General features: G+C 36.8%; 73 protein-coding genes (1 of these 73 running past the window's edge). 59 read left to right on the top strand and 14 right to left on the bottom strand.

Going from position 1 to position 55,897, the window contains the following annotated elements; genetic code table 11:
* Window positions 1-478 precede the first annotated feature (478 nt).
* The 3 genes from MKX39_RS21395 to MKX39_RS21385 all read right to left on the bottom strand — a co-directional run bounded on the left by MKX39_RS21395 (window position 479) and on the right by MKX39_RS21385 (window position 4,429).
* On the bottom strand, window positions 479-1,426 hold the full coding sequence (locus MKX39_RS21395) for a hypothetical protein (RefSeq protein ID WP_340771885.1): 948 nt from the start codon (window positions 1,424-1,426) through the stop codon (window positions 479-481).
* 1,325 nt (window positions 1,427-2,751) lie between these two features.
* Window positions 2,752-4,086 carry a plasmid replication protein gene (locus tag MKX39_RS21390; RefSeq protein ID WP_340765311.1) on the bottom strand — a complete coding sequence of 445 codons (1,335 nt, stop codon included), beginning with the start codon at window positions 4,084-4,086 and terminating at the stop codon, window positions 2,752-2,754.
* 13 nt (window positions 4,087-4,099) lie between these two features.
* On the bottom strand, window positions 4,100-4,429 hold the full coding sequence (locus tag MKX39_RS21385; protein ID WP_340771883.1) for a hypothetical protein: 330 nt from the start codon (window positions 4,427-4,429) through the stop codon (window positions 4,100-4,102).
* A gap of 249 nt (window positions 4,430-4,678) precedes the next feature.
* On the opposite strand from MKX39_RS21385, the gene recD2 reads away from it, so the two are divergent.
* The 8 genes from recD2 to MKX39_RS21345 all read left to right on the top strand — a co-directional run bounded on the left by recD2 (window position 4,679) and on the right by MKX39_RS21345 (window position 9,713).
* On the top strand, window positions 4,679-6,931 hold the full coding sequence (gene recD2, locus MKX39_RS21380) for an SF1B family DNA helicase RecD2 (protein WP_340771882.1): 2,253 nt from the start codon (window positions 4,679-4,681) through the stop codon (window positions 6,929-6,931).
* Between the two features lie 62 nt (window positions 6,932-6,993).
* Window positions 6,994-7,296 carry a hypothetical protein gene (locus MKX39_RS21375; RefSeq protein ID WP_340765305.1) on the top strand — a complete coding sequence of 101 codons (303 nt, stop codon included), beginning with the start codon at window positions 6,994-6,996 and terminating at the stop codon, window positions 7,294-7,296.
* Window positions 7,290-8,093, top strand: coding sequence for a hypothetical protein (locus tag MKX39_RS21370; protein WP_340765303.1), 804 nt, complete (start codon window positions 7,290-7,292; stop codon window positions 8,091-8,093). The genes MKX39_RS21375 and MKX39_RS21370 overlap by 7 nt, the downstream gene beginning before the upstream one ends.
* Window positions 8,094-8,121: 28 nt before the next feature.
* A complete protein-coding gene (locus tag MKX39_RS21365) occupies window positions 8,122-8,337 on the top strand; it encodes a hypothetical protein (RefSeq protein ID WP_340765301.1) in 216 nt (71 codons plus the stop codon).
* Between the two features lie 23 nt (window positions 8,338-8,360).
* Window positions 8,361-8,822 (top strand): hypothetical protein, encoded by a 462-nt coding sequence (locus MKX39_RS21360; protein WP_340765299.1) that lies wholly within the window; start codon window positions 8,361-8,363, stop codon window positions 8,820-8,822.
* Between the two features lie 78 nt (window positions 8,823-8,900).
* Window positions 8,901-9,242, top strand: a complete 342-nt coding sequence (locus tag MKX39_RS21355) for a hypothetical protein (protein ID WP_340771880.1) — start codon at window positions 8,901-8,903, stop codon at window positions 9,240-9,242.
* An 11-nt stretch (window positions 9,243-9,253) separates the two neighbouring features.
* The gene (locus tag MKX39_RS21350; RefSeq protein WP_340765296.1) at window positions 9,254-9,511 is read left to right on the top strand and encodes a hypothetical protein; all 258 of its coding nucleotides are present in this window, start codon (window positions 9,254-9,256) and stop codon (window positions 9,509-9,511) included.
* Window positions 9,512-9,530: 19 nt separating this feature from the next.
* The gene (locus MKX39_RS21345) at window positions 9,531-9,713 is read left to right on the top strand and encodes a hypothetical protein (RefSeq protein ID WP_340765295.1); all 183 of its coding nucleotides are present in this window, start codon (window positions 9,531-9,533) and stop codon (window positions 9,711-9,713) included.
* 249 nt (window positions 9,714-9,962) lie between these two features.
* Here MKX39_RS21345 and MKX39_RS21340 read toward each other — a convergent pair whose 3' ends face one another.
* Complete coding sequence (locus MKX39_RS21340) at window positions 9,963-10,313, bottom strand: hypothetical protein (protein WP_340765293.1); 351 nt, start codon at window positions 10,311-10,313, stop codon at window positions 9,963-9,965.
* 224 nt (window positions 10,314-10,537) lie between these two features.
* Here MKX39_RS21340 and MKX39_RS21335 point away from each other — a divergent pair, with 224 nt between their 5' ends.
* The 21 genes from MKX39_RS21335 (at window position 10,538) to MKX39_RS21235 (ending at window position 23,881) form a co-directional block, all read left to right on the top strand.
* Complete coding sequence (locus MKX39_RS21335; protein WP_340771878.1) at window positions 10,538-10,897, top strand: hypothetical protein; 360 nt, start codon at window positions 10,538-10,540, stop codon at window positions 10,895-10,897.
* Window positions 10,898-11,199: 302 nt separating this feature from the next.
* A complete protein-coding gene (locus tag MKX39_RS21330; protein WP_340771876.1) occupies window positions 11,200-11,601 on the top strand; it encodes a hypothetical protein in 402 nt (133 codons plus the stop codon).
* Window positions 11,602-11,967: 366 nt separating this feature from the next.
* Window positions 11,968-12,186: a hypothetical protein gene (locus MKX39_RS21325; protein WP_340771874.1), complete on the top strand. Its 219-nt coding sequence runs from the start codon at window positions 11,968-11,970 to the stop codon at window positions 12,184-12,186.
* Window positions 12,187-12,228: 42 nt separating this feature from the next.
* Window positions 12,229-12,432, top strand: a complete 204-nt coding sequence (locus tag MKX39_RS21320; RefSeq protein WP_340765285.1) for a hypothetical protein — start codon at window positions 12,229-12,231, stop codon at window positions 12,430-12,432.
* Between the two features lie 172 nt (window positions 12,433-12,604).
* Complete coding sequence (locus tag MKX39_RS21315; RefSeq protein ID WP_340765283.1) at window positions 12,605-12,859, top strand: hypothetical protein; 255 nt, start codon at window positions 12,605-12,607, stop codon at window positions 12,857-12,859.
* 18 nt (window positions 12,860-12,877) lie between these two features.
* Complete coding sequence (locus tag MKX39_RS21310; RefSeq protein ID WP_340771871.1) at window positions 12,878-13,129, top strand: hypothetical protein; 252 nt, start codon at window positions 12,878-12,880, stop codon at window positions 13,127-13,129.
* 245 nt (window positions 13,130-13,374) lie between these two features.
* Complete coding sequence (locus tag MKX39_RS21305) at window positions 13,375-14,307, top strand: hypothetical protein (protein ID WP_340771869.1); 933 nt, start codon at window positions 13,375-13,377, stop codon at window positions 14,305-14,307.
* A gap of 574 nt (window positions 14,308-14,881) precedes the next feature.
* A complete protein-coding gene (locus tag MKX39_RS21300) occupies window positions 14,882-15,040 on the top strand; it encodes a hypothetical protein (protein ID WP_340765277.1) in 159 nt (52 codons plus the stop codon).
* A gap of 249 nt (window positions 15,041-15,289) precedes the next feature.
* Window positions 15,290-15,496 carry a hypothetical protein gene (locus MKX39_RS21295; protein WP_340765273.1) on the top strand — a complete coding sequence of 69 codons (207 nt, stop codon included), beginning with the start codon at window positions 15,290-15,292 and terminating at the stop codon, window positions 15,494-15,496.
* Window positions 15,497-15,550: 54 nt separating this feature from the next.
* Window positions 15,551-15,682: a hypothetical protein gene (locus tag MKX39_RS21290; RefSeq protein WP_340765271.1), complete on the top strand. Its 132-nt coding sequence runs from the start codon at window positions 15,551-15,553 to the stop codon at window positions 15,680-15,682.
* Between the two features lie 278 nt (window positions 15,683-15,960).
* Window positions 15,961-16,101, top strand: a complete 141-nt coding sequence (locus MKX39_RS21285) for a hypothetical protein (RefSeq protein WP_340765267.1) — start codon at window positions 15,961-15,963, stop codon at window positions 16,099-16,101.
* 139 nt (window positions 16,102-16,240) lie between these two features.
* Entirely contained in the window at window positions 16,241-16,390 is a 150-nt protein-coding gene (locus tag MKX39_RS21280; protein WP_340771866.1) for a hypothetical protein, read from the top strand.
* 66 nt (window positions 16,391-16,456) lie between these two features.
* Complete coding sequence (locus MKX39_RS21275; RefSeq protein ID WP_340765263.1) at window positions 16,457-16,858, top strand: hypothetical protein; 402 nt, start codon at window positions 16,457-16,459, stop codon at window positions 16,856-16,858.
* 55 nt (window positions 16,859-16,913) lie between these two features.
* The gene (locus MKX39_RS21270) at window positions 16,914-17,099 is read left to right on the top strand and encodes a hypothetical protein (RefSeq protein ID WP_340765261.1); all 186 of its coding nucleotides are present in this window, start codon (window positions 16,914-16,916) and stop codon (window positions 17,097-17,099) included.
* A 73-nt stretch (window positions 17,100-17,172) separates the two neighbouring features.
* Window positions 17,173-17,415 (top strand): hypothetical protein, encoded by a 243-nt coding sequence (locus tag MKX39_RS21265; protein WP_340765259.1) that lies wholly within the window; start codon window positions 17,173-17,175, stop codon window positions 17,413-17,415.
* Between the two features lie 67 nt (window positions 17,416-17,482).
* Complete coding sequence (locus MKX39_RS21260) at window positions 17,483-17,632, top strand: hypothetical protein (protein WP_340771863.1); 150 nt, start codon at window positions 17,483-17,485, stop codon at window positions 17,630-17,632.
* A 254-nt stretch (window positions 17,633-17,886) separates the two neighbouring features.
* Window positions 17,887-19,467 carry a DNA cytosine methyltransferase gene (locus tag MKX39_RS21255; RefSeq protein ID WP_340771862.1) on the top strand — a complete coding sequence of 527 codons (1,581 nt, stop codon included), beginning with the start codon at window positions 17,887-17,889 and terminating at the stop codon, window positions 19,465-19,467.
* A gap of 181 nt (window positions 19,468-19,648) precedes the next feature.
* Window positions 19,649-20,173 carry a signal peptidase I gene (gene lepB / locus MKX39_RS21250; RefSeq protein WP_340765253.1) on the top strand — a complete coding sequence of 175 codons (525 nt, stop codon included), beginning with the start codon at window positions 19,649-19,651 and terminating at the stop codon, window positions 20,171-20,173.
* Window positions 20,174-20,279: 106 nt separating this feature from the next.
* The gene (gene topB / locus MKX39_RS21245) at window positions 20,280-22,436 is read left to right on the top strand and encodes a type IA DNA topoisomerase (RefSeq protein ID WP_340771859.1); all 2,157 of its coding nucleotides are present in this window, start codon (window positions 20,280-20,282) and stop codon (window positions 22,434-22,436) included.
* 168 nt (window positions 22,437-22,604) lie between these two features.
* Window positions 22,605-23,081, top strand: a complete 477-nt coding sequence (locus MKX39_RS21240; RefSeq protein WP_340765249.1) for a hypothetical protein — start codon at window positions 22,605-22,607, stop codon at window positions 23,079-23,081.
* Between the two features lie 35 nt (window positions 23,082-23,116).
* Window positions 23,117-23,881 (top strand): hypothetical protein, encoded by a 765-nt coding sequence (locus MKX39_RS21235; protein WP_340765248.1) that lies wholly within the window; start codon window positions 23,117-23,119, stop codon window positions 23,879-23,881.
* A 40-nt stretch (window positions 23,882-23,921) separates the two neighbouring features.
* On the opposite strand, the gene MKX39_RS21230 is transcribed toward MKX39_RS21235, so the two are convergent.
* Entirely contained in the window at window positions 23,922-24,278 is a 357-nt protein-coding gene (locus MKX39_RS21230; RefSeq protein WP_340771856.1) for a hypothetical protein, read from the bottom strand.
* Between the two features lie 268 nt (window positions 24,279-24,546).
* On the opposite strand from MKX39_RS21230, the gene MKX39_RS21225 reads away from it, so the two are divergent.
* The 5 genes from MKX39_RS21225 to MKX39_RS21205 all read left to right on the top strand — a co-directional run bounded on the left by MKX39_RS21225 (window position 24,547) and on the right by MKX39_RS21205 (window position 27,636).
* The gene (locus MKX39_RS21225; RefSeq protein WP_340765243.1) at window positions 24,547-25,140 is read left to right on the top strand and encodes a YfbR-like 5'-deoxynucleotidase; all 594 of its coding nucleotides are present in this window, start codon (window positions 24,547-24,549) and stop codon (window positions 25,138-25,140) included.
* Between the two features lie 92 nt (window positions 25,141-25,232).
* Complete coding sequence (locus tag MKX39_RS21220; protein WP_340765242.1) at window positions 25,233-25,964, top strand: hypothetical protein; 732 nt, start codon at window positions 25,233-25,235, stop codon at window positions 25,962-25,964.
* Window positions 25,964-26,500 carry a signal peptidase I gene (gene lepB, locus MKX39_RS21215; protein WP_340765240.1) on the top strand — a complete coding sequence of 179 codons (537 nt, stop codon included), beginning with the start codon at window positions 25,964-25,966 and terminating at the stop codon, window positions 26,498-26,500. Before MKX39_RS21220 ends, lepB (MKX39_RS21215) begins: the two co-directional genes overlap by 1 nt.
* 4 nt (window positions 26,501-26,504) lie before the next feature.
* The gene (locus MKX39_RS21210) at window positions 26,505-27,194 is read left to right on the top strand and encodes a hypothetical protein (protein ID WP_340771853.1); all 690 of its coding nucleotides are present in this window, start codon (window positions 26,505-26,507) and stop codon (window positions 27,192-27,194) included.
* Window positions 27,195-27,291: 97 nt separating this feature from the next.
* Window positions 27,292-27,636: a hypothetical protein gene (locus MKX39_RS21205; RefSeq protein ID WP_340771851.1), complete on the top strand. Its 345-nt coding sequence runs from the start codon at window positions 27,292-27,294 to the stop codon at window positions 27,634-27,636.
* Between the two features lie 171 nt (window positions 27,637-27,807).
* Here MKX39_RS21205 and MKX39_RS21200 read toward each other — a convergent pair whose 3' ends face one another.
* A complete protein-coding gene (locus tag MKX39_RS21200) occupies window positions 27,808-28,308 on the bottom strand; it encodes a hypothetical protein (RefSeq protein WP_340771849.1) in 501 nt (166 codons plus the stop codon).
* Between the two features lie 39 nt (window positions 28,309-28,347).
* Window positions 28,348-29,451, bottom strand: a complete 1,104-nt coding sequence (locus MKX39_RS21195) for a hypothetical protein (RefSeq protein ID WP_340765234.1) — start codon at window positions 29,449-29,451, stop codon at window positions 28,348-28,350.
* Window positions 29,452-30,088: 637 nt separating this feature from the next.
* Here MKX39_RS21195 and MKX39_RS21190 point away from each other — a divergent pair.
* The 7 genes from MKX39_RS21190 to MKX39_RS21160 all read left to right on the top strand — a co-directional run bounded on the left by MKX39_RS21190 (window position 30,089) and on the right by MKX39_RS21160 (window position 34,777).
* On the top strand, window positions 30,089-31,738 hold the full coding sequence (locus tag MKX39_RS21190) for a PcfJ domain-containing protein (protein WP_340771847.1): 1,650 nt from the start codon (window positions 30,089-30,091) through the stop codon (window positions 31,736-31,738).
* 112 nt (window positions 31,739-31,850) lie between these two features.
* The gene (locus MKX39_RS21185) at window positions 31,851-32,579 is read left to right on the top strand and encodes a hypothetical protein (RefSeq protein ID WP_340765231.1); all 729 of its coding nucleotides are present in this window, start codon (window positions 31,851-31,853) and stop codon (window positions 32,577-32,579) included.
* Between the two features lie 35 nt (window positions 32,580-32,614).
* Window positions 32,615-32,962 (top strand): DUF2493 domain-containing protein, encoded by a 348-nt coding sequence (locus tag MKX39_RS21180; protein WP_340765229.1) that lies wholly within the window; start codon window positions 32,615-32,617, stop codon window positions 32,960-32,962.
* Between the two features lie 21 nt (window positions 32,963-32,983).
* Complete coding sequence (locus MKX39_RS21175; protein WP_340765227.1) at window positions 32,984-33,181, top strand: hypothetical protein; 198 nt, start codon at window positions 32,984-32,986, stop codon at window positions 33,179-33,181.
* Window positions 33,182-33,363: 182 nt separating this feature from the next.
* Entirely contained in the window at window positions 33,364-33,645 is a 282-nt protein-coding gene (locus MKX39_RS21170) for a hypothetical protein (protein WP_340765226.1), read from the top strand.
* 249 nt (window positions 33,646-33,894) lie between these two features.
* Window positions 33,895-34,233 (top strand): hypothetical protein, encoded by a 339-nt coding sequence (locus tag MKX39_RS21165; RefSeq protein ID WP_340765219.1) that lies wholly within the window; start codon window positions 33,895-33,897, stop codon window positions 34,231-34,233.
* Between the two features lie 253 nt (window positions 34,234-34,486).
* A complete protein-coding gene (locus MKX39_RS21160; protein WP_340765218.1) occupies window positions 34,487-34,777 on the top strand; it encodes a DUF5983 family protein in 291 nt (96 codons plus the stop codon).
* A gap of 113 nt (window positions 34,778-34,890) precedes the next feature.
* On the opposite strand, the gene MKX39_RS21155 is transcribed toward MKX39_RS21160, so the two are convergent.
* A complete protein-coding gene (locus MKX39_RS21155; protein WP_340771844.1) occupies window positions 34,891-35,385 on the bottom strand; it encodes a hypothetical protein in 495 nt (164 codons plus the stop codon).
* 292 nt (window positions 35,386-35,677) lie between these two features.
* Here MKX39_RS21155 and MKX39_RS21150 point away from each other — a divergent pair, with 292 nt between their 5' ends.
* The 8 genes from MKX39_RS21150 to MKX39_RS21115 all read left to right on the top strand — a co-directional run bounded on the left by MKX39_RS21150 (window position 35,678) and on the right by MKX39_RS21115 (window position 41,088).
* Entirely contained in the window at window positions 35,678-36,280 is a 603-nt protein-coding gene (locus MKX39_RS21150) for a 5' nucleotidase, NT5C type (protein ID WP_340771842.1), read from the top strand.
* Between the two features lie 47 nt (window positions 36,281-36,327).
* Entirely contained in the window at window positions 36,328-36,750 is a 423-nt protein-coding gene (locus tag MKX39_RS21145) for a hypothetical protein (protein ID WP_340771840.1), read from the top strand.
* Window positions 36,728-36,958, top strand: coding sequence for a hypothetical protein (locus tag MKX39_RS21140; protein WP_340771837.1), 231 nt, complete (start codon window positions 36,728-36,730; stop codon window positions 36,956-36,958). The genes MKX39_RS21145 and MKX39_RS21140 overlap by 23 nt, the downstream gene beginning before the upstream one ends.
* Entirely contained in the window at window positions 36,951-37,316 is a 366-nt protein-coding gene (locus tag MKX39_RS21135) for a hypothetical protein (RefSeq protein WP_340771835.1), read from the top strand. Before MKX39_RS21140 ends, MKX39_RS21135 begins: the two co-directional genes overlap by 8 nt.
* A gap of 409 nt (window positions 37,317-37,725) precedes the next feature.
* On the top strand, window positions 37,726-38,148 hold the full coding sequence (locus MKX39_RS21130; protein ID WP_340765207.1) for a hypothetical protein: 423 nt from the start codon (window positions 37,726-37,728) through the stop codon (window positions 38,146-38,148).
* Window positions 38,149-38,307: 159 nt separating this feature from the next.
* Window positions 38,308-39,144 (top strand): hypothetical protein, encoded by an 837-nt coding sequence (locus MKX39_RS21125; protein WP_340771833.1) that lies wholly within the window; start codon window positions 38,308-38,310, stop codon window positions 39,142-39,144.
* A complete protein-coding gene (locus tag MKX39_RS21120) occupies window positions 39,141-40,421 on the top strand; it encodes an ABC transporter ATP-binding protein (protein ID WP_340771830.1) in 1,281 nt (426 codons plus the stop codon). Before MKX39_RS21125 ends, MKX39_RS21120 begins: the two co-directional genes overlap by 4 nt.
* Before the next feature lie 4 nt (window positions 40,422-40,425).
* Window positions 40,426-41,088 (top strand): ABC transporter ATP-binding protein, encoded by a 663-nt coding sequence (locus MKX39_RS21115; protein ID WP_340765202.1) that lies wholly within the window; start codon window positions 40,426-40,428, stop codon window positions 41,086-41,088.
* Window positions 41,089-41,163: 75 nt separating this feature from the next.
* On the opposite strand, the gene MKX39_RS21110 is transcribed toward MKX39_RS21115, so the two are convergent.
* From MKX39_RS21110 to MKX39_RS21100, 3 genes are all read right to left on the bottom strand, one after another.
* On the bottom strand, window positions 41,164-41,655 hold the full coding sequence (locus MKX39_RS21110) for a dihydrofolate reductase (protein ID WP_340765200.1): 492 nt from the start codon (window positions 41,653-41,655) through the stop codon (window positions 41,164-41,166).
* Window positions 41,656-41,749: 94 nt separating this feature from the next.
* Entirely contained in the window at window positions 41,750-44,179 is a 2,430-nt protein-coding gene (locus tag MKX39_RS21105) for a vitamin B12-dependent ribonucleotide reductase (RefSeq protein ID WP_340771827.1), read from the bottom strand.
* A 493-nt stretch (window positions 44,180-44,672) separates the two neighbouring features.
* Window positions 44,673-45,923 carry an MFS transporter gene (locus MKX39_RS21100; protein WP_340765197.1) on the bottom strand — a complete coding sequence of 417 codons (1,251 nt, stop codon included), beginning with the start codon at window positions 45,921-45,923 and terminating at the stop codon, window positions 44,673-44,675.
* 252 nt (window positions 45,924-46,175) lie between these two features.
* Between MKX39_RS21100 and MKX39_RS21095 the strand changes: the two genes are divergently transcribed.
* Entirely contained in the window at window positions 46,176-47,060 is an 885-nt protein-coding gene (locus MKX39_RS21095) for a 3'-5' exonuclease (protein ID WP_340771825.1), read from the top strand.
* Window positions 47,061-47,188: 128 nt separating this feature from the next.
* Window positions 47,189-48,007: a hypothetical protein gene (locus MKX39_RS21090; RefSeq protein WP_340771821.1), complete on the top strand. Its 819-nt coding sequence runs from the start codon at window positions 47,189-47,191 to the stop codon at window positions 48,005-48,007.
* Window positions 48,008-48,249: 242 nt separating this feature from the next.
* On the opposite strand, the gene MKX39_RS21085 is transcribed toward MKX39_RS21090, so the two are convergent.
* Window positions 48,250-48,435, bottom strand: a complete 186-nt coding sequence (locus MKX39_RS21085; RefSeq protein WP_340765193.1) for a hypothetical protein — start codon at window positions 48,433-48,435, stop codon at window positions 48,250-48,252.
* A gap of 173 nt (window positions 48,436-48,608) precedes the next feature.
* Window positions 48,609-49,232 (bottom strand): hypothetical protein, encoded by a 624-nt coding sequence (locus tag MKX39_RS21080; protein ID WP_340765191.1) that lies wholly within the window; start codon window positions 49,230-49,232, stop codon window positions 48,609-48,611.
* A 140-nt stretch (window positions 49,233-49,372) separates the two neighbouring features.
* Between MKX39_RS21080 and MKX39_RS21075 the strand changes: the two genes are divergently transcribed.
* Window positions 49,373-50,206, top strand: coding sequence for an endonuclease NucS domain-containing protein (locus MKX39_RS21075; RefSeq protein ID WP_340771818.1), 834 nt, complete (start codon window positions 49,373-49,375; stop codon window positions 50,204-50,206).
* A gap of 34 nt (window positions 50,207-50,240) precedes the next feature.
* Here the strand turns inward: MKX39_RS21075 and MKX39_RS21070 are convergent, their stop codons facing one another.
* Window positions 50,241-50,639, bottom strand: a complete 399-nt coding sequence (locus MKX39_RS21070; RefSeq protein WP_340765188.1) for a type II toxin-antitoxin system PemK/MazF family toxin — start codon at window positions 50,637-50,639, stop codon at window positions 50,241-50,243.
* A gap of 166 nt (window positions 50,640-50,805) precedes the next feature.
* Here MKX39_RS21070 and MKX39_RS21065 point away from each other — a divergent pair, with 166 nt between their 5' ends.
* The 7 genes from MKX39_RS21065 to MKX39_RS21035 form a co-directional block, all read left to right on the top strand.
* Window positions 50,806-51,642 (top strand): hypothetical protein, encoded by an 837-nt coding sequence (locus tag MKX39_RS21065; RefSeq protein ID WP_340765186.1) that lies wholly within the window; start codon window positions 50,806-50,808, stop codon window positions 51,640-51,642.
* Window positions 51,633-52,154, top strand: a complete 522-nt coding sequence (locus MKX39_RS21060) for a crossover junction endodeoxyribonuclease RuvC (RefSeq protein WP_340771815.1) — start codon at window positions 51,633-51,635, stop codon at window positions 52,152-52,154. The genes MKX39_RS21065 and MKX39_RS21060 overlap by 10 nt, the downstream gene beginning before the upstream one ends.
* The gene (locus MKX39_RS21055; protein WP_340765182.1) at window positions 52,147-53,580 is read left to right on the top strand and encodes a hypothetical protein; all 1,434 of its coding nucleotides are present in this window, start codon (window positions 52,147-52,149) and stop codon (window positions 53,578-53,580) included. Before MKX39_RS21060 ends, MKX39_RS21055 begins: the two co-directional genes overlap by 8 nt.
* A gap of 33 nt (window positions 53,581-53,613) precedes the next feature.
* Complete coding sequence (locus MKX39_RS21050) at window positions 53,614-54,417, top strand: hypothetical protein (protein ID WP_340771813.1); 804 nt, start codon at window positions 53,614-53,616, stop codon at window positions 54,415-54,417.
* 138 nt (window positions 54,418-54,555) lie between these two features.
* Window positions 54,556-55,053 (top strand): single-stranded DNA-binding protein, encoded by a 498-nt coding sequence (locus MKX39_RS21045; protein ID WP_340765179.1) that lies wholly within the window; start codon window positions 54,556-54,558, stop codon window positions 55,051-55,053.
* 202 nt (window positions 55,054-55,255) lie between these two features.
* Window positions 55,256-55,444, top strand: a complete 189-nt coding sequence (locus MKX39_RS21040; RefSeq protein ID WP_340771810.1) for a hypothetical protein — start codon at window positions 55,256-55,258, stop codon at window positions 55,442-55,444.
* A protein-coding gene (locus tag MKX39_RS21035) for a prohibitin family protein (protein ID WP_340765176.1) crosses the window boundary here: on the top strand, window positions 55,441-55,897 show its 5' portion. It continues 428 nt past the right edge of the window; 457 of the gene's 885 nt are visible here — the first part of the coding sequence; the start codon lies at window positions 55,441-55,443; its stop codon lies off the right edge, out of view. Before MKX39_RS21040 ends, MKX39_RS21035 begins: the two co-directional genes overlap by 4 nt.

Below are 55,897 nucleotides of genomic sequence, written 5' to 3'. Positions count from 1 at the left end.
AATTACTGTAATTCAATATAATTCCTTCCTCAAATACCGACAGACCATGTCGCACCATGCCACTAGTTGACTGGTTGTGACAGATGCCAACGAAAATAGACCGGAATCTATTAAGATGCCGGTCGGGTTATACAATATTTCCCAAATACTCGGAAAGGATATGGTTGATTGTGCAGAATGATTAGGGATACTCTCTATCAGACACTTCTATATTTATTTTGAGATGCTGAGATATTATCTAGTATCCCCTGCTTGGTGACTGAAAAATCCGCTTTGCTCGTATCTATGAGCGGCCCGATTAAGTATATGTTCTATATATAATCTTAAAAGATGTTATTAGGCATCACTGGATGATTATTCCATACTCGGAGATCATTCTAATCTAGACTCGAAAGTATAGAGATATAGGTGCGTATGGCATCTCCTATAGAAATTCTAAGGTTAAACAATATTTACTAAATGGTATTTCAAAATACGATTAGATTTCTGCAGGAGACTGTTCTATACTCTTTAGTCGTTCACTTCTGAACTTAAGGATATAGTTAGAACGCTTCACAGCATCTTCTACGCGTTTCCCGAATAATCCGACCTTGGTTGTTTTCTCTGACTCATCTAGTGCATTCCATGACTCAATTGCTTCTATCTCAATTTCATGAATACGGCTCATTGCTTCGTTGACGGCATTTTCTTTTATTTGGAGTTCTTGTTCTTTTTTTGCCTTTTCATCCTCAACAGAGGTGTCTGGTTTTTTGTTTTCTAGAAGGAGCTGTTCTGCTGTTTCCAATTTCTCTTTGTAGGCATCTTCAATAACACCGACATGATTTCGAATCTGTTCCTCAATATATTCAGGCTTTACTTCGGGATAATAGTAACCAGCCTCTTCATCAAGGACCATATTTATTGAATCACTATTAAAGAATCCCTTTAAGATTTTATCGAATATTTCATTTTGATTATTGGTTTGTAAGCCAGATTTACTTGATGAACCTTGTTCATCCTTGACTGGAATAGCTTCTAGGCCAAGTTGTCTTTTTAGGCCTCGTACACCGTATTTATCTTTCAATAAGAGAATCATCCACAATTTAAAAACAGCAAGTAAATCAAAACGATAAGCAACTGCAGAGGCAACATCATTGTCTTTAAATATGTAATCTTGTAAAGGTTTCACATAATATCGTAAAGAGCTTTCATTCTTGTCAAATACTTTACAAACTTGCGATGTAGTATAAAAGATCTTGTCTTCAATAGTGGCAAAACCATCTTCTATGAGTGTTGAACCAAATAGATCATCTTCTAAGCTAGTATTTTTTATAATGTGGTATAACGGATCAGCAGCCAGTAGTTCTTTTATTTCTTCTACGCTAACCTTTAACTTAATATCTTGGTCTGCTCCATGTAAATTTTCGAATGAATAGTTATTGCTCATTTATAGTCCTCCTGTCCTTCTGAATATTGATTCCTTGTTGTTTACAAGGTTCAACAACCATCGACTCTATTCTTAATTATCTCCTATTATACTTGAGAATTCATCATGTTTCAATCTAATCATACTTCATGTTGTATTCTGCTCAGTCCTATTCTGTCGTGCTTTTGACAGTAATTGCTTTAGTTTTGTTTCAATCCTATCCAATTAAGGGGTGAACTATAACATCTCTAAATTCCAATAAGAAAAATACACTAGTATTGACAAGGAACGACCGTCTTAATGTTAATTTAGATTCATAATAACTTCTATGCCGTTCTGTTATGAACCAAACAGAAGTATAAACAAATCAGTTTGTGACTGGTTGTGTTATATATAGCATAATTATAAATTAATCTCGGTCCAGTTATATTCAGTCATCATTCGATTCTATCAACTTTAGTTTATTTATAATGCAATTCAATCCCGATATATTTGTAATATTAAGTAGAATAGAATCTAATTTAAATCATTTATCGCTAAACCTGTCTTATAATAAATCATATTTGTTTCTATTCAATCCCAGGTTAACCTCAAATGAATTCAATTAGCATCAAAATAAGTCCGATCCTGTTTAATGCTGTTTTAATATAAATTGTTTTAAATCCTTTTCAATTCAGTTGGATTACAAAATGGTTTATTTATAATGCAATCCCGTCCGGTTTTGTAATACTTTGGTTTAATCATGTTTCATTCCTGTCCTATTTTGTAGAATCATGATTCAATCCTATTTCAATCCATTCCGGTTTTATGAAAATGAGGTTTAAAATTATTAAATAGGCTGTTTTAAGCATTTTTAAATATTACTAAGTTGACATCCGAGAGGTTGGGAAGGCGTCAATTTGGGCGTTTATTTGTTAACGCTTTTTTTTTAGATGACTTATGACATTTACTTTAACGGTGGATAAATGAGTTTGCAGAACAGGAAGGCTTATTAGAAAACTGGTTTAAATAAGGAAGGAAAGGAAGGAGAGGTCAATTAAAGCTATCAAGTTGATTTTCACCCAGATGTGTATTGGGGAGTTCACGTTACACGGATTGTATTTAGAAAGAAGAGTATGAATTGTCGTCATTATAGTTAAGAAAAACAAGTGTTATGCTTTTCTGCAATGCAACAAAGGGGAGAAACCGTGGTGTTTTTAACAAGGGCATCATAGATACCATTTGTGAATTTTATATAAAAGAGACTACTAACTCTAGCGAATTAGTAGTCTCTTAACACTTAAATTCTTCCGCAACAACCAGAACTAGGTTATCACGGAAACTCGATAGTGTCGGTTCAGGAATATTTATTTGTCAAACAAGTTTTTTATTAAGCCTTTACCAGTTGATTTTTCAGTGTTTTCTTCGGTTTTTCGTTTTCTACCAAACAAGTCTTGACCAGGTTGCGGTATTTTCTTTTGGCGAGTAATAGATTCGCTGCTTCCAAACAGATTTGGTTTGTTTGCTCTACGTTCTTCTTCGAGCTTTATCTTTTCAGCTACTAACTGATCTTTCAATAAGGCAATTTCTTGAATACGAGTAGGGAGGTCAAGCCCAGCGTACATTGCATAAAGATAAACAGGTGATTTAGATTGTGTTTCATTCGGCTTTACGGAATTTTTGTAACCGTATTGGGCGATTGGTTTTTCAGAGGCAGTAGCAGAAACCTTTTGAATTACTGCTTCGATTCGTTCGATGAAGCTTAGCTTGAACACTCGATTAGCCATACTGTTCTCAGCAAAGATGCTTACTGCAAGCTTATCTGCGTATTTCAGCTCGTAGCCCCCTGACAGGACACCTTCGACGAGCATGTTCTCTACATGCTGTTCATAATTATAAGACTTTGCATCGACGATTTCAGTGGCATCCATCGTAGCTTTTGCAATATGCAATACGCCTGGCGTGCTTATGAGATTTATAAATTCAGAAGAGTCGAAATTAAACTCAGCAACTGGCTTATAGCTTGCTGTAACTACATTCATTTCATGTAGCGTTTCGGCTATAAATCTATTAGCGTGTCGAATATAGTCACCAACAGGTGCATTCTTGTGTGATTTCTCAAATTCTTGATATAGTTTCTGATTGTCGACAAATATAATAGAGCCAAAGCTATCCATGAATTCTTCAATTGTTTTCAATCTCTTCATTGCATTTTCGAATACGTTCAGACCCTCTGAGTCACGTGGAAGAGTTAGTATTAAACCGAATCTCCCGCCGTAACCTTTTTCAATGACCATTTCCAAAGCATTAATAACAGTCCCAGTGCCTGTTCCTCCGCCTAGTCCAGCGACTACCCAGATGAAATCATGACCATTAAATATCTTGTCGAATTCCTCGCCGATCACTTCAGTAGAAGCATCAAACATCTCTTCACCGATTTCTATATCTCTTCCTGCTCCTTGGCCATTGCCGATTAATAATTTTTTGGTTTTAGGATTTGTCGTCTTGATAGTCGCCATGTCAATTCGGCTCGTATTTACAAAAAGACCGGAATATGGATAGATAGGGTGACCATCTCCAAGTTTAATGTTGGCACAGGCTGCAGCTATTGAACCGCCAGCCATTCCCAATCCAAAAAATCCAAATCTTGAGCTCACAGAAAGTGCCTCACCTTTAGTTAGTCTGCTTTTTTCCATTTGCATGTTTATCTCTCCTTTAGTCTTTGTTAATAAAGTCGGCGAGGCGATGCCCCAGGTCCGATACCGAATAGATTCTTACACGGCCTACTTCTTTCACATGTACCAAGCCTGCTCCCTCTAATCGTGCTGTATTCATATCAAGTGAATGACGAGAATGAATTAATGGCCCAGTTTCCATAAATCTCTCAGGGAAATTAAGCTCATATAGTTCATTTGCTGCTTTTTTTAGTTCTTCTTTCGACATTGTTTCTTCTCTGTCAACAAGTGAGGCCAATAAGATTCGACTCTCTTTCGACAAATTACTCGCGAGTATATGGAGCAAGTCCTCTTCCTCTAGTTTCGACACGATTCACCAACTTCCTTCTTTTTTCATTGCGAAATACACTTCGCAATGAATGCGGATTTACTAATATTATTAATCATATCGAATAATGCATATTGTTGTCAACCCTTCGTGTGTCTTACGATTTTCTATTGCAACAATACTCCACGCAATAACAGACGCAATAATTGCGAAATAAAGATTTGCAAAAAAACCTAAATATATGTATACTATAGTATATAATATGACAAAGTGTTTACAGGAGGCGAAAAAATGGCGACATTTACAATAAAAAGGATTATGAAGCGAGATCCAATATCATTATTCACCGTTGCTAGCATTGAGTTTATCGAACAACCCGATGGGTCAGCACCAACGAAGGACCATAAGGTAGTTGGGGAGTTTATGTCGATTTTTGAAGGTGATGACTTTTCAGCGGATGGCGAATGGGTTGATTCTGGCAAGTATGGACACCGCTTTCAAGTAAAACAGCCGAAAAAGCTAATGCCACAGACGAACAAAGGAATGAAGAAGTTTTTGAAAAAGCATGTGCAAGGGCTAGGTGTCACGATAGCAAGTCGAATTGTGGACCAATTTGGCATCAATTGTATGGAGGTCATTGAGAAACAACCGGAAAAGCTGTTGGAAATTCAAGGCATGACTAAAGCAAAGGCAGAACAAATTCACACAGATATGGTCAAGCATAAAAATTTTGAAGAAGTTGCTCTATATATGTTGTCAGTTCGCGGAAACTTAGAGATTGCGAACCATTTATATACAAAATTCGGGGATGAAGCTGTTCGAAAGGTCCGTTCGAATCCGTATATTCTTGTTGGTTCGTGTGATGTCGATTTTCATAAGGCAGATGCAATTGCTGATGCAATGGGAATCGACACGCAGAATGCCAATAGAATTAGAGCAGGTATTCTTTCTATGCTTGAATCCTACGCGAAACGTAGGGGAGACTTGTTCCTGCATAGTCGAGAATTGGAGCACTCGCTAGCAAAATGGATCAATTCAACATCGTTTCGACACAAGCTTTCGGAAACAGAGTCACTTCGACTAGCAAAAGTCGGTGTCGAGTTTTTATTGAACACAGGTGAGATCCTTCGAGATTTTGATGAAGAAGAAAACGAATGTATTTATTTGAAAATATATCATCGGATGGAGTCAGGTATTGTCAGCCGAATGAAACATTTGGTCTCTCAAGAGAGAGGGTGGTTAGTTTCTCCGCAAGATGTGACAGCATGGGTAGAGAAACAAACGAAGAAAACTGGTGTCGGTTTCGCAGAGGGTCAAAAGAATGCTGTCGTTATGGCGTTGACGAAAGGTGTCAGCGTTCTGACGGGGGGACCAGGAACAGGGAAGACGCATACTGTTCGAGCCGTTATTGACTGCTTAAAACAGTACAGACCTAGTGCAGTTGTTCATTTGCTGGCACCGACAGGTAAAGCGTCCAAAAGAATGGAAGAAATGGCTAAGCGTCCAGCATCTACAATACACCGTGCCTTAAAGTATGGCAGTGAACAAGAAGGAAACGTGTTAATCGAGGGAGATTTAGTAGTTGTAGACGAAACGTCAATGATGGATGTCTTTATTTGTCATTCACTGTTAACCGCTATTGACGAAGGGGTGTCAATTTTATTTGTTGGCGACGTAGATCAGCTTCCTTCTGTTGGTCCAGGGCTAGTATTAAAAGATTTCATCGAATCGGGTCGTATTCCCACCACTGAATTAACAGAGGTGTTCCGTCAGGCACTCGATAGTCAAATAATCACAAATGCGTACGCCATGAAACGTGGCTTGACGACAGAAGATGTTGGTGGTATTTCATGGAACAACGAGAAAGGTGATTTTTTCTTTATAGAAACAGACAATGATCACAAGAAAATTCAGGACTTTCTAATTAAATCCATACAAAAGCTTTTAAAACAAGGGAAGCGTTTAGACGACATTCAAGTATTAACTCCAATGAAGCGAGGAGAGTTAGGGGTATGGTACTTGAATCAAACACTGCAAAAGGTATTTAATCCAGATGGAAAAGGTGTTGAAAACCCATTCGACAAAGGCTCTTACTTTAGAGAGGGCGATAAAGTAATTCATATGGCCAATAATACTGATCTTGATGTAATGAATGGTGAAGCAGGTAAAATACTTGAGATAATCCGACATAGAGATCATGGGACATTGGTTGCGGTCGAATATGATGATGAAAAGGTAGTCGAATATACATTAGAAGATTTGGAAGAGTTAGAGCTTGCTTATGCTATGACTGTTCACAAGAGTCAAGGCAGTGAGTACCCAGTAGTCATTATGCCATTTCATGAGATGGGCGAGAATATGCTGAACCGAAATCTGGTGTATACGGGATGGACACGAGCAAAAGAGTTGATTATTAATATAGGATCCGTGGAGATTATGAACAAAGCTGCATTAAAAGTAGAACAAACCAATCGAAATTCGCTAATTGGTCGCAAGTTGCGTCTGGCGATTAATAATTTCGATAGATTCAGCAAGTCTAGTTAGGAAGTAAACCGACCAGCTTCTCCTTCATTAGGAGAGGAGGTTGTTCTAAGGAGGGAATTCGTATGAAAAAAAGACAAACCAAGAAAAATGAAAAGAAATACCTTCCTTTTATGGTGGACGAAGCAGCGTTCTTTTGGATGACGCAGGATGAGATTGCAAAGGTTATCGCAGATGCAGATGTATTCCGAAAAAAATATTTCTTTAGGAAAAAATATAGTGATTTAAAAGAAAAACGAAAAATGATTATCTATTGTCCAAGGCCTGTAAAGTCAGAGATGAAACATATCGAAAACATTGCTAAAAGAGTTAGGAAAACAGAAAAGGTAACGAGAGGAAACAGTAACACAGGTGGTATATTATGGTGACTATTGAGACTATTATCATATTAGCAATAATATTTACTGGATTTTTTGCTGTAGCCTTATCATACTTTAGCCTAAGTACTATTCTCATTACAATTTTCGGTATTACGGTGTCTATACTTTTGTCTTATTTGGCCTACAAACTATATTCAATAAATAGAGGAAATATCGAGGATCAAACTCAGCAGACAGAAAAACATGAGGTTTTACCGTTACTTGTTAAAGTCTGGGATAAATTAGATGATGGAAAACTATATGTTTCCAGAGAAGATATTGAGCATTTAGAAATTAGAAAGAAAACACGAGAGTTTGTATTTGGATACCAGAAAGAAAAAAAACTATCAGAGGAAAAATCAACTCTTTTCATGCTCGGTGGTCATCCGTATAAAGCAACAGAAAAGTCAAAGGAAGAATTAGAAGGAGACAATTTCGAAATGACTGCAAAGTTGCTTTCAATCAGTCATCAATCCTCTATAGAATGGTTATTAACTAAAGAAAAGATTGATTTGTCTGTTTCATTAGTATTATTTAAGTTCCAACCCGCTCTAATGAAAATTCACATTATTTTAGAGGACAGTGAAGAAAATGAGATAACACTTGGGTTAGATGCTAGGAAGAAGATAGAGGATCTATTGAGCCCTCTTTTAGATGAACTCTATAAAATGAAAGTAAAAGAAGAAAAAACAGCAGCCGAACTACTGAAATCTTTTCAAAATAAAGTAAATGAGAGTTATTCGAATGATTTAGAGGTCGAGTTGGTATTGTCAGGTCTAAAAGACGTAAAGATGCCAACGAAGTAGTTTTGGTGAAATGTGAAAAGGGGCAGATATGATGAAAACATTGGAACAGGAAGCCATCAGTAAACAAGCAGATGAAAACTTTAAAAATTGGAAAGTCGCATACGATTCGCTGAAGAAAATGATCCTAGAAGCATCGGAGGAACAGCTGGAAGAGTATATTCAGATTTCATTAGAGATGTCTTCCGATTCTAATGAGACAGAGTTGCGGAAATTCTATCAAGATATACGAGATGGGAAAAGATGAAATCATAAGAGGAGGGGGAAAATATGAAAAAGCTTAAGATGTGGGGCATCCTTGTAGCTTCAATTGCTTTTGTAATAGGGACTTTGTTCTTAGTATTGGTTTCACTAAATCATCTAGGAACGACTACGAAAAATATAACAGCGGACAGAATAGAGGCGTTTGAGGCTTCTATTGTTGAAAATTTTGAATACAACCATGAAGAGAAATATGAAATTACAGATAAGTATACAGGAAGAGTCAATGCAGGCATGCTAGCTACCTCAAGTGCATACTATTTGGTTGGTTTGAAAGGTGAGGAAGTCTTTAAATTAAGAGTTCCCTCCGAATTGTACTATCGGACGATAGTTGGAGAGGAATTGACTATTCAAGAAGGAGATATTGAAGTTGAAAAAACTATAGGTCATTTCGTAGACCTGGATCATTACGAAGCTGCATTAACATCAGATGGAACAGGCGTAATTTACAGTTCCTTAATAGAAGAATAGATAATAAAAGCAAAACGTCAAATGTGCTGAAAATAGCCAAGCAAAACACCTGAAATAGTCATATAGGAGAGAGCAACGATGGAAAAGTATGGACTATCGGGTTACTTAGCCCCGGATGGAGTGTGGTACCCATGTGGATATCAAGAGCATTGTGACAAAGCAGTCGAGTTAGTGAAAATCTATCAGCTAAATGACCATGATTATAATAACATTGCCATGTCTGTTGAGTTTATTAAGTTTGGCACTGCTCCCTGGGCAGATAAAGAAGGTTCAAGCATATGTCATGTATTTATTGATTGTTCTAGGAACCCGACAGAAGCACAAATAGAGTGGTTGCGTAAAAATATTGTTCGTGCGACAGATAAGCAAAGAAGAGAGGTAGAACTGACTTTTTCGGCCTTTTATCAGTTATCACTTTAAGGAGGAACCCTATGTATTACGACGATGAAAAGTTTAATACACTTATTGAAGCCTATCCAGACGATCCTGTCGTGATGCCGAGAAAATTAGATGGAACTATTGATTATGAAGCAGTACAGAGTCTACCAAAGACCACAAGGGAGGAAAAGATTGTTTACTGTGCTTTATGTAATAAGATATTCGGGACCCATATCTTCGCGACCTATGCGAAATATTCCGATGACAAGCTTCAAAACGAAGTAGAAATATTTGAGATGTTATGGCCATAACTATTAGGAAAGGTTGAGTGTGAATAAGATGCAAAACCAAATAGCAATGAAATTAGACGGCGTGCTCCTTAAGTCTGATGGCACAGATATAACTTGGCAGGAATTCGTCACTGTATTGGAATCAAATGGGCTCGAATATACAGGGCAAAGCCTATTAATAGATGAGAGTGGGAACATTAGTGTGGAGAAACCGCGGAGATAATATATGAGAGGGAGCTTTGCATGCTGACTTGGGGAGTAATTTACTTGTTGGTCTCAATAGTGATATTAATTAATTTGTTAATAGAATATAAGATAGGATATCTTAGCTATGAGGCAATGGATATAGCTATGTTTTCTTCAATGACAGTATGTCTTATAGTAGGTACAAGTATATTGTTGACATAACTTTAAGATTAAGGAGCAGATATTGCTCCTCTTTTTCATGCTTAGAAGAACATCTCATTAGATATTAAATTTCGCCCCCACAATAAAGACGAAAATGGTCACCTTCCAGTTTTAGGCTCGCTTTTCCGTATGAGAAGTCACATCCAAACTTAAAGAATTCGTCAAGTTGCCAAATTGCTTGAGAGAGCGAAAGTTCGATTGGTTCACCCATATGTCTATCGCTGTTTGGAACTACTAATGAATGAACAACACCATTTTTATAGATCATGAACCCCTCTAAACCACTTCCATCTTCGTGTTCTTTACAATGAGGGTCATCAAACCACACAATGTTTCCTTCTAATAAATGTTTCTTGATTTTATAGTGTTTGTCTAAAGGTTTGGTTCTGCATCCACATGGTTGATTGGTAATCATTATACCTGCTCCTTTTTGTTTAACTTTTACAAAGTATTTCTAAAATGAAAGGATTCTATTCAATGAGAAAACGTAGTGGAAGAACAACACTTTATCGAGTTGATTAGGACTAACCTATTGCGTAGTTGCTTTTGTTTTATTGTTCGGAATAGAACTGCATATACTAGGGAGTATTCATTCAAAAGGAGCAGTGCGAGGCTGCTAAATAAAAGGGAGGCAATAAGATGGTAAACAAAGCAATTGTTTCGGCACATATTTGGAAAGGTGAAGATGGGGAGAACGAGGTAGAGATACTTGATATAATACATGATGATCATAATCATACAGGGATATTTGATGATATCGACCACGCTTTATTAGAGCAAATCACACCTAATTATGTTCCAGAAGTAAAATATGACCTAGAGTCGGAATTAAGCATAGTAATAAAAGACAATCTACAAGCATCAGATTACTACTTTATGGCGATAGTAGAAGCAGAATTTGTTACTAGTGGTGGGTTTGAATATGTCGAGCACGACATCCAATATGAGGTTACAGAAATTAAATCAATAGAGGATGTTAGTTCGAACTTTACTAAATGAAGAGAAAAGAGAAGAGTTGTCAAAGGAAGCAGAACATTGCTTCTTTTTTTGTGCAATAAATATCTTCCTATAAGTGGAGCTTCATTATTAATTAAGAACAGGAGTCCTTTGAGGCATCTTTTTCTTATGGTCTGGAAGGTACCTGCATAGAATACAAGGATTATAAAAACATGGTGCAGCTATATGGTTGCTTCACAAAAGGAGTGGTCTAGGATAATCTACTTGATTATGCCATTAAGAGAATTACTGGTTAATATACCTGGCCAATTAGAGCCATCAGATGTAAAGGGGAGAAATTAGCGATGGATGTACGAATTTTCGAAACAGTAAACGGTGGAAATTTGGTTGTCATCAGCAGGAAGTCAGCGGTTATTTTTGAAGCTGAAGAAACGATCGGTAATCAAGGCTTGAAATTCATCTTTGAATTTGGAGAAGAAACATTCTTAGAGTTGGTTGATTATCTCCAGACATTGTCAAACAAGTCGTGGAGCAACTTCGTCCCTTCCGAATGTAATAGCTGCGGTTCGGATTACTCGGAGTATTATGATAGAGCACTGGATAACAATGGATATTTAGATTTCCGTGACAACACCTTACGTATAGAAAGACCAACGCTCGAGAGTACGAAATTATATCAGTTTAATAAAAAGAAAATGGAATCATTTGTGTACGATTTGAAGAAGGTTTTAGGGGATGGAGTGTAAACGATGAAAAGCGAATATTTCTCCACGTTGAAAAAGGGAAAAAGCATAAAAGTGAAGATACCTAAACGCAATCTGACACCGCCAAAGAAGAAACGTTTACGAAAAAAGAAGTTTTGGCTATATTGTGGGGATTGCAAAAGGTGGTTTACAAAATATGAACATAATGGATTTGCTTATTTCTCAGTAGGAAAGGTAATAACTAAATACCTTTGTCACAGCTGCGATGTTCAAAGATTTAGAAGTGATAAAAGAAAAAAGCAGTAGGAGAGAAGTATAAAAGTCAAAACTCTCAATAAAGACTGCTAGGAAAGGAAAGGAAAGGAAAGGAATTGATTATTAGATGGCTCATATTGGAGGGATTAATAAGTGTTAGTCAGTCTAAATGCAGATTTTAATACGGGGGGAATTGTTCAATTGAAAAGGAAAAAAGGTATTTTGATGTTTATATGCTTGCTGCAGATAGTATGCTTGTTTATATATCTTGGAGTTAGAACCGAATTGTCTAAAGATGCACAATTGCTAAGCAAGGAAAATCAAGAACAACTAAAGAGTGTAAACGAACAAATAAATGTGTTATTCCCTTAAGAAGTGAAAACTCACATTCCAGAAATAGAAAGGGGTATGAAAATGCCGGTGCCATTTACGAATATGGAGGATATTGTTTATTGTCACAATGAGGAGATAGCGAAGGAAATCTTTGAGTTTTTATTAAGTAAAGGCTATCCATTAGGCATGTCCGGCTCTCAGATTGAAACAGGGACACATGGAATGCAAGTTGTGAAACGTATTGATGTGTATAAAAGCAAGAAAAAGGAAAATTCTCTAAAATAGAATTACACATTTTACAGAGGCGTCCTTATGGGCGTCTTTTCTTATGGTTAGGAAAGTAACTGCATAGAATAGAGGGCATCAAATTAAACAGGAGCAGCTTATCTGCAGATTCGGAGGTAATTGAATTATAAGTGCAATTATGCAGAAATAAGAAATGGAGGAATAAATACGTATGGTTACTATAAATACAAATTTAAAAGATATAACAGGAACAACAATTAAATTAAATGACATATTAGAAGACAATGTACCCTCTAAAGGGATTGTAATGTTTCATGAAGGTGAATTACTCCTTACTACCAATTTTGAAGGAAGAGACATACAATCAACGGACACCGCCGACAAGCTGGACCAGGCATTAGTAGACGATAATCACATGAGAATCATTGGGAATGTTGTCGACAATCTATTAAACGTATTTAATTGAGGTGAGGAGGAATAGATTATGGCTTCATCGAGAGAAGAAATTAAAGGATGGCTAGAAAGAGGTCTGGAGCAGAGGTCTACGCATGTAATCATTGCTGTGGATACGTGGGATCATGAAGATTATCCTGTCTATGTTCATGCTTCTGAAAGTGTTCGTGAAAAAGCGGATAGTTATGATGGCAGCGAAGATCGAATTATGGAAGTTTATGATTTATCCAAGGATATTAATGAACAATTAAACGAAACAAGATCGTGGAATTTTGGCATTTAATCGTAATGGTAAGGAGTTTCTGGCTATGTATGACGGAATAACTTGACCAAAAGGAGGGAAGCAGAACGTTGCTTCTCTTTTTTTTGCAGGAAATATCTCTCTATTAGCGGAATCTCAATATTAATTTGAAGGAGTCCTTTGAGGGATTTTTTAATTATAGTTCGGAAGGCAACTGCATAGAATGCAAGGATTATAAAAACATGGTGCAGCTATATTGCTGTTTCGCAAAAAGGAGAAGTTTATATATGAATTTTGTATTGGTAAAAGAATTAGAAAAGAATGAATTTATTACGGTTATCGTAGAAGACCAAATGAGTAAGGATCAATTATTTGATGACGCGGAGAAAAATGGCTGGATATTAGTAAAAGAAGCTGAGCAAATCGTTGCCTATGACCTAGTTAGAAGGTTTTCTATGAATGGAGAAGAATTTGATGAACCTGCTTATCTTCCCGATGAACAGAAAACGGTTGAATCTATTCTAGAAGCTTTGCTTACCGAAGCATCTTTCACATCGCAACAAGAAGAAGTAGAAGCGTTTCTTAAAGGAGATTCATCACTAGAAAAAGTGTTGCTTGAAAGAAAGGTTAAAGACTTGGAATCAAAAGTAGCAGTTTTGCAGGATTACAAAGATCAAACGGTATGGAGGCTTACGACTGAGGACTTTATTAGCATAGCGGTCGATGATAAAGGACTAGACCTAGATGAAGCAGAAGCTTTAGTTCTAGATCATTTCAATATTGAAAATTGGGCTGATTATGTTTCCTTATTTCTCGATGGAAAAATTGAAGAAACAAAAATGAAAAAAGAAAATGTGGATAATGAACCAGGTTTTAATTGCCCCAAATGTTCTAGCGAGGATACAGAAACATGGCTTTTCGAACGAAAGCAAAACTGTCTTGATTGCAAACATGAGTTTACATTAAGTGAGAAATTGGCACAAGAACTTAAAAAAACTCGTGGTGTTGAAACGTATATAATGGTGTGGCAAGGGGAAGAGGAAAAGTGGTATTACTTTATTGATGAATTTGACAAGGATCAGTTTACAGATGGATACGTTGATTACTACGTAGAGGTGGAAGAAGGATTAATTATTGTGGATACTTATTCGCCAGCAAACGAGGGTAAAGTATTCACACTGGCTTATGATTCAGCTTTATGGGAGCTTAGTTCGAAATGAATATTCCAAAAAAAGGAACAGGGGAAATAACCATATAAGATGAGTTGCACGAACACTAAGACGTCCTTCAAGGCGTCTTTTTCTTATGGTTAGGTATGCATCTGCATACTATATAACGTATTAATTAAACAGGAGCAGTAATGCTGCAAGGAGGAGGAATTAGTAATGAAGAAAATGGCGAATAGAATTTGCAATAATAAGGATTGTAAGGATGTGAAATTGTCAGTTTTAAATGAAAATGAAGACCCAATGTCTCTTGTTTGTGAAAACTGCGGGAGAAAACACAAGGCATTAACAAGGTACGTATTATGTGCTTGATTATACGACACAACAAACCCTAACTACCTTTGTCGAATGTGGTGGGTATTCAACAGTACCCCTCATAGATGATACTGACGGGTGCTTTTGATAGACATGGAAGTAAAAGCATAGCATTTATATTTGAAATTTAGGATAACGAAAATTTAGCTCGTTTTAATAAAGCTATATGTGAACTAATTCATAAATTATCTTCATGAATGCAGAGGAATTAGCTTCAATAAAAGTTCCAAGTATAAGAATTGGAGGCAATATTTTGAAAGTAGAGAGAAATAAAGATGATATGAGTGTTTGTAATGACTGTTTAGACAGGCATGTATGGGCAGAAACAATAATTGTAATCGGAGGTATGAGCCTGAAGCTTTGCCAACGTTGCAGAAAAGAGTTAATGACACAGCTAATTGATAAATTGTAGTACGTTGCTGTAGACACAAAAAGTGAGATAAGGAGTTGAAGATAAAATGGCATTAGAAATAGCTAAAATATGTGAACTTTGTGATAAACACTACTTTGCGAGCGAATCTTCGGCAGAGCATGACAAAAACACATACTGCTCTAAAGAATGTGAAGAAGATTAATCTAACGCAAGAGACTAAAGCACAATTCGGTTATTGCGTAGTGGCAGTGTACACCTAATGTGCAGCAACTAATAGGAGGAAATAGTATGAATGCATTACAAGGTATGATGAAATTAGAAAAGTTGCGAGATGAAGTATCGGCTTTGGAAGAAGCAATCCGTGTAATGGAGTCTAACAAGTCAGACTCTCACTTTATCCGAATTGTTTCTGAAATTAAAACATACAAATCTGGTTATCAAAAAGAATTAGAAGATACACTCAAGAAAATAGAATTACCAAAACAATTCTACTAAACAGTTCGACCATACGTAGTAACAGTAGACACATAATGCGAAGGAGGAGAAAGCGTGGATAAAGAAAAAATCATTGCTCTTTTAGAAAAAGAGATTGAATTTGCAAAAAGTATTAACGCTCACTATCAGCTAATTTTCGGGTTACAACAGGCAATAATAGTTATTAAAAGAGAAGAAGCTAACTAAACCGTTCGACCATACGTAAACGTAGACACATAAAGAGAAGTAGGAGGAATCCACATGAAGCTAATAGACCACTTAAATATATATTTTGGAACTGAATATAAGAATGTAGCGGAGTTCATAAAAGACATTAAAAAAGGGATTTAAGTGACGATTATGAGAATGCAGAAGAAAAACTAAATCACGTGCTAATATTTCTAAATTCAGTTAGCAAAAATATCTGATACGCAGTTCGACCATACGATGTGGCAGACACGCATACAGTAAAGGAGTGATTTTGAATGGACATTAGAGAAGAAATAAGAAAACAACTGGAAGGATTAAGCCAAGATGAGATAATCAAGGTCTTCCGTGAAGCGGGGTTTAATGTATCAAAAGGAACAGGTGAAGTAAACATACAAGATGACTTGCACGAATACTAAGACGTCCTTCCGGGCGTCTTTTTCTTATGATTCGGAAAGCAAATGCATAGAATGTCATGTATTAAATAAACAGGAGCAGTTTACCTGCATGTTAAGCAATTGAGTAGTTTTTGCTGAACAAGAAAAGGGTGAAGACACATTGAAATTGTATAGTTGGATAGCGATTTTATGTTTTGCATTGGTCATATTTGGCGGCATAGTTAAAGTAAGCATTTTAGCTGTAATCGGTATGGGCTTGGTAATGTTCTATGTACCTTTCAACATGAACGACAAATTAAAAAGAGAATGAAAACTACTATCATTGTAAAAAGTTGGAAGTTTAATGAACTAAAAAGGGAAAGAAAGGTGGATTCGTATGTTGGAATTAGAAGTCTATCACGGTTGTAAAAATCACGAAGATAAAAATGACAATGTTGTATTCTTCTCTTCGGAAAAATCGTTTTCCGAAGACTATGGAGAAGTCGAGGTGTATGTATTAACGCTAAGTCTACCGTTTGATACTTCTTCCAGAGTCCATATTAATGAGCTATTGGAATCCGTTCCAGTACTAGAAGATTTTTATACTGGCGAAACCTTTTACAATTTTGAAGAATTACAGACAACGGGGGTGTTATATCAAGATACTTGGGAGATTTTCGAACACCTTATACCTCAGGTCCAGTTTTTAGGCTATGACGGGATGATTATTTATGAAGGTGGCGTGGAAAACTTTATTAGTTTTTATTCTAGACAATACAAGAGACTTATAGCCTCGTAAGCTTAGAATGCTAGGCCGCGGTTCACACATAAAGCGAGGTAAAGGAGCAATAAAAATGGGACTATCGATTGCGATGTCAGAACTTAGAACAACACGATTAACATTGGTAAATGACGTTAAATGGTGCATTGAAATGGTACAGGAGTTAGAAAGCGGTAAAATGGAGACTTTCCATACGAAAGAACAATTGATAAGTGAGTTAAAAAGTGTGTTAGAAAGTGTATATGGCAATATTAATTAACTTTCGTAACACACAGTTCGACCATACGAAGTAGCAGTAATCACAAACTATGAATTAGAGAGGAAGATTTATTATGAAGCAAATAGACGATTTAATGGCTAAGTTACGTGGGGAGTTTTCTACGAGAATGGATGATGACGACATTGTTACTATCTTAGAGACCCTTCAAGAAGTAGATGAAAAGGTCTCAAAATTAAGATATGTATTAGAGTCTTGTAAATACCATGCAGAAAACATAATTGGAAAAGAGTACGGTGAATCAATGGATGCAGATGATATTGTTGAGGAAGTAAATGAAGTCTTGGAAGAAAGTTGACTATCGCACAGTTCGACCATACGAAGTAGCAGTAGACAACAAAATGCGAAGTAAGGAGTGTTAGAAATTGAATTTTAAATTTAAAGTTAAAGGTAACAAAATGAAAGGACCTGTTGTTATTGAAACTACTGGTAATACTAGTTTACAAGCCATATTCAAAGCAAAAGAAGAAGCAAATAAACTGAATTTAGAATGGGATGAAATCGAATATATTTAAGTCGTCTTTCGACCATAAAGCGTCGCACTAGACACATTGACTAAGAGGTTACTGGAAAATTGAGTAACCTTGCATAGTTACTGGCAAATCGAGTAACAAGCGATAAATAGAAAAGAAGAGAGAGTTGCAGCTATTAGCGACTCTCTTTTTTTGTCCAGAAATCTCTTTTTGTAAGTTCAGCCGAACTGCATAGAATGTATAGAACCATCAAAATTGGAGCAGTTCAACTGCATATTAAAAGGAGAGATGACTTAATGTTCATCAAATCGAGAAAAGCTAAGAATTCAAAACGTGGTATCTACCTACAGGACAAACAATTGAGAAATACTTCCTTCCAACCTGGAACTTCTTATAAATATATCATCGACGTGCAAGCGAAAAAGGTGGTTATTGTTCCATCAGAAGATGGTAAGAATGTTGTATCTAAAAGGATTATGAATGATGGAGTTAAACCAGTCATTGATATTCGCAGTAAAGAAGCACTAGCGGTATTTGACGGTGCAGAGTTCTTACAAGTAGAGATCAATGATGACGAAATCGTGGTTAGTGGCTATGTGCAAGATGATTCGATTAAAGACTCGCTAGTTTCGACGGTTAAGAAGAAAGCTAAGAAGTTATTCTCTTCTGCCTCGAAGATTATCGATATTCAAGATATCCTTCGCGTTAAAAAATTAGTCGAAGTCAGAATGTCCAAGCAAGAACTAGACCAAGTAGTCGGAGCTGTAGGTTCATTTGAACAGCTATCCATCTTTGACTATGCAGATGGTGGTGCATTTTCTAGCTCTTCCGTTCAGAATACAAGGCAGTCCCTAAAAGATTTAAAAATACCACTACAACTGATAAGTTTGTTCAGTGGAGCAGGGATATTGGATGTAGGGTTTCAAGAGGCAGGTTTTGATGTAGCGTTCGCATTAGAATTGAACGAATCAGCCGCTGAAACTTATCGTCATAACATTGGTGATCATATTCATACAGGAGACATTACAGAGTTTGACAAAAGTCGCTTTAATCAAATAGGTTCTCCAGTTGTTATTGGCGGTAGTCCTTGCCAAGGATTTTCTGCTGCAAATAGAAAAACGAATTTTTTAGACAATCCTAACAATATGCTGGTTCGCCATTATATTGATTCCATCAAAGCCAACAAAAATTGTCAGGTGTTTGTCTTAGAGAATGTTCCTCGTATCCTCACAGCAGGAGATGGGAGATTTAAAGAAGAGATATATGAAGCTTTGTCAGAGTTCGAAATCACTTCTGGTGTTCTTTCAGCCGCTGAATTTGGAGCAGCTCAGGATAGAAAAAGAGCATTCTTTATCGGTTCTAAAATTGGCAAGATAGACTTGCCGAAACCTTTGTACACAAAGGACAACTATATTACAGTTCGAGAAGCATTTGAAGGGATCACAACCGACCTTCTGAATCAAGGAGATTATAGTAAAGGAAAAGCAGATACCATCGCTCGTATGAAGCATGTACCTCAAGGCGGAAATTGGAGGGATATTCCAGACGAATTAAAGACAGGGAAGATGAAGTCAGACAAGACACATAGTTCTGTTTATCGACGTCTAGCATGGGATGAGCCTGCTATTACTATTGCAAATCCAAGGAAGTCCAATATTACGCACCCAGAAGAAAATAGAATTTTATCCGTTCGGGAATGTGCAAGACTCTTTGGACTATCAGATAGCTTTGAATTTAAAGGAACCTTAGCCTCAATGCAGCAGCAGATTGCAAATTCTGTTCCTGTGCAATTAGGAAAGGCTATTGCAATGGAAGTGAAGAAAGCTATACAGCAATTTAACATACGGAACAAAACTGAAAGTTTCAGTCTGATCTAAAAGAGGAGGGGATTCCCCCCTCTTTTTTTGTTGGAAAAGATTTGATTGAGTACGAAGAGAAGTTAATTATTTTGGCGATTATATTCGAGTTTTGAATCAGTTTTGAATCAGTTCTGTAAATTATATTTGACAAAATAATGCCGAAGTGCTATAATTATAGTAACGAAAAGGGGTGAAGTGTATGAAGGGTAAAGAAAAAAGTCGATTTCACTGGAGTAAACATTATAGTGGGTGGATTTGGATACCAAGGATAATTGTTGTCTTCTTGATCCTTCATCTCTTCATTGGCATGGGAAGAGTTCCGTCTGCTTCGATGGAACCTACTTTAAATGTGGGAGATTTAGTACTATATCAGAAAAAAACGGATTCCTACGAGATTGGAGAGGTTATTCGTTTCCAAGTAAACGGTGAACAAATGGTCAAACGCATAGCTGCTGCTCCTGGAGATGTCATAGAGACAGATGGTATTAGTATCTGGATAAATGGGATTGATTATACAGGGGTTTCCATACAGGAAGACTTGTCAAACCCATTAAGCGAAATAAAACTACAGAAAAATGAATACTATGTGATAGGCGATAATCACGGTAACTCGATTGACTCAAGAATTTATGGGCCAGTAAAAGTGGAAAACATAATGGGAAAAGCTTTCTGGAAGCTCATGCCTTTTGGCAATATCGAAGATAGAGAGATACCGCAAGAGTGAACCTTTCACGAAACATATGGACGGAACCAATTTGGAACCGTTCTTTTTTTGTGGGAGACTGACTACTAGTTACAAAAGTCGCAAACAAACAGAGGGGTGGATATATATGGGTAAGGTAGCAATTTTAGCTGAAAAGCCAAGCCAAGCAAAAGCGTACGCTGAGGCCTTTACTTTGAAGCATCGAGATACAGTCATGATAGAGTTGGAAAAATGTTCAACATTCCCTGATGGGGCTATTATTACATGGGGAATTGGACATTTAGTTGAGCTTCAACAACCGGAAGAATATGACCCAAAATGGAAAACATGGAGAATGGACACATTGCCTATATTGCCTGCAAAATACAAGCATAAAGTGGCAAAAGGAAAAGTAGCTCAGTTTGAGTATATTAAACGTTTATTTAATGATCCGTCTATTGAGACACTTATAAATGCGGCAGATATTGATAGAGAAGGGTCGAATATTTTCTACAGTATCTTACAGATGACAGGCGTAAAGAATAAGCCGGTTAAGCGTTTATGGATAAACTCCCTCGAAGCTGATGAAGTTCGTAAAGGATTTAATAATCTTCATGACAACAAGAAGGATTTGATGCTATACGATGAAGCAAAAGCTCGTCAAATTAGTGATTGGTTAGTCGGCATGAATTTCTCGCGTCTTTACACCATTCTAATGAAACAGAAAGGTTTTGACGGCGTCTTACCAATCGGACGTGTCCAAAGTCCGACTATTTATCTGATATATGAGAGACAAAAAGAGATTGCTAATTTTGTAGCAAAACCATTCTATGAACTTGAAGGACAGTTCAAAGCAAAGAATGGCGAATACAAAGGGAAAGCGAAGATTAAAAGCGAGGATAAGAAAGAAGTAGAATCGCTGATGAATAAGCATGGTATTACAGGAGAAGAAGATGGTTCTGTTCACTCTGTTACTAAAAAAGAAAAACGAGTAAAATCGCCAAAGCTCCATGCCTTATCTACTTTGCAAGCGGTGGCCAACAAGCGATGGAAGTATAGTCCTGCGAGTGTATTATTAACAGTGCAGAATTTATATGAGAAAAAGTTGCTATCATATCCGCGAACAGACACGCAGTTCATCACAGAAAATGAATTTGCGTATCTTGTGAAAAATCTTAAGGGATATATGGATATTGCTGACGCTAGATTCACGCCTGTTTCTACTAAGCCTAATAAACGGTATGTAGACGGAGCAAAAGTATCGGAGCATTATGCTATTATTCCGACGAAGATGTTGCCTAAAGCAAACGAGCTTGCCAAATTAAGTACAGAAGAAAATAATATCTATTTTGAAGTGCTGAACACTACACTCGCTATGTTCCATGAAGATTATGTATATGAGGAAACAAAGATAATCACAGAGGTGAAAGGATTACAGTTCGACACGACCGGTAACACTGAAGTTAGTAAAGGGTGGAAGGCTTTGTTCCCTGTAGAGAAGAAAGGAAACGGAGACCAAGCTCTGCCGATATTAGTCAAAGGAGAGTCAGTTGATGCTAAAGTAGGTATTCGTAAAGGCATGACCTCTCCTCCTAAGCCCTATACCGAAGGGGAACTGATTAACATGATGAAAACATGTGGTAAAAACCTCGAAGATAGTGAAGAGGGCGAAATAATGAAAGAGGTTGAAGGATTAGGGACAGAAGCTACGAGGTCGAATATTATTGAGACGATCAAGAAGCATGAGTATATCGCTGTGCAAAAAAACATAGTTTCCGTAACAGATAAGGGAATTGTCCTTTGCGAAGCAATAGAAGGAACGTTACTTTCTAGTCCATCCATGACAGCTAAATGGGAAACCTATCTGAAAAAGATTGGAAATGGCAATGGCTCCAAAGACTTGTTCTTGGGTAACATCGGCAAGTTTATTCAAACAATGATTGAAGAGGTTCCAACGAAGATACAAGGGGCTACTTTCACTAATACAAGCACTGGCAAAACATCTGCTGGAAAATCAGGTGGAGCAGAGGGAATCGCCTTATGCCCGGCATGTAAAAAAGGAAAGCTGTTTTCCCATAAGACATTTTATGGTTGTACGGAATATAAGGGTGGCTGTAAATTTACCCTACCGACAGTCATGTTAGGAAAGAAGCTAACGCAAAAGAATATTAAGGACTTATGCGAAAAGGGGAAAACGGGACTTGTTAAAGGAATGACATCAAAAGCCAAAAAACCGTTCGATGCCATACTCAAATTAGAAGCTGGTTCTATTAAGTTTGAGTTTCCTGAAAAGAAAATTAGTTAATGAGAGACGTCCGAAAGGGCGTCTTTTTGTGTGTGCTGAATCGAAGAAGGATTCTCTGCATAGAATGGACTGGTTAATTAAATGGAGTGACGAGGTCACAGGTAAAAAGGAAAGTAGCTCAAAACATCCTTAATTGCATAGAATGTATGGAAAGGGAGGTTATCAGGAATGACAGAAATAATCCTAACACTGATCGTGGTATTTGTTATACTATCGATAATGGTATTTTTGCTCAAATTGTCCATTAAGTTGGCACTTGGCATTGCAGTAGCAGTTATTCTCTTCAATGTGGCATTCATTTGGGGTCCACAGGAAACGATGGAAAAACTCCATTTGTCTGAAATCTTAAATGACGAAGCTAGTCACAAGGTAGAGGGAGCCTTGGCATCGTTTACTTCCAAACGAGATAGTACGGGAGTGATAGATTCTGAGAGCTTGAGAAGAGTGATGGAGACAAGCAAAGAGAAAGCTGTCGAAAAAAGCGGTGATTTGTGGAAAAAACAGTTGAAAAAAGACTGGTCCACCTATTTTGAAGGCTTAACAAAAGAAGAAATTGATATAGCCATCGAAGACACACGCGATATTTGGTCAAATGTGTTCACTCAGAAAGAAATGGAAGAGATTGCAAATGGTGCAATCCAGTAATCAAAAAGGATAAAAATTAAACAGGAGGGATTTACATGAAAAGAAAAAGAGAAAATCATTCAACTTATTTCCCTCCTCCACACGATGCTATGGAGGGGGATGTATCAAAACTAGTTGGTCAAGTAAACTTGATTGGACTCTTTGCAGTCGGACTTGGAGGGGTGTCATACACAGGCATCATCATGAGTTTCGACATTGCCTTTATTGTGTTATATATGGCGTACCAATCCATCTTTATGAAGATGGGAAATTTGGGCCGTTGGAATGCTCATCATCGGAAGCTTTATAAACCAGTTGAAAAGCTCATTAAAACTAAACAGTTCTTATATGTAGGGGCTAAGTTTCGCCTTGGACTATATGTAGCAGTATCACTAGCCATTTTCTTGTTCTTAGGACCGGAAAGATTGAAAGAAGTATTGTTGGATGTCAATATTGTTTATGGATACTTTAACCCAGGAGGAATTTTTATTGCTGCAGTCTTCATGGGGGTCTACGTGCATACAATGCACTATAGAGATCGTATGATTACGATGCGGGAGTTCTATGACACCGTGCAATATGTCAAAGCTCGCCACGGAATGAAAACAGAGGAAGCCAAGAACTTTTCGTATGAACAATGGTATGACATTCAAGCAGAAAGAAGAGGACAGACTCAGAACGTTCAGGCTCAACCTTTACAAGAGAGAGAACTTGTTACTCCGCAAACAACTAAGCAGCGTGGAGACGGGCGTAAACCAGCTCCACCCCCTGCACAACCAGGATCAGTAGAGATAATGAGTAGGAGACAAAACAGGGTATGACCTTTCCACTGAGGAGAGGTCATTTTTTATTCTCATTTTATCATGTTCGCAAATGTAAAGGTAAGCCTTTGTTAGGATCAAATTTGTCTAGAGGTTTAAAGTTCATTTCTACCTCTAAATCTCCAGTTTTAAAGGGGTCCGAAGTTGGTTTTCCTTTGGAGCCTTTTCCCCAACTGGCAAACTTAGTGTCTAAATCAACGTTAATACCACTTCTAATTTCAAATTGAATGTATTTGAAACTCTTCTCCATGTCATAAGTGGAATAGCCTTTGGCAACATTATCGCTAGGGTTAAAAATATCACAGAACATAATGATAGACATGGTAAATTGTTTCGTTTCAATTATTAACTCGTTGCTATAAGTCCCTTCTTTGTATTTAATGCTGTTTACTGGCATATTTAATTCCCCGTATTTTATATTTCCGTATTTTATTATAATTACCTTCCTTCTGTTGGTAGAAAGCTACCATTTTTTTAATTGTGTACGTAAAAGTGAAATGTTGATAATATTAATCGTAGCACAGATAGGTATAAAAGACCTTAACAAAAATGGATTTGCTAGTCTAAATTACATTAATTTGTTCCATTAAAAATTCACGACATATTAGACAACGAAATGTAAATAGTGTATACTATAAAGAACGAGAAATTAAGGGGGAATGAAAATGAATGTCATTCAATATTTATTGAAATGCAGAGGATTAATGAACCTGAAACGGTATCAAAACTTATTCTTATTTAAGCAACGCAGTGTAGCAGAGCATTCATGGTCGGTAGCCAAAATTGCTCAAGGACTAGCACTAATAGAACGAGAAAAATACGGCAAGGAAATTGATATGGGAAAACTGCTTGAAAAAGCAATTTCTCATGATGAGATAGAAATATTGACAGGTGATATACTCTCTTTAACCAAAAAACGTACAAAAGCTATGACGCGTGCTGTAGAAGGTCTTGAACGACAAGTCTTTGAGGAAGAATACGCTCAGCAGTTTTTGCCGAGTGGATGGAAAGAGCATTTTCGTTCCTTAACGCTAACGGCCAAAGACGATTCTATTGAAGGGGAAATACTTGCCGTTGCTGACGTAATAGATACAATGTTTGAGGCTATTGAAGAAATCCAGCTAGGCAACACTGAATATTTCAGTGGAGTCGTGACGAGTTCGTACGACAAGATTGCAGACTCCCAGTTAGGAAGCGTACAAGATATACTGGATGAGTTTAGGACTCAATACGAAAGCTTGATTCAGAAGGCATGCTAACGCATGTCTTTTTGTTATTGCTCGACATGATACGACGATTAAAAAGCGGCTATTAACATATTATACAAAAACAATAGAAAGAGAGGAATTACATGCTGTTTTCAGAGGTAAAACCGAATAACAGATTACAAATAAAGTGCGAACATCCCGACCCTTCAAAACGGTTAGTGCGAGGGATTGTTCTTGCGGTAGGCGACGAATCGTTAATCATGGTGACTGAAGGTGGAGATATTCAGGAAATAGAAAAAGACCAAATGCTCCATATCCTGATTATTTCGTTACCTAAAGTACTTTCCGATGCACTACAAGTGTTAAAAAACCAGCATGAACGTATTTATCAAAATGAAGAAGCTCGGATCAAACTGCGTGCAGATTTAGAAAAGTTGAAAAATGGAGTTCATGACGCATCCTTCTTGTCCGATTTTAACGGAGTCGGGGCCACCACGAGACTCACAGCTTCAATTGAACCCGACGAATTGAAATTCATTTCGAAGGGACTAACTTACATCTTCGGTTTTACGCCTTATTCCAACGATGAAATTATACTGGAAATTGATGTAAGAGATACCTTAGAGTATCCACAATTTGTTCAAGAGAGAGACGTAGATCGCATTCTGGATACACACGCACCAGATGTCATACAAATTATCAAAAAGCAATTCTCTTATTCCACCAATACTAAGCTGATAGAATCAAAGGTGATGCATGAGAATGGAGACTTCTATATTGTCCAGTCCTCTTATCAAGTACGTATTCCTATCTCCGCAGAGCTGTTCGTTGAGATGAGAGAAAAAATACGACAATCAATCAGGAGGATGAAGTGATGGAACAAAGAGTGCCCAAAAGAAAGAACTTACGATTTATTCTGCTGATGATCATTGCCTTTGTTTTAGGTGCAGCATTCAACGTTTCAATGAAGCCCACTGTCGTATCAGGGACATCCATGTATCCCACGCTGGATGATGGTGATTACATGTTGCTAAACCGATTGACGGAAATTCAGAAGGGGGATATTGTTGTTTTTCGTTCTGGAATTGAAACTGCTCCTATCATGGTAAAACGAGTAATAGCAACAAGTGGAGATGTTATAACAATTTCAGATTCAAAAGTAACTATTAATGGCCAAGATTTGGTCGAGCCTTATATACAAGACAAGGATTTTATGGGTGCTGTGTCATTGACAGTGCCAGATGGTGAAATGTTTGTGATGGGAGACAATAGAAATAACAGCTTGGACAGTCGCAACCTTGGTACAGTAAAAGTGGAAAACGTTATCGGAAAGACGCTTGTTCGCTTGTGGCCACTAGAGACCATTCAAAATGATACTAATTATAACAATAAAAGATTAGGGGAGGAATGAACGGATGAATAGATTGAATAAAACCGGGATGACGCTCATAGATTATAAAACAGAGCTAATGAAAGAATACCCGCAGATAGTTCGAGATGCACTTATCACAACGATTGCACAAATGAAGGAACAGAAGATCGTTACAATAGATGCCTTCACCTACATGCAAGATAAAACCATTCCAATGGAAGACTTTAATCGGTATCTTCTGACGCAAGCAACCTATGCGAAGAGTGACGAAGAGATGTTCGAAGAATTTGAGGTAATACGCAAGGACTTGATGCGAAGCTTGGCAAATACACTTGGGTTAACATCTAAATCCATGCTGACAAAAGAGCAGATCGTGGTCCATAAGAAGTTTTATATGGATGCAACATTTGCCAAAAACTACTTCCAAGTAGAGGAAAAAGATATAATGAATCTCATGAAAAGAAAAGGTATTGTCGAGAAATTTGCGGTATTAAGGTTACCCAAAATAATAGGGGACTACTGCAACAAACACAAGATGGAAAATAGGATGATTCGTATGGATTACTCGATGGTGTACTATGAGTCTGAAGGAGATCGTTATGCAATTGATTTAACCTTTGAAATAGGAATCGAGAAGCTTGAACATATGGTGGATTACTCAGAGGTTAGCGATAGTATCACGCAATCTGTTGAAGAAGCAAATCTTTTCTATGCAACAAAAATGCAAGCATAAGACATCCTTCGGGGTGTCTTTTTATTTGGACGTATCATATTTGCATATAATGAAATATATTTATTTGAGACAGATAAGCATCAGGGAGGAACATGAAATGGAAAATGAATACCAAATTGAAGTTTCTTATCAGGTAAAAAAGGTTGTAACAGTAAAGGGTGAAGATGTAAGAAAAGCTCGAATAAAGGCAGCAGAGCTTGTTTATTTTTCAGAAGAGAATGTCGTTCCGCAGAGCGTCAACGTGAATGAAGACATTACTCGTCATTCAGAGTTGAACAAAGTGAGAACACTGGTTGTTACAAAAGATATGATAGTGAAAAATGGCATGCTTCGTTCCGGAGAAATCAATGAGGTGATAAGTCAAACAAATACTTCTTATATCATAGAGGCGAATAATGAGGAAATTCAAATTCCTTTTGAATATGCTTACCCTGTGAGATGACTAGAAATACAGTACTGCTTTGCAGTGCTTTTTTTTATGACATATTCTGATTTCTGATTAAAAAAAAGAATATCGACTTATAAATTATAATCTACAAGAATCTTAATAAGATTAATATAAAGTACACAAAAAGAGCCCAAATTAGAACTGAGCTCTTTTTGTATTAACCATTTAAACTGTAGTGTTTTTTGGCTGAATGCTCCAAGGTGATGGTGGAATATCCATTGCCACTTGATCACTGCTTGGTTTAATGCTCCAAGGTGATGGTGGAATATCCATTGCCACTTGATCACTGCTTGGTTTAATGCTCCAAGGTGATGGCGGAATATCCATTGCCACTTGATCACTGCTTGGTTTAATGCTCCAAGGTGCAGGTGGGATGTGCTTAGCTACTTGTTCACCGCTTGGTTTAATGCTCCAAGGTGCAGGTGGGATGTGCTTAGCTACTTGATCACCACTTGGTTTAATGCTCCAAGGTGCAGGTGGTATGGCTTTTGATGTTGCCTCACCGATAGTTTTAACGTTCCATGGTTGAGGTGTTATTGGTCCTGCTACAGTACTTGATTGTTCTCCAGACTGGGCTAAACCAGTTCCTGTAGAAGAAGTAAAGCCAACAACTCCTATACTTAGAGCCATTGCTGCACACAGCAACTTTTTCTTCATGTTTCTCATTTTTTTTCCTCCTGTTATTGTCATGATACTCCGAAAGAATCATGTCGCTACATTAGAATCACTTCGCAAGAGCAATTCGTTCACCTTGAGTAGAATACTCATGATGCCCTCGATATCATTTCTCTCGATAAAAAATTCATTTAGCTGTTTATAATAATACCGTATATCGTAGTCATTTCCTATCTTTTCTATTCTTGGTAAGAACTCGGCTTTCATAAACTTCACATATTCTTCGGTGTAACCTAGTATATGGAGTTTCGCCACTTTATATTCCATCAAGAAATCTTCAAAATGCAACATCGGTTTCTCATGTTCTTCCATGGATTCTAATACATAGCCAGCTTTTAATATTGTTTCATTTGCGGCACTCAGATTTTTTTGATCCCTAAAAGCTTTTGCTTGCATAAGAAAAAGTACGAATCGCTCAAACTTCATGGATTCTGGCATCGCTTGAATGCCGATTTCGCAATTTTGGATACATTTATCGTAATTTTTAAACTTCATACATGCTAAAGCGTAGTTGTATAAAGCTGGGAAACGAACTTTCCAACAATTTGTAGAACGGGCATAGTACAAAGCTTTCTCTAGACATTTAAGAGAACGTTGAAAATTCATTAATTTAGATTCTACAATCGACATGTTTGTATAGAGTTCAGACACTCTTTTCAAATTATCATTGTTTTCATAGATTTCCAGTGCGATAGGGCTGTGCTCTTCCACTAAATCTAAATGGGAAGTCCATTGAGCAGCTAGACAGATAGAATAATGCAAATCTGCAATTTCTAATCCTTGCAAGGAGTTTCTTGTAGTTTCAGGAATAACTTCATAAGCTTGAAGGTACAACAGGAGAGAAAGCTCGAAATGCTTTCTAGCGTAAGCTATGTTTCCGTTGTATTTGTGATAAAAGTAAATTATCTCAACAGTCATTTCATGTGTTCTTTCACGTAATTCAGCAGAAATCACTTCTGCTTCATCGATTTCCCAAAGTAAGATATGTGCCCGCATTAATCGAACCTTATTTAACAATCTATCTTCGTTCGTAAGTTTGCTGTGATTATTTTCAACACCTAAAATGTGCTGCTTTAAACCAATTATTTCTTCTTTCGTTTTCGAATGAAGCAGTAGCTCATTTATATTTTCCAAGCTTTATTCCCCCTCCTAAAGTTCTTTAATCACGAAGACCACTTATTAACATTGTTGGTTCTTCGAATATGTATATCTCTATCTAAAATTTATAGTCATTTAATTGTATTTTGAAAAATCAAGCAACCCTCAGAAGAAGGTGAGTAAATATTATTTTCCAATGGCAAAAGCAGGATAATTAAATAATAAATATGAGAACAACAGAGGGATATAGCTTTGCAAAGAAATTGTTGCTATGTTTATACAGCTTCTTATATGTCTCTAATTATACGTCAAATTACACTGTTTGTCAACAATTGCTTATTTCTGTTGTCTGTAGGAAACAAGGAGGGGAGACATTATTTGTGGTTTGGGTCTATTGGTAATACTGTTCTTATGTCGAATATACTATGTATTTGTCTAAATGTCATTAGCATATGCATAAAAGGATATTTTTCTGGTGTATTTATGAGAATATTTCATTAATTAATACGGTAATTGTACCCAAGAGGATTTATGTTTCTACATTATTCGACATGATTCTCTATTTTTTATCTCTTTCTCTTGTCATTATCAAAATATTTCTTCCGCATACAATAAACAGAACTTAAAAACATGGAGAGGAATTGTCCTCATTTAAAAAGGAGATGTTTGTTGTATGAAGAATGGTGTGTATAAAAGATTTTATCGCAATATTAGAAATGAAAAAGGAATGTCAAGAAGAGAGTTAGCTTATTTCTTTGCTTGTCCATGTGGGCACACTGATTCCAGTAATGAGGAGCCTTCTCATTACGTTTGTGTTTGTGATAATAAAGGCTTTTACGACGGAGAAAGGTTTCATGTTTTTTCAGTCACAGTCTTGGAGGATGACAAACGAATCAAGCTATCCATAAGCGGACAAAACTATAGAATGCTCTTCGAAAATGATTATGGGGAGGATGATATAAGAACGTTTAAAAATGTTAAGCTTCAGGCATACAGAAACTCCTTTACGCTCAGTTTGTCCAAAGAAACCGGACGGACCTATAAAATTAAGTTTCCGCAGCGAACAGTCCAGGATGTTTCACGTTATGGTGTTACTGGAAGAGATGTAAGAGAGGCTTTTTATGCAGCTCTCAAAACTCCTGCTTATGCAAAAAAGGTGGATGAATTTATTGAAAGATTATCCAGTAGAATTCCAGATAAGATATTAGCTGAGTGGAATGTAGACTCGCAAGGAAAGAATAGCGAAGAAAAGATTGGAATGCTTACGCTACTAAATGCTTATCCCCACCTTCATCATATGGGAAAAGCAATTCCGTTGTTTAGTAAAGAACCAAAGAAAAACAAATTAGTACGCCAAGCAGCGGGGGGTACAGAGGCGTTCAAAGCAATTTGTCCAGCTCTGACCAAACGTTCCATTAAGATGCTTAGAAAGCTCCCGAATTATACAATTGGAGAAGTTCTGTCTATTGTTCAAGTCATGAAAAATAAAGACCATATTCATACGCTAATTGAAAGAAAAGTGAATAAAACTAATTCGAATTATCAACTTCATGATGAAGACCCTAGGGCTATAATAGAAGTCTCGTATATTAGAAAAAGGCTACTTAAGAAGTTCATAGGGCATTTTTATGGAGATGTTGAACGATTTGAAAGAGCGATGGTCCAAGATATGCATGTAGATTTCCATTTCCAAGATTCTATAAGGATGTATGCAGACTTACTGAAAGAGATGGATTCTCTTGAACCATCTGATTTAACCCGATTTAAAAAAGAATTTTTTGATGTCATAACAGGCAATCTAAAGAGTGTACATGACGGATTATCGCAAGCAAGAAACATGATAAACAGAGCAAACAAAATCATTCCTTATCGCAAAGAGGAAATCAATCAGTTGTCTTACAGTGGTCAAACGATTCAATTCCGCCCAGCCATAGACACTCATGAATTACTTCACGTGGGAAAAGCAATGCACATTTGTGTAGGAAGCTATGACCGAATGGCTTTAGAAAAGTCTCTAGCTATCGTTATTGGCTTTAAGGATGAAGAACCAGTACTTTGCATAGAGCTACAAGGAAACGAACTCAGACAGGTCAAGAAGTCGAGAAATCAACGATTATTCAAGAATGATATTGCTACAGAGGATTTTCAAGCTTGGATGAAACAAGTAAGTCCTAAGGTATTCACTAATGATTTATGCGAAATAGATGTGGAAAAAGAATTAGTAACAGTGGAATCGGAATTGATCGAGGAGAATCCATTTGCACATAGGGTTTACCATAATGCTCCAATAATAGAGGTAGGAGAATTTGAATTGCCTTTCTAGAACCCTATTACGGGTTCTTTTTTTTGGCATAGAGTCACTGATAATCCCATAAGATAGTTTGTTAAAACAATAAAGGAGCAGAACTATCCTGCTTTGAAAAGGAGCGTCTATTATGAGGTTTTATCATATTTCCACGGAACTGTTGCATACCGGTTTGTTTCAACCCGCTATACCAAAAAATCGACACAAAGATGCAGAAAACGATAAGATTCCTCGTATATGTGTATCTAATTCGGTAGAAGGGTGTCTATCCGCAATTCCAAACGGTGGTTCTAGACTAGACGAAATGAATTACAGCAGGCGTGGGTACTACTTGTTATTTACGATCGACACGGAAAAGTTAGGAATATCTTCAGAGAATATCATGACAAACGAACAAATCTATGAACTAGACTATGTTAGGGATGCTGACTTTACTGGAGAACATTGGATACTTCAAGAATTCCAAGTAGATGCTTCTGACATACAGTTGATTTGCTTACATGATTGGGCAGAAGAACCAGTGGATGTACTTCCCTTTAGTATTTTCGCAATTGCAGAAGAGAAGTATGAAGGCGATTACCTGACCGCATACATGGAAATGTACGATGATTTAGTGCCATGTAGCGTGCGTATTTCTGAGGCTAATTATCATTCATCGGTTATTGAATCTGGGCAAATAATTTCCCTACAAACCGATAGCATGGAGGAGGCAGAAGAAGTTGCCATTTTACTTGCTGCTTGTCAAAATGTAGAAGTCATTAAAGTAGACACATATGATGTCGCCTTTCAAACGACAGGAGAAGCACATCTGGGTATTGTCTTTGAACAACATTTTGAGTTAGCATCGCAATTCAACTAGGAAATTGAAATTAAATAGGAAAGAGGATGAATAATATGAGATTAGTAATTGCAGGAGGAAGAGAGTTTTCAGATTATGAGTTTTTAAAACGTGAAGTGGATCAATTTGTGCTAGGAGCGGAAGAAGTGATTGTTATTTCTGGTAAAGCGAGGGGAGCAGATTCCCTTGGAGAGAAATACGCGAAAGAACGAGGGTATGGTTTAGAAGATTACCCTGCTAATTGGAAGCTGTTTGGAAAGCGAGCGGGATTTGTACGCAATCGACAAATGGGCGAGTCTGCGGATGCAGTTATCTGTTTTTGGGATGGATATTCAAAAGGGACAAAGCATATGATCGATTTGGCGAAGGAGCTAGATCGTAAATTACTTGTCGTTCGGTACTAAACAAGAAGGGCGGAATAATTTATGGTAAAGAAATTAATGGGTATGGTTATTTTACTAGTATTGTTCACAGCATTCCTGATAGCTAATGGTACAGGTATAGCAAGTGGTGCAGAAAATTTAAACGGCGAGTCACTTTCTATTGGGGACAAGTTGGCAGAATGGGCTGGCAATCTTACAAAAAAAGTCATCGATAAAGTCTTCGAAAACTTTATCGGGTAAGGCTTTGCTTAATCATACGACTCTCCTCTCGGAGAGTTTTTTTATATTTATAGGCCATGGTGCATAAGATGAGTGAAAACACTATAAGCATGTCGATTGGTTGGTTGCCAACAAATAACTATTGACGATTTTAGAGGTTGAGTTTGGAAAACATACAATCAACAAAAAAGGAGAGAACTTAAATGTTAGTTTTGTCGAGAAAAAAGGGCCAGTCCCTTTGGTTTAATGGAAAAGAAATGATGATTGAGGGGATAAAAGAGGGCGGACGGCATGATGGAAAACTAAAAGTGAATTTTACAGGAGAGAATGATCCGACGCGACATTTGACGGAAGAGGTAAAAGAAGTAATCCCTGGTCTGTGCATTGGTTTTGTCAAAGGGAAGGGAAAGCAATATCGTCTCCTTATTGAAGCAGGGGACATGCGTGTTGCTAGAACATACGAATACGTCAGAATGTCAGCATAAGAACAGGAGGAATTATGAGCACTGTTGAAGTCGAATTCAGAATTGATTCGCTGTTAGTTATTGAAGAACAGGGGGGTAAGCTAACACAGATTCAAGAGTGTGAACTGCACAGCCTGTTCTGCATGCTTCTCCATAAAATGGCTAACATTGCCTAACAAAGCGAGGTTCAATGTCTCGTTTTTTTGTTGTTCAAATTTAATGAAGTAAACAAGTGTCAATTGCATATGCTAAGAAAAAGGAGTGAAGCCTATGGGGGAAACACACTTGATCCTCACGGGACTACTAATCCTCAGCCTGATCTCCACTTTTCTCCTAACGAGCACAAGAAAAACGTCGTATATTGCTCGAGGAGGAATAATCGTTGCGTTATTGGTTGTATGTATTCATGCCAATCACCTGACCTCCATTAACAAGCAAATCGTGGAAGAAAAGGCTAAAGTTCTGTATGAGGAGAAAGGGCCCGACATTCGTGTGGTTCAAGAAAGTCGTCATCGCTTTAGAGTCCGGGCAGAAGATAATAAATATATTCTGCTGGTCACATACGACGGATTTTATATAGATGAGATAAAAGAGAAAGAGAACAAATAAGGGCCCAGTTGGGTTCTTTTTTCTGTGTAGTAAAAAAAGATATTCCAAATGAGGGTGCCGTTCACTTCTGAACATTATTCTGCTTAAACGAATATCTTCATTTATTGTAAATTTAAATTGACTAAGTAGTCGTTTGAGTATATTTCTTGTATGAATAAATCGATATTATGAAATGACAAGTAATTGCGTATGATAGGGTGAAACAAGATAATAGGAGCGGACAAGTCGTCTGCATTTAAGGAGGAAATTATTCATGGAAAAACTAGAAATCTCAAGTATGTTAACCATTTCAACAGCACATATCTCAGAGGAGACCGCTAAACTCATTGAAAGTAATGCTATTCAAGGGCTGATACATTATCAAAAGAATGAATACGGTTGGTTTATCTATACGGGTGTTGAAGAAGATGAGGTTGAACTGAAAGAAGATTTACCAGAAGACTTGAAAAGTGTCATGGATGTAGCAATTAGACACAATTGTATATGGTTATGTTTAGATCGAGACGCAGAATTAGCGAAGGATTTGCCTATTTATCACTGGTGAACTAACTCCTGAAAAATAAAATAATGAAAATGCAAAATAGTTCGTAACAGGGGATTCTATCCCTTGTTTTTTTATTTCCAAAGAAAAAGAGCCTAAAAGCTAGGCTCTATATTTTATAGTTTGCGAATCATTAAGGTAGCGATTACTTCATTCCGCGGAATAAGCACATCAAACCCTTGGGTAGTTAACCACTCTTCCAGTTCTTCAGCGGAAATAGGCTCGTTGCTTAGTGAACTTGGTGCAGCGTAGATCATTAAATACTTTACTTTACGCTCTTCACAAGCTTCTGCGAACAATTGAAGCATTTCAGCTCCGTATCCGCCCGACATTATTGATTTATCCGATGACATATCCTCGATATAACCGTAAAGTTGCTTGTCAGTCTCTGTTTCAAGCAGTGCATTAAAGACTTTCATGTCTTCTTGAATGTCATCTTCTACCATTCCTTTGGCAATCAACGACATCATCATGAGGTTTTCTGGTTGTAATTCCATTACAGAGCCGACTATTGCTGCATCTATATTTGGGTTTGACGGGGCGAGTATAATCGTTTCCCCATTTTTCAAGTAGCTTTGTACCATATCTAGATTTTGTTGTTTCATTTCCATATCAAACATCTCCTCTTTCTTTGATAATCTATCATACGAAAAGGAAGGAGGAATTAGTCATGTTTTTCTTCTCTTTCTTTTCAAAGGCATATAGAAAGCCAATAGCATCAACGATTTTTATTCGGCATCATTAAGCATTTTCTTTTCAGTCGAAAATGAGTTTCTCAGAGTAATACATGTAGTTCCTGCACCATCAAACATTATCAAATTATGAAAAGGATAAGGTAAGAATATAATACACAAGAATTATAAAAATGGAGATCCTATAGGATCAATGAAATGGAGACGAATAATGAGAAAACCGATTATTTTATTAGATATGGATGATGTAATGGCAAACTTTTCAGCAGAATGGATACGGCTATACAATGAGGAATACTCCGATAGTCTGACTCAAAACGATTTGACAGAGTGGGACGCCTCTTTATTTACAAAGCCTGAGTGCGGGATGAAAATTTATGATTATCTTCGTAATCCGGGGCTATTTCGCAACCTGATAGTTGCGGATGGGTGTAAGGATGTCCTGAAAGATTTAACTGAATTAGGAGCAGAGGTAATTATAGTGACGGATTCACCTCAAGGATGCAGCTTTGGACAAAGTGACTGGAGGGGAAGTAATCCAACTGATGATAAAAGAGCATGGTTGCAGGAACATTTCCCCTTCATACCAAAAGAAAATTTTGTAGTTACTTCTAAAAAATGGCTCGTTCAAGGTGACATACTAATAGACGATAAGCCGTCTACTATTTTGAAGTTTCAAGAGCTTGGGAGAAAGGTTGTAGCAATGAGCAGACCTTGTAACCAAAAGATTGATGCTCAACTTCGTGCGGACAACTGGTTTGTACTTCATGATATTTTGATTCAAGAATGTTTTGGAGGTATTGTTCGGAACTAAACATAGTCCAATAAATTTAGTTAAGAGATGAACAGGAGGAATAACACTTGCAAAATCATTGGTTAATAAAAATTGAAAAAAATAAAGGTAAGAATATGAAGTTCTATACAGAAATCATTCGTGAAAAATACGGTAAGGAACTTTCGTGGATAGAAGTTCAGGCACTTGATAGACAAGAGCATTTAGCGATCTTATGTAAGCTTGAGGAAGCCATTAAGCTGGACCAATCTCCGTATGACATCGAAAAGCTTTCAAGAGCTATTCAATATTCAAGAAGTGGAATGGGTGGTTCTGCAATGACGCCCTATACATGTCACTTTTGTGGAAAACAAGATATATGGACGAATACTGCGATTCCTAATATCTGCAAGGATTGCACGGATGAAATGGCAAAGGCAATAATATTGTCAGGTTTCGATCTTTCGAAATCACAAAAGGGGATAACTAATGAAACCACATTTACTTCATAAAGGCGACATGATAAAAAGCAGGATAACTTCTCGTCTTTGGATAGATGAAGGGGAAATATTTGAAACGTTAGGAATAACGACCTCTGTATATACCGATAGTCAAGGTGTACTTTTTATTGATCGCAACGGAGGCATTCGGGCATTCTGGTCTCTATCAGATTATGAAGTAATCCACCAAATTATAAACAAGGAGAATGGAGATGAGTGACGAACTAATAATTCAAATAGAACATTTATTGGAGTCCATAGAAAAAGTGCAAGTCAAAACCTATCAACTCTGTCAAAAGATGAACCTTCCCAAAGAGAAGTACGATACTCGAGTGATCTGCAAAGGCTCACTGGTACAGAAAGCTCAACAGGAAGACATAGCTCAAATTAGAGAGGTTTATTCGTTATTGGTGAACGAAGAGATAGTACCACTTCTTCTGCAAAACCGTTTGGTATTGGTGCAAACATTAGACAAAAGAGTTGGTCCAGAATTTATTGGGACAACCTTGAACATTCTTAGGGAAATCTATCATGATCTACTTATTGATTTACAACGAAATCGAATCATAGGCATATAGAAAGAGCAGTATCCTATCTAGGGATGCTGTTTTTTTGATAGCTCAGTAGCTCACGACAGGGATACCATAAAGTGTTATTAACAAACTAGTATTTTTTTGTACTATTCGACTTTATTAACGGAAAGGAAAAGGTAAAACATTTATTCCTTATAAATAACAGATACAATTCTTGCATAACATCCTATATATTATAAATATAAATTGATATATATTGGAATAGAAGTCAGGATATAGGGAGGAATTCATGAAAATAATAGGGGAAATTGTCGGACAGAACAATTAGTATAATGTTGCACAAGAGCTATCTGAATTAATTTATCTTATTAAGTGCTATTGTTCTAGTAGTATTGAAACAACAAGGAAGAATACGAAAAACATTATTAATTAAATTAGAAAAGAGGGAAAAGTAATGAACATTAAAAAAATAATACCAGTTATTGCTTTATCTATTTTTGCCGCTAGTGCTGTGCCAGCATCAGCTGACGTTCTTGGTGGTTGGAGTGAAGAAGGTGGCTATTTCACAAATCCTGCAACAGAATTAAATAACAGTTTTGTTGTTGGTGAAAAAGGAACAGTTTCAGCACTAGCTGCTGCAGCTTCACACTCTTCTTTTTATGATTATAAAAAACCTGGATCACAAATTTATGAACGTATTAATGGGGAAACTACTTGGAAAGGTATAGAACATTATTCGAGAGCTAGATATGAGACTTGGGTTACTGGTACTGCAGAAGCCGATAGTGGCCGAGTATGGGGAGTAGGTTATACACTGGCAACTAGTGGTTGGCATCCTGGAGATTTCGCAACTGCTAAAACTTATTATGGAAATTAATATGACAAGAAGAGGTAATCCTAGGATTATCTCTTTGCTTTTAAAATTATGAGAAGCATTCTGCATAAACAAGACATAGCGTTTTCTCTCTATCTTCTTGTTATTAATATACTCTTCATTCTTGTTTTTTGGACAATTTCATACTTAGACTACATCAATATGATCAACAATGGATTTGTGGATAAGAGTGCAATCACCTTCACGATGGAAGAAGCAAATTCACCATTTTCAAAAGTTAATGATGAATTTATTCTATTTCAATACGACGTTAATTTTCCTGAAGTTAAATATGTTTGGTTAAATGGGGATGTAGTTCTTCCTCCGTACAACGAAGCAGAAGATATTATTGATATTGATAAATATCAAGGGAATGTCGCTATAATGGGAAATCAAGCTAATAGTAGTGTGCCTGTCGATTACACGCTAATAGGACAATTCAACACGCCTAACTCATACATATTGAACTCTGAAACATGGCTTATATCAAATGAAGTAGAACTAGTGCTAAAAAATGGTACATATTTTAAAATCGTCGCTCCAAACGATGCAGAAGAATCTATATTAAACAAACTTATAAATGATAATACAATAAGCATCATTGATAATGAGGTGTTTGGTTCCTATGCTTTAAACTCTAATACTTATGTAAATAAGGTAGGTTTAGTAAGTCTAGTTTTCCTGACTCTTATATTCATCTTGATATGTTATATTCTAATAAGCAGAGAGAAAGCACTAATGGGCATACTCTATTTATCCGGATATCCTTTTCATTCCGTATTCAATATGGTATTCAAATACAAAATAATCCCTTATTTATTACAATCCACATTGTTAATAACTACCTGCCTAGTAATTGAAAAAGGATTCCCACTTTGGTCTAATAGTTGGATCTTCAACTCACTTTATATGTTTGTTGGATTTATTTTATTTTTGCTTATGTTTTTTTATAAAGAAGTCTTTTCTTATACAGTGAAAAGAGGAGGTAAGAAATTTTGAAAATTATATTGACTCTATTTAAACAAAACAAATACTTTAATCTCCTTAATATCTTAATCGCAACAGTATTTTCATGTCTGTTAATGGTGTTGGTTATTAATATGGATTATACGGTGATCGAAAGTAATACCGTGGAGAATTTTAAAGATAAAAACTTATACCAAATATCAGATGAATTGTACGATGAGAAAGAAACCTCCTTCTTTTCAGTTCCGTCTAATTATGACAAATTGTACAATTTTTCAAAAGAGCTAGAAGAGAAACTGAAATATATATATTACAATCCTGTTTGGCAACCGATAGGCGTGGCAGATTTCAAAGGTGATATAAAATATGATGCTTATTATGAATCTGGCAACAATCAACCGCCTTTTAATATTGGTGATACCTCTTATCGAACGGTCAAGTCTATGAGGTTTAATAAAACGGTGTTTGATTTGAATAATCTTCAATTAAAAACCGGAAAAATGTTTAAAGAAGAAGATTATGTACTACATGATAATATCATTCCAATTATTTTAGGCTCTGATTTATCAAATATATATAAATTAGGAGATACAATTAATATCTTGTTTTACCAAAAGGAGTTTAAGGCTGAAGTTATCGGTTTTTTGAATGCAAATCAAAAAGTATTGGCAGCTAATGAACCCGAGGTATTATTAGATAGATACATAGTGCTTCCAGCAATAAATTTTAGTGAAGCTCCTTCTGCTATAAAGAGTTTCAACTCACAAAATGAACTCTTCTTTAAAGCTATACTGCTTAGCAATTCAAATGGGAAAATCGTAACTGATTCTTCTCCATTAGAAATAAAGAAAACTATTAACGAAATCTCAACAAAAACTGGTTTCTCTGACTTCACTATTATTGGTGCTAATACTATTTCAACCGATATATTAGTAAAAATGACAGAGCAACACACGGGCGTATTGATTTCTGTTTTAGTAGTTTTATTCTTAATCATTATGATTATCTCTGTTTTTGTTATGTATCTTAAAGTTAAACGAAGCATTTCCACTTACCTAGCACTATTAATAAGCGGAGCAAGTTTAAAAGACATCTATAAAATAGTAATAGGGGAATTTATATTTGCAAATGTGATTGGATGTTTCATCCCTGTTTTGTTCTTATTATTTATAACTAAGGGATCCATACTATTACTTACAAATTACTTGTTTTTGGTCATTGTTTTCTTATTAGTTTCCACACTACTAATAAACATAATGGTTAAAAAAACTTTCCATACTATAGATATAGTTCAAAGTTTGAAAGGATGATACTATGACCAGACTTTTATTAGAGAATATAAAAAAAGAGTTTAAGGGCGTCCCGGTCTTTGAAAATGTAAATTTACATGCTGAGGGAGGTAGACTTATAGCAATTAAAGGTAAAAGTGGAGTTGGAAAAAGTACACTATTAAATATAATTGCTGGGTTAGAGCGTCCAACATCAGGTGAATTATTCTTGAATAACGTAGATATGAATGAGTGTAGTTTTAGTGAGTTGACCAAACTCAGAGGTAGTTCAGTTGGATATATCTCACAGCATAGTCCAATGATACCTAAATTAACGGCCTTAGAAAATATTTGTGTTCCGTTATGGTTCAAGAATGAAAAAGAAGAAAATTTCGATATGGATAGAATCAATCAATTAGGTGAATTACTTGAAATCAAACACTTATTTCCGAAAAAGATTCAATTGTTATCTGGAGGCGAAGTTCAAAGAGTGGGGATTATTCGTTCTCTTATCAATAACCCCGAACTAATTGTTGCTGATGAACCGACAGGATCGCTTGATGATGAAACGACTTTAAAAATTTTAAGCTACTTTGACAAACTAAAAGAGCAAGGCCTCACAATCATTATCGCCACTCATAGTAGTCTAGTCGCAGACCGTTGTGATCTAGTATATGAATTAAGAAACGATGGATTATTATTAATATAGGATTTCTACCTATTCTTTGTACATAAAGAGAGTGCACTAGTCCTTCTGGGACTAATGCACTCTCTAACTTTTTGTTTACTTAATTTTTCTTTCATAGACATGGAAGTAATAATCATATGGGTTTTGGTGATTTCGAATGCCTTTTTCCACTGATATCTCGGTCCATTCGTTCAAATCTATTTCTGGAAAGAATGTATCACCTTCGAACACATGGTGAATCTTTGTCATATATATTTTCTCTACATCCATCATGAACATGTCGTATATTTGTTCTCCCCCAAAGATAAAAATCTCTTTTTCATCCTTACATAATTCAAGTACTTCTTCTCGTGAGTGTGCTATTTCACATCCAGGAAAGGAAAACATGCAATTCTTCGTTAAAATAATATTCCTTCTATCTGGCAAAACTCGGCCAATCGATTCGAAGTTTTTTCTACCTAAAATGATGGGGTGTCTCTTTGTGGTTCGTTTTACGAATTCCCAATCTTTTGGAATTCTCCAAGGGATGTCGTTGTTTTTACCAATCACTCGATTTTGATCCATTGCAACAATAATGGACACCTTCACATATAACACTCCTATTCGTGGTTTATCTATATTTTTTTTAGGTAAGTATTTGTTTCGTTTTTCGTATTAAAAAAATGCCCCTGAGGGCACTTTCTTATATATCACATTTAAGTTGCGAGCCACAGTTAGAGCAAGTAGAACATCCCCCGGAATCGATTACTTTTCCTTCACGGCACATTGGACAAGTATTGCCAACCTGTGTTCCATACACTACTGTTTCAGCTGTTTCAGCTATCTCTGCGATATCATCTTCAATCAAGGACAGAACTTGCATCGAACGACTGCCATCGACATAGACCGTACCGCCTTTTGCTCCGCCTTTATGAAGCATTTCGTATACTTTTTGTACTTGTTCTACGGTATATCCTTTTGGAGCATTTACCGTTTTCGACAGAGAAGAATCAATCCATCTTTGTATTGCACACTGTGTGTTTACATGCTCTTCAGGAGATAACTCCATCGCTGACACAAAGTAATCCGGAAGTTCCCCTTCGTGTTCTGGGTTATACTTCAGGTAGTCTTCTACGATTTTCGCATCGACTTTGATATTTGCTCCTAAACGTCCAGAACGATAATAACTGAATGAGTAGTACGGCTCTAGACCCGTAGAGCACCCAATCATTGTTCCAGTTGAGCCTGTTGGTGCAACAGTCAGTAAATGTGAGTTCCGAATACCAAACTCCAGGACATCCATACGAATATCTTCTGGCATTTCTTTCATAAATCCTGTATTGATAAATTTATGACGCAACTCCATCGTTTTTTCTTCTGTCTCCCCAATCAAGAAGGAGAAAGAACCTTTTTCTTTAGCTAGTTCGATAGACTCTCTGTAGGCTGCTGTAGCGATTGTTTCAAAGACCTCATTTGTCAAAGTTAAGCCATCTTCTGATCCGTACCTAGCTGCAAGTTTGATTAGTAAATCTGATAGACCCATAACTCCAAGTCCAATCCGACGTTCTCCAAGAGCTTGAACCTCATTTTCTTTCAAGAAATATGGACTTTTGTCTATTACGTTGTCCTGCAATCTGACCGATTCAGCAACTGTCTTAATCAAACCTTCTTTATCAAATGTTTTATCTCCAAAGTTAGCGAAGACACTTAAGTTAATTGCGGCTAAATTACAAACAGAATAAGGTGCCAGTGGCTGCTCCCCACAAGGGTTTGTAGCGACTACTTTTTGCCCGTATGCTGCTGCGTTTGTTTTATCGTTTGCATTATCAATGAAGAACACACCAGGTTCTGCTGCATATGTTGCACAGATATTGATTAAATTCCAAACATCTTTTGCTCGAACTTCACGGTAGACTTTCACCGCATAGCCCATTTTCTCCCATTCTCTAACGTCTCCAACATTATGCCAATTTTCGTTGTAGAATTTCATTTCGCGTTTCGTGTAATTTTCTACATCGGGGAAACGAAGGCTATACATCTCATCGTTTTCCACCGCAGCCATAAATTCTTTTGTGAGAGCGATAGAGATATTTGCACCTGATAAGAATTCTGGGTCATTCACACTGTAAGTTCCGCCATCTTTAAGTGATTTCTCAGCAGTATTACGAGATTCATCAGATACATTATGACGAATAGTCAATTCATAGATTTCTTTTTCAGAATCAGTTAAAGGCGTGAAGCTTAATTTTTCTTTCGCCATTTCCTGAATGAAAGGATTGTCAATCTCTTTCATGATGTAGCGTAGAATATCTGGATTTTGCATCTTAGACAGAATGAATTCGATGACGTCTGGGTGCCAATCTGATAATAAAATCATTTGTGCCCCTCTTCGCGAACCGCCCTGTGAAACAAGGTGTGTTAATTTCGCAATGTCATCTAGCCAAGAAACAGAACCGCTAGATTTTCCGTTTACTCCTCTTGCAAGTGTATTGCGAGGTCTAAGAGTCGAACCATTTGTTCCAACGCCACCACCACGACTCATGATTTCCATTGCTTTTTTGCGATGATTATTAATTCCACCACGGGAATCCTTGACCATTGGTAGTACATAACAATTGAAGTAAGTTACATCTGTACCAGAACCAGCCCCGTAAAGAACACGACCTGCAGGTACTAGCTTTTCCATTGCAATCAAATTAGTGAACTTTTTAAACCATACTTCTTGTTCAACCTCATCTTCTGATAGTTCACGTGCATTTCGAAGTGCGATTTGCTCATAGTATAACTCCAAAGGTTTTTCGATTTTGTTAATAGGACGAATAATCGTAGATTCTTTACCTTCTTCTACATATTCGCTTTCTAATTCAATAACTGCCTCTTTATTTTTTTTGTCGAGGGAACGAACATACCCAAATCCACGCCCTGGAAATTTCGGGTCTTCCTTTACGGTTAATACAACTAAGTCTCCGGACTTCAGCGTTTTTAAAGCTGTATCCTTTTGACTGTAACGATCTAACATGACCATACGATTCACACCAGAACGGTGTAATTTCATGTCAGGTGTAATCGGATGAATCATATCGAATTTCTCGATATCCTTGTTTAGTTGTTCGATGTGTTGTTGTGTGTACATAATGTTTTTCCTCCTCGTGTGTTGAGTAGACGATTTTGCGTCTAGGTTCTGTTCTATTCAAAAACAGACCTACTTATGACACTAAATCCACTAACTCAATCTCCTTTTTAATGTAATGCTACCCGTGTCTAGTTTTACAGCCAGTCGAATGATTGCCTATTGGGCAATTCTCCTTTCTTTTCATGCTCGCACTATTCTATGCAGGGGAGTAAGGTTTGATTTCCCGACATTAATGACTCTTTCAAAAAAAAAGAGATAATATTGGTGTCAGTTATGTATGAACAAACAAAAAAGACCTGCAACAGCTATGCTGTATACAAGTCTTTGGAGGTTATCGTGCTGCTTCTGTACCTCTTGCTTTTTCCATTTCGCGAGCTGCTTCCATGTGTGTCACCTCCATATCTAATGATTAATACATTGTATTCTTATACAACATAAAATATTCTGTTAACATGAGTGGTTCGACATGTTTTTGACTCTTATAATGAAAATCCTATATGTTGACGTCTTTTTTAAGTCGTACATCTTCCATCATTTTGCCTAACTTTTGCATGAATAAATAGGTGAGCAATGCAATCACAACGAAGAAGAAAGTCATGGTTGATTTTGAGAAATAATCCATGAGCACAATACAGAAAGAGGCAAGAATAAGACCGATATCTGCTGTAGTGTTATAAGCAGCCAAGTATGAACTTTTCAGATTTTCATCTGCAATATCTCCTACATATGAATCGAGTAAAGGCCATGTTAATACTTCTCCTATTGTCAATATCATCATGCTTAGAATAAGAGGTAGTAACGAGTCAAAATGAACAATTCCAATAACCCCAATTAAAAATATCCCTAGACCATATCGCAGGATCTGTTTTTCTGTAGCATGCTTTAATACATAGGTGGAGACTCCAATTAAACACAATACAAGTAGAGTGTTAACTAATAACAGTAGCCCTGAGACATTTCCTCCCGTAATCTCATAAGAATGAAAGTTGATGCTTGGGAAGGTTTCTACTAGTCGAACATTGACATAATTTGTCGTTTGGCTTTCCATGAAAATGAAAAAAATCATTCCAATCATATAAAAACGGAACAACTTGTCTTTCATAATAATCTTATAGCCTGTTCCTAGCTCCTTAAAAGATTCTAAGGCAGTTTGTGGCTTCTCTTCTGATGAAAGACGCGTCTCTGGGATGAAAAAGAAAACAATCAGAATAGACACAATCGACATAGAGAGTAAAGTCAACGAAACGATAGCGAAATGGTCCTTGTAAAGACTAGCTCCTAGTAAACTTCCAATACCGACTGCAAGATTGCTAACCCAATAAAGGTACATTAAAGCAAACTTTCGAGAATGTTGATCGGTGAGGTCTAGTATCATTCCGGATGCAGCAGGTCGATAAGCGGCAATGGCAACCATGTTTAAGGCCATCATTAAACTGGTAACCCCAGGTGAGAACCAAATCACGGAATTGGCCAGAACAATCACAAGAAATGAACTTATTTGAACAGATTCAACAATCAGCATGACTCGTTTCCTTCCGAACTTGTCTGCTGCGTATCCACTATAGATACTAGCGAGAAATCCTAATGCAATCCCAATCATTGGGATAAACCCAGCCGCCTTTAATCCGAAGTGAAGATTAATATAGAGAGGCGTCATCATAATCATTGCATAGGTAAGGAACTGTGTAAAAAAACTTTGAACAATACGTAAACGGACCCCTTTGTGTAATTCCTTGAACTTCATATCTTTTACCCTCCATAAGAAAGAATTGAGAGCATAGAACTCTCAAACTTTTCAGTTTTTCCTATCTTATGTATAGGTAGAATGTGATATGCCATTTGTCAAACATCGTTCAACATACTACTAAAACAGTTTTAACAATGGGGTTGCCCTCTTATTATTTCTATAATATTCCAAACAACTTTTCTAAAAGCTTTATAAAACGACGAGAGATGCATAAGATACACTAATCAAAAAACAAATGGAGGTGACCTTATGGTTGCAAATGTGAATAAGGTAGATAAAAAGGAAGTAATGCTGGGAATAATGTTGAGTATGGAGGATTTTATCATTGCTGATTTTGAAACGACGGGCTTGTCACCAGATAAAGGGGCTAGAATAATAGAGATTGGTGCCGTGAAAATTAAAAAAGGGAAAATAGTAGATAGATATCAACAATTCATCTATCCAGAGCAGAAGATTTATGCAAAGATTATCGAACTTACGGGGATTACAAATGAAATGTTGGTAGGCAAACCGTTAGAATCTGAAGTATTGCCAGGGTTTTATGAATGGATGGAAGGCCTTCCGTTCGTTGCACACAATGCTATGTTCGACTGGGATCGCTTTTTGAAGCCAAGTCTTCAAAAATTAGGGATTGCTTCAAGTCAATTAGTTGTTTGCACAAAAGTAGTGGCTAATGCTTATTTAGAATTGGCAAACGGCAAGTTGTCCACTCTTTGTGGATATTACGACGTAGAAATCGAAAATCATCACAGAGCAATTGACGATGCCGTAGCATTAGCGAAAGCATTTCTTCTTATGAAAGAAGAGTTGTCGAGCGAAAAAGAAGAATTACATTCGGTTTATAGCCAAATGGACTTGTTTGGAAACGAACCTAGTAAAGAAATGCAATCCTTTAAAGTGAGTCGCGTTTCCTATTGGGAGAAAAAGGTTGGAAAGAATACGATGAATCGTATTTACGTACAGTTAGATATTGGAACTGTGTTCTTAGATTTACAGAAAGATCATTGGTTTTCAAAAGATGTCGAAGGTAATATTGATTTTCAAGAGGTAGAAATTCGCACCATTGATTTCATACGAAAAAAATCTCGAGACGAATTGTTAACTTTCCGAGGTCAGCGATCTGTGGCAAGTTAATATATTTCCAGAAGGACGCCATTAGTGGCGTTCTTTTTTTGTCATGAATCGAGGACGTGCTCTCTTTAACTGGGATTAAAGTAACTACTTCTTACGTAGAATACCTTATCAAATGAAAGGAGAAGAAAATGCAAACACCAACCATGAAAGCATTTGAAAGGTTGGAGAAGAAATTCTTCGATCAAATTCAATACAAACAAACATCAATAAGACCTGAGTTTCCAGGAGAAATTGTATACCAAAGAATACTAGACTCAGAGGAGTTTGTCCAAAAGTTTCATGATTGTTTAATTGAAATGGTCATTGAAAAAAACCCAGCAACTATTCAGAAGTTGAACGATTTCTTCCATAACCTGCAAATCAAAACCTCACCGTATAATTGGGAACAAGAACATTACAACTTCTTGTTAAGAGAGTTGTTTTTGCATGCTGCAGCTATTCTGCTCCGAGCAAGGCAGTATCATTTATTGGATGGAATCTTATCTGAGAAAAGGAGTTATAACAAAGGCTCGAGAAAAAGGATAGACGTCAGTTTTGTCCATTTTGGACTTCCTTGCTATAGCTTGGAAAATAAACAGGAAGAATCGAGAAGAGTCACAGCGGCTCAACTGATTTTGGAACGATCCTTGAATGTTTGGAAATCGCAGATTGTTGAAACAGACCTCGTGTTGTTTTATTTGTCTTGCTTGCGTGGAGAAAGAAGGCACCCTTGGACACCAACGTTGGCTGGATATCATGAAGAGGGAGAACTGTGTTTCCTAAGCCTGTTAAAGCTGAAGGATGTATACCTTAACGCTCAAACGCTCTTAGGAGGATATTCACCCGAAGATCTATCGTTAAAAGCGAAGGAGTTTGTCTTGCCAACTGGCCATCATCCTTTTGCCAAGGGTGACTATGCACCAAAACTCTGGGAAGTGATGAATATTGAAAACATAGCCACCCTTTAATTGGGTGGTTTTTCTTGTTCTTTATAGCCGCAAGAAGATTCGACCAAGAGGATACATCTGGATTCTGCAAAATAGTCCAATTCTATCTGTTTTTTTTGTTTTAAAGAGGGTCTTTAACGGTAAGCCAAATAAAGCACGTCGTCGTTAAGGCATTTAGTAGTTAACCGGGAATAATCTACAGCGTGTCGGGATATAGGTTATTGGTTCACTATGTCAGAATATTCGGTTTGTTATATGTCTAACTACTTATTGATTTCTGTTTGTGTGAAGACTTTTACAAATGCAGTTGATAAGACAATAAATGTCGCAATAGTATATGTTCCCATGATATAACTATTTACTCCACAGTAATAAAGTACTAGTAGACATAGCTGAGATAAGCTGTAAAAACTAAAGAACAAAATGATTTTTTTTCTGTTGTTTTTCATCTCAAGACCTCCTTTTTTGTCATATTGCACTATTCTACTATACATATATATGTACATTTTTTTATGTTACAAAAAAAACAATTCGCATTTCTGTAAATACTCGTTATTTTATTGCAGAAAACCCTTACCTATAAAAAAAGAGGACGCATTTTTAGCATCCTCTCTTTTTTAACTTATTTTGCAGCGTTTTGCATTTCCATCATGAGTTTAGCTGTAATATAACCTTCAATGTACTTTTCCGTAATTAAGAATAACTGTTTGAAATGTTCATCGGATAAAGGAATACGAATAATCTTCTCCGGTCTTCCATTTACATATTTTGGTGCAATCAAACCTTTGTCAGTTTCTTCCCCAGGTCCAATCTCTGCAGATAACATCCAAGGTGATTTGCTACCTGGAGTAATTTTAAACTGGCGAGAGAGAGCTTTTCCATCTGGACGCGTTTTACCTTGCTGTGCGAGTTTCTTCACACCAACCCCCCCTAAAAGTGTAAAGATAGGTTTAGCATAAGAATACCCACCCTTTTCCATATCGGCAAGTGCTGTTTTTGCTAAGTGAGAAAGACGGCCAGACTTCATATCTTGTGCTAACTGCAAGAATTCTGGAAGAGAAATGAACACAGTGATTTCATCTTTCTTTTTATTGCCGGCAGCTGCTTTGTTGTCATATGTGACAAAACCTAGTGCTACTTTATCAATACTAAATGTCCCTTTTAAAATTTCTACGAATGAGTCTTTACCGTCAAATCTGATGATTTGATGATCTACATAATTTTTTTCTGCTACTTGATTCGCCATGGAATCTCCTCCTTATATTTGAAATCGCTTATTATATGCAGTTGCCTTGCTTTTGAATCATTCGATGTAGTTCAACAAATAGATACTATTATTTCTCCTTTGAACTGCATACAACAGGCATAAAGAAGGGGGATATTAAGATGAGTCTAGAGTCTTTTTATCAAAGAGATAAAGAAGAAGAAGCTCTTTGTGAACTATTTATTCGTTATGCTATTGCTCACGACACTCGACCATTTCAAAAAGTGGACGACTTGTCTATTTTAGGATTTCTAAAACAGGAAGAGTTTCCTGATGATATATACGAAGCGATGGGGATGTACCATTCATCAATACAAATGGTTCCGTTACGAATACCTTATTGGAAAAACGAAGTAGCGAGTAAGTGGGATAAAATAATACGACTATCAGAATCGATAAAAAGACGCTACGATTTCAATTCCCTCCAAAGTAGAGAAAAACTTCCTCATAAAGACCTTCGTTGTTATTTTCGATTAACTGCGTATCGTGTTTTGTTTGTTCCAGAACGAGATCCTTGCGAATGGGAAACTACTATTCTTCAAAACGGGATTATTATAGAGAAATACGAAAAAATGCGAGAAGAAACACTAGAAATGATTCTATATAAGGAACCATCTTTAATTGAGGAAGGATTAGTATTCACGGCACGCCAAGTAGAGGTTCATAAAGGAAGAATTGATCTGGTTGGTAAAGACATCAGAGGGGCTACTGTTTTGTGCGAAGTGAAAGTAGAAGAGGATAAAGATGTTTTATGGCAGGCTGGTAACTATCCACGATTGTACCAAGATAAATATGGTAAAAGGAAAGAACTACGCATGATCGTAGTTTCACCACAGATGCAAAAATCTCTGGAAGAAGAATTGAAGGAAAAAGGGACAGAAATATTTCACATACGCAATTTCCCAACCTTGCATCTGGTACCAAAAAAAAACAAGCAAAAAATCCTTAATGGATAATTGCTTGTTTTATTTTTTTATAAATTACTATATTTTAGGCGTGTCTTTTGGCTGAATTACTACCGTTATAGGTGTCGAACTCAATAATACCCAACGATATCTTGATCTTTTCATTCATATCGTTGTGAAGATGTACGGGTAATTCTCCAATTTTCTTACGTAAGCATTCCTTTGATATCGTTTGTATTTGTTCAAACAAAACGGTGGAATCTTCTAACAGATTGGCTGTTCCTTTTAGTACTTGCATATGTGTAGGTAAGTTTTTGTCTTTCTTTTTCGATGTAATAGCCGCAACAATCGTAATTGGTGCAAAATGATTGCCTAAATTATTTTGAATGATGACCACTGGTCGCGTTCCTCTTTGTTTACTTCCCTTGCCTGCTTCTAATTCCGCAAGATAGACATGACCCCTTATTAATTTGAAATCATCCATATGATTTCCTCCTTTTTTGAAATGAACACGTAGCAATATATGCAATCGGAAGTATTTTTACCACTTGTGTAAACACGTACGTTTCAGTTCGACTTGATTCGCCTTATAACTTTATGTACTACAGTATACAATAGGTAAATATGGTTGTCAATATGAGGGGGATTTTATGTACGCAATTACTAGCAATAAAGGTGCTTTAAAAATAGGTCTGGGCATTGATAAGCCTGAAATTAACTTTACGTTCAGGGACGGCTACATATGGGAGTGCGAAGCTAAAAGTGCAGTAGGTTTTGAGATGTTAGTTGATATAGTGTCTTCAACTATTACTATGTCAATATTAGAAGATGTTCTGTTGGAAAAAATGAAGGATAAAGAACCGTCAGAAACAGTGGAGTGGGTGAATGAATACGGTGTAGGATACTTTCAGGACTATTACTTTTCTCGCTTAGTAAGACACCAGGTTCATCGGTATCTACAGGTAAATGAAAGAATACAAATAGAGTCATTTGAAACTTTCCTTTTGCCAGGGATACGTCAAGATGCAAGTGTATATATTGAACATTTAACCACAAACAACGAATCGTCCTATCCACTGGAAGAAGAAATGTCCTATACTTCCGAAATAAGTGATATTGTCAGCGTGTATAAGTCTGAATTGGAAAAACTGGAAAATGCACCGAACTTTGAACGTTTCCACTTAATCGAAAAAGACAAGAAACACATGCTATTAGGGGAGTATAAAGGACAACTAACTGTAATAGGGAAAGATTGGTTGCATGGTGTAATACCAGAACTATATACAGTAATGAAAATCGACGAGGATTTAGATACAAATGATCCAATTTACTTTTTACCACTAGCTATGCATATTTTTGATGTAGCGAGTATAGTTCTTCACCGCCAAAATCCAAAACGCAAAAAAATATTTGATCAATTAATGGTAGAGATGGAGATAGATGAGTATGCAATGGTTCCATGTAAGGGATGTCCATTGTGCAAGTAAATCAAGTGTTCTTAGGAGTAGATCAAGGAATTGCTAATTGTGGATATGCTTTTATTCAGGCAACAAAGAATGGATTGCATCTACTTAGTAGCGGAACGATAAAGACACCAGCAAAAACGCCTTCTCATACACGAGTTTACACCATCTTCTGCTTGTTAGAGGAATACTGCTCTATTTACAAACCGATTATTATGGGTGGCGAATTATTAATGTTCAGTCCTCCCAGAAAATCAGGTGGAAATGAATCTGCTTCTATGATGACTGTTAATCTTGTTTCCGGTGCATTGTGTGTACTAGCTGCGAAGCAAGGGATTGATTATAAAGAGTATATTCCTGGTTCCATTCGTAAAACGGTAACAGGGAAAGGTAAAGCTACGCAGCAGGAGTTGAAGGAAGTTTTGTCATCCTTGATTAACAAAAAGAGATTTTCTAAACATGAACTAGATGCAGTTGCGATAGCCGTTCATCTAGAAAAAAAATATAGAGAAGAGAGGGAAGAAAAAAATGACTAAAAGAACAAGATTTATCGGGATAGCTTTCATCCTGCTCGTATTTATCCTTGTTATCAGCTTTATATACTTGTTTTCCAATAAGGAAAAAGATAAAACAATAGAGGAAGAGGTGGAGAAAGAGCCTCGCCAAGAAATTGTTGGTTATTCAGATGATGGAAAACTTACACTGTATGATGCATGGGACGGAAAGGTAAAAGATCGTTTTGACCTTAAATCACTTAGCGTAGAAAAAGAGGTAGTAGTAGAAGAAAAGACAGTAAAGAAAGTGGTAGAAACTACTGAAAAGTCTGTTCCTAAAACAAGTGTAGATAATAGCTATAAAGAGTTTGAAAAAATACGAGTTACGATTGTAAACCATGATAATGCGTGGAACATTCAAACCAAATTAACTCCTAAACGAAACACGATTGTCATGCTTCGACATGTACGCGATCTGAATAATGGGTATGCGATGCATCCAATTTATCCGGGAGAAGAATTCATTTTCTTGAAGGAGAAGGATGCTTATGTAGATGAAAAAGATATTGGCATTGAAATTATTGAAGAAGTCGAAGAAATTGTATATGAAGAAGTAATCGAACAAATCACCATTAAGAAAAAAGAAGATCATTACATTTTCTATAAAGATATGCAATCAGAAAACCTATTTGCATATTCAGATATTGATGAAAAGGTCTACTTAGTGACTTCCCAAGAGCACAAATTGGACGTGAAACCAATTGATATGAAAGATCTCGGTAACGCGAAACAGTTTGTGAAAGGAGATGCTGGATATCTCTTTATTTATGAAGACAAAAAAGCCAAGATGGTGAAAGAGGATAGTGTGACGGATATCGTTTTACATGGCGAGCCAGAGAAGATAGTAGTGGCCGGCAAACATGTATTATATGCTTTCGACAAAGAAGTGGGAAGTATTTCTATGGAAGACGCACACCATATCTATGCACACATCGGGGAACAATTAAAAGAAATGATAGTTTTAGATGAACATGTTTATGCTCTTAACATTTTTGGTAGCAATTCCGACAATTCATTACTATTCAAAATAGAGCCGGAAACACTATACGCGGTTAAATTATTAGAGTTAGAAGGCGACAGTACCTCTATCGTGTCGTTTGGAAACGAACAACAATTAATCGTGAGTAGAATATGGGAATCGTTAGATCCATTAGGTAAAGAAATTAAAGAACCGCAAATCGTGGAGATACACAAAGAAAAAATGAACATCGACAAGATTGATGCAGATACATCTAACCGCTTCTTTACAAATGGCTCTGTCGAGAGGCATCGTTTGTTTACAAAAAATCAAGACAAACTCGAAGTCTATGACCTAGCGAAGAAAGAAAAACTAGCAGTATATGCGTTTCCTGAACAAGATTATCTAATCTTGTCTAAACAATTCGAAGGGGGTGAGGGAGCAGAGTAATCTGTTCCTGATTATATGGAGACAACGAATGCAATGGCTATGCATGCAGCATGGAGAAGTAGAATTTACTTGATACACGGAAGCAAGATACCTAAAGGGAAAGATTTGCTACAGGTTTTCCTTGAGGCATACGCATTTACTTGGTCGCACGAACCATTCAGTGAGAAGAAGAAAGTTTATGAATGGTTTAAAGAAGAGGCTGAGGATTATCCGCATTGGTTACAAACAAGAGAAAATGAGTGGTGGGCCTATCATCTTTTAACTATGCTAGCTTTTGCCAAGCAGGATAAGGCACAATTAGCTCAAAATATTATACAGCGTATGCTTAATGATGTTCCAACAGATGAAGTATCTATTTGTTATGAAGTGAACAACATATCAGGATTACTAAGATCATCTTTCAATATCCCTTTTATGCCAAGAATGAGCTATCAACATGCTTTTGAGACAGATGCAAGTATGGCGGACGACGGAGGTGTGTCAGAGAGTATACTGGGGTCGATGAAGGTGGGATTGAAAGGGTTAAAAAAGGTCTTGCCAGTTGAGAAAATGGAAACATCGGAAATTGAGCCTTTCTTGAAGCCGAATATTGATAGTAACAACCTAAAGTACGAAATCATTAATGAATTATTGATTAAACGGACGTTATCTTGGTTGATGGCTCCGGAATGGAAGGATATGTCTGTCGAAGAGAAAAGCGAAAAGATGGATGAGGAAGTAGAAGTTTACGTGTTCACCTTATTAAAACCAGAGATAGAGGAAAAACTGTTTGAAAATGTTTTCGCTGTTCTTCGAGAGGTTGTTCGTCCTATAGAAGAGATTGACTCGCCCGCATAATAGCGGGTTTTTTTATGGTTCGACATTCTAAACTCTATAAATGGAATATAATTTTCTAAGTCCCATATAATACTGCGTGTTGAGTAAAAAAGGAGTTGTCCACGCTCGACAACAATCATATAAAGGGAGGTATGCAATATGCATACAATCGTAAACACTATTCAAGAAATCAAAGGAACAAAAACAGAAGTTTTAATGTTATTCGGTACGGGTCGTTTAACAAATGATCCACCAGAATTACGCGAAACAGGAACAGGTAAAAAGGTATTGTCGTCACAGAAAGGCCATCGCTTTGCGATTGCTTTCTACAACGGACAGAATAAGGATGCTTCATTCTATGGCATCGAAGCTTGGGAGAAAACAGCTGAGTTGATGAAAAACTTAACGTTTAAAGGTCAAGAAGTTGAAGTAGCTGCACGCATTAAAACAGAACATTTCGAAGTTCAAGGCGAGAAACGCACAGCCGAAACTTTAGTAATTGAGAAGTTTAATGTTAAAGGTTATAAAGAAGGTTCTAAACCAACCACTTCATCAACTTCAACAACTAACTCAAGTGCACCATCTGAAGCGAAAGAACTTGTTGGAGCTGGACATTCTGGCCCAATCGAAGTCTCTGATGATGATCTGCCGTTCTAAGAAACCTGAAGGAGAGGGATTCCCTCTCTCTTTTTTTTTGGTTGAAAAGAAAATGAAGCGGAGAACACACCTGTAGGAGTATTTTTTTAGTGGATATATATGTTTCATGAAGTGTTGACAACTAAAATGATATAATGTATACTATAGTAGATGTAAGGGGTAGCAAGCAAAGTGATTTACTTTATAGGAGGGTGCTTGGAAAATGGTCAGATTGGTGATTGTGTTGGTTTTGTTAGCCCTGGTCGTTACAGGTTGCTTAATTTTTGCAATAAAAGATATGAGAAGGCTAGGAAAGCAAGCTGGCGAATTTATTGAAGATGCCGTAACGGGCAACACTGAAGATGAAGAAGATGAAGAAGATGATGAATTAACTAAGGGGGAAAAGAAATGAGTAAAGGTTTGAGTATTAAAGGTATATTATGGTTGGTTGGTTTATTTATCACAGTTATGGTTGTAATTGTTGGGTTATTTACGTTCGTTGAACGAGTGCCAGAAGGAAAAGTAGCAGTTGTTTATTCGCCAGCAGGCGGAGCAAAAGAAGTGCTGAATCCAGGTTGGCATTTAATTAAGCCGTTAGAAAAAACACAAGAATACCCAACACGTATAACAATTGTAGAAACAGCAATCAGCGTAACGACTAATGATGGTAAAAAAATCACTATGCCTGCACGTTATGAAATGAAAGTAGATAAATCGAAAGTGTTAGAAATCTTTCAAGAGTTAGGTAGTCAAGACATCGAGCAAATCCAAGAAGGTTATTTATACCAAAAACTATTCAAGGCATCACGTTCGGTCGTTTCGACTTACAGCGTATTGGACATATTCGGCACTAAAACAACTGAAG

It is taken from the genome of Psychrobacillus sp. FSL K6-1464 (genome assembly GCF_038003145.1).
Taxonomy (GTDB): domain Bacteria; phylum Bacillota; class Bacilli; order Bacillales_A; family Planococcaceae; genus Psychrobacillus; species Psychrobacillus psychrotolerans.
The sequence above is the reverse complement of the archived record's forward strand: the minus strand, read 5'-3'. Positions and strand labels throughout refer to the sequence as shown.

Coding starts and splice junctions, on each gene's coding strand:
- MKX39_RS21235 (WP_340765248.1), top strand. CDS start 23,117: ATGAAAAGAAAAAGAGAAAATCATTCAACTTATTTCCCTCCTCCACAC.
- MKX39_RS21285 (WP_340765267.1), top strand. CDS start 15,961: ATGGACATTAGAGAAGAAATAAGAAAACAACTGGAAGGATTAAGCCAA.
- MKX39_RS21230 (WP_340771856.1), bottom strand. CDS start 24,278: ATGCCAGTAAACAGCATTAAATACAAAGAAGGGACTTATAGCAACGAG.
- MKX39_RS21320 (WP_340765285.1), top strand. CDS start 12,229: ATGCCGGTGCCATTTACGAATATGGAGGATATTGTTTATTGTCACAAT.
- MKX39_RS21240 (WP_340765249.1), top strand. CDS start 22,605: ATGACAGAAATAATCCTAACACTGATCGTGGTATTTGTTATACTATCG.
- MKX39_RS21190 (WP_340771847.1), top strand. CDS start 30,089: ATGAAGAATGGTGTGTATAAAAGATTTTATCGCAATATTAGAAATGAA.
- MKX39_RS21070 (WP_340765188.1), bottom strand. CDS start 50,639: ATGGATGATTTCAAATTAATAAGGGGTCATGTCTATCTTGCGGAATTA.
- MKX39_RS21265 (WP_340765259.1), top strand. CDS start 17,173: ATGAAGCAAATAGACGATTTAATGGCTAAGTTACGTGGGGAGTTTTCT.
- MKX39_RS21330 (WP_340771876.1), top strand. CDS start 11,200: ATGGATGTACGAATTTTCGAAACAGTAAACGGTGGAAATTTGGTTGTC.
- MKX39_RS21175 (WP_340765227.1), top strand. CDS start 32,984: ATGGTAAAGAAATTAATGGGTATGGTTATTTTACTAGTATTGTTCACA.
- MKX39_RS21095 (WP_340771825.1), top strand. CDS start 46,176: ATGGTTGCAAATGTGAATAAGGTAGATAAAAAGGAAGTAATGCTGGGA.
- MKX39_RS21135 (WP_340771835.1), top strand. CDS start 36,951: ATGAGTGACGAACTAATAATTCAAATAGAACATTTATTGGAGTCCATA.
- MKX39_RS21100 (WP_340765197.1), bottom strand. CDS start 45,923: ATGAAGTTCAAGGAATTACACAAAGGGGTCCGTTTACGTATTGTTCAA.
- MKX39_RS21115 (WP_340765202.1), top strand. CDS start 40,426: ATGACCAGACTTTTATTAGAGAATATAAAAAAAGAGTTTAAGGGCGTC.
- lepB (WP_340765253.1), top strand. CDS start 19,649: ATGAAGGGTAAAGAAAAAAGTCGATTTCACTGGAGTAAACATTATAGT.
- MKX39_RS21210 (WP_340771853.1), top strand. CDS start 26,505: ATGAATAGATTGAATAAAACCGGGATGACGCTCATAGATTATAAAACA.
- MKX39_RS21275 (WP_340765263.1), top strand. CDS start 16,457: ATGTTGGAATTAGAAGTCTATCACGGTTGTAAAAATCACGAAGATAAA.
- MKX39_RS21160 (WP_340765218.1), top strand. CDS start 34,487: ATGGAAAAACTAGAAATCTCAAGTATGTTAACCATTTCAACAGCACAT.
- MKX39_RS21315 (WP_340765283.1), top strand. CDS start 12,605: ATGGTTACTATAAATACAAATTTAAAAGATATAACAGGAACAACAATT.
- MKX39_RS21170 (WP_340765226.1), top strand. CDS start 33,364: ATGTTAGTTTTGTCGAGAAAAAAGGGCCAGTCCCTTTGGTTTAATGGA.
- MKX39_RS21085 (WP_340765193.1), bottom strand. CDS start 48,435: ATGAAAAACAACAGAAAAAAAATCATTTTGTTCTTTAGTTTTTACAGC.
- MKX39_RS21050 (WP_340771813.1), top strand. CDS start 53,614: ATGGCTATGCATGCAGCATGGAGAAGTAGAATTTACTTGATACACGGA.
- MKX39_RS21370 (WP_340765303.1), top strand. CDS start 7,290: ATGGTGACTATTGAGACTATTATCATATTAGCAATAATATTTACTGGA.
- MKX39_RS21185 (WP_340765231.1), top strand. CDS start 31,851: ATGAGGTTTTATCATATTTCCACGGAACTGTTGCATACCGGTTTGTTT.
- MKX39_RS21395 (WP_340771885.1), bottom strand. CDS start 1,426: ATGAGCAATAACTATTCATTCGAAAATTTACATGGAGCAGACCAAGAT.
- MKX39_RS21255 (WP_340771862.1), top strand. CDS start 17,887: ATGTTCATCAAATCGAGAAAAGCTAAGAATTCAAAACGTGGTATCTAC.
- MKX39_RS21065 (WP_340765186.1), top strand. CDS start 50,806: ATGTACGCAATTACTAGCAATAAAGGTGCTTTAAAAATAGGTCTGGGC.
- MKX39_RS21305 (WP_340771869.1), top strand. CDS start 13,375: ATGAATTTTGTATTGGTAAAAGAATTAGAAAAGAATGAATTTATTACG.
- MKX39_RS21130 (WP_340765207.1), top strand. CDS start 37,726: ATGAACATTAAAAAAATAATACCAGTTATTGCTTTATCTATTTTTGCC.
- MKX39_RS21220 (WP_340765242.1), top strand. CDS start 25,233: ATGCTGTTTTCAGAGGTAAAACCGAATAACAGATTACAAATAAAGTGC.
- MKX39_RS21055 (WP_340765182.1), top strand. CDS start 52,147: ATGACTAAAAGAACAAGATTTATCGGGATAGCTTTCATCCTGCTCGTA.
- MKX39_RS21200 (WP_340771849.1), bottom strand. CDS start 28,308: ATGAGAAACATGAAGAAAAAGTTGCTGTGTGCAGCAATGGCTCTAAGT.
- MKX39_RS21155 (WP_340771844.1), bottom strand. CDS start 35,385: ATGGAAATGAAACAACAAAATCTAGATATGGTACAAAGCTACTTGAAA.
- MKX39_RS21340 (WP_340765293.1), bottom strand. CDS start 10,313: ATGATTACCAATCAACCATGTGGATGCAGAACCAAACCTTTAGACAAA.
- MKX39_RS21040 (WP_340771810.1), top strand. CDS start 55,256: ATGGTCAGATTGGTGATTGTGTTGGTTTTGTTAGCCCTGGTCGTTACA.
- MKX39_RS21350 (WP_340765296.1), top strand. CDS start 9,254: ATGTATTACGACGATGAAAAGTTTAATACACTTATTGAAGCCTATCCA.
- MKX39_RS21355 (WP_340771880.1), top strand. CDS start 8,901: ATGGAAAAGTATGGACTATCGGGTTACTTAGCCCCGGATGGAGTGTGG.
- MKX39_RS21105 (WP_340771827.1), bottom strand. CDS start 44,179: ATGTACACACAACAACACATCGAACAACTAAACAAGGATATCGAGAAA.
- MKX39_RS21205 (WP_340771851.1), top strand. CDS start 27,292: ATGGAAAATGAATACCAAATTGAAGTTTCTTATCAGGTAAAAAAGGTT.
- MKX39_RS21140 (WP_340771837.1), top strand. CDS start 36,728: ATGAAACCACATTTACTTCATAAAGGCGACATGATAAAAAGCAGGATA.
- MKX39_RS21335 (WP_340771878.1), top strand. CDS start 10,538: ATGGTAAACAAAGCAATTGTTTCGGCACATATTTGGAAAGGTGAAGAT.
- MKX39_RS21270 (WP_340765261.1), top strand. CDS start 16,914: ATGGGACTATCGATTGCGATGTCAGAACTTAGAACAACACGATTAACA.
- MKX39_RS21375 (WP_340765305.1), top strand. CDS start 6,994: ATGAAAAAAAGACAAACCAAGAAAAATGAAAAGAAATACCTTCCTTTT.
- MKX39_RS21310 (WP_340771871.1), top strand. CDS start 12,878: ATGGCTTCATCGAGAGAAGAAATTAAAGGATGGCTAGAAAGAGGTCTG.
- MKX39_RS21080 (WP_340765191.1), bottom strand. CDS start 49,232: ATGGCGAATCAAGTAGCAGAAAAAAATTATGTAGATCATCAAATCATC.
- topB (WP_340771859.1), top strand. CDS start 20,280: ATGGGTAAGGTAGCAATTTTAGCTGAAAAGCCAAGCCAAGCAAAAGCG.
- MKX39_RS21360 (WP_340765299.1), top strand. CDS start 8,361: ATGAAAAAGCTTAAGATGTGGGGCATCCTTGTAGCTTCAATTGCTTTT.
- MKX39_RS21365 (WP_340765301.1), top strand. CDS start 8,122: ATGATGAAAACATTGGAACAGGAAGCCATCAGTAAACAAGCAGATGAA.
- MKX39_RS21150 (WP_340771842.1), top strand. CDS start 35,678: ATGAGAAAACCGATTATTTTATTAGATATGGATGATGTAATGGCAAAC.
- MKX39_RS21295 (WP_340765273.1), top strand. CDS start 15,290: ATGAATGCATTACAAGGTATGATGAAATTAGAAAAGTTGCGAGATGAA.
- recD2 (WP_340771882.1), top strand. CDS start 4,679: ATGGCGACATTTACAATAAAAAGGATTATGAAGCGAGATCCAATATCA.
- lepB (WP_340765240.1), top strand. CDS start 25,964: ATGGAACAAAGAGTGCCCAAAAGAAAGAACTTACGATTTATTCTGCTG.
- MKX39_RS21125 (WP_340771833.1), top strand. CDS start 38,308: ATGATCAACAATGGATTTGTGGATAAGAGTGCAATCACCTTCACGATG.
- MKX39_RS21390 (WP_340765311.1), bottom strand. CDS start 4,086: ATGCAAATGGAAAAAAGCAGACTAACTAAAGGTGAGGCACTTTCTGTG.
- MKX39_RS21075 (WP_340771818.1), top strand. CDS start 49,373: ATGAGTCTAGAGTCTTTTTATCAAAGAGATAAAGAAGAAGAAGCTCTT.
- MKX39_RS21165 (WP_340765219.1), top strand. CDS start 33,895: ATGGGGGAAACACACTTGATCCTCACGGGACTACTAATCCTCAGCCTG.
- MKX39_RS21225 (WP_340765243.1), top strand. CDS start 24,547: ATGAATGTCATTCAATATTTATTGAAATGCAGAGGATTAATGAACCTG.
- MKX39_RS21045 (WP_340765179.1), top strand. CDS start 54,556: ATGCATACAATCGTAAACACTATTCAAGAAATCAAAGGAACAAAAACA.
- MKX39_RS21090 (WP_340771821.1), top strand. CDS start 47,189: ATGCAAACACCAACCATGAAAGCATTTGAAAGGTTGGAGAAGAAATTC.
- MKX39_RS21180 (WP_340765229.1), top strand. CDS start 32,615: ATGAGATTAGTAATTGCAGGAGGAAGAGAGTTTTCAGATTATGAGTTT.